Annotated in this window: 51 protein-coding genes, 1 tRNA gene and 1 riboswitch (1 of these 53 cut by a window edge); of the genes, 16 read left to right on the plus strand and 36 right to left on the minus strand. The window is 72.1% G+C overall.

The features are described 5' to 3' along the window. Window positions 1-113 precede the first annotated feature (113 nt). The 4 genes from ACIBEA_RS38005 to ACIBEA_RS38020 form a co-directional block, all read right to left on the minus strand. Window positions 114-407 carry a hypothetical protein gene (locus ACIBEA_RS38005; RefSeq protein WP_399267847.1) on the minus strand — a complete coding sequence of 98 codons (294 nt, stop codon included), beginning with the start codon at window positions 405-407 and terminating at the stop codon, window positions 114-116. Between the two features lie 166 nt (window positions 408-573). After that, window positions 574-1,392 carry a polyprenol monophosphomannose synthase gene (locus ACIBEA_RS38010; protein ID WP_399267849.1) on the minus strand — a complete coding sequence of 273 codons (819 nt, stop codon included), beginning with the start codon at window positions 1,390-1,392 and terminating at the stop codon, window positions 574-576. 52 nt (window positions 1,393-1,444) lie between these two features. Beyond that, window positions 1,445-2,527: a sugar phosphate nucleotidyltransferase gene (locus ACIBEA_RS38015; RefSeq protein WP_399267851.1), complete on the minus strand. Its 1,083-nt coding sequence runs from the start codon at window positions 2,525-2,527 to the stop codon at window positions 1,445-1,447. Window positions 2,528-2,886: 359 nt separating this feature from the next. Continuing rightward, on the minus strand, window positions 2,887-4,059 hold the full coding sequence (locus ACIBEA_RS38020; RefSeq protein WP_399267853.1) for an acyl-CoA dehydrogenase family protein: 1,173 nt from the start codon (window positions 4,057-4,059) through the stop codon (window positions 2,887-2,889). A gap of 216 nt (window positions 4,060-4,275) precedes the next feature. Between ACIBEA_RS38020 and ACIBEA_RS38025 the strand changes: the two genes are divergently transcribed. After that, window positions 4,276-5,616, plus strand: a complete 1,341-nt coding sequence (locus ACIBEA_RS38025; RefSeq protein WP_399267855.1) for a UDP-glucose dehydrogenase family protein — start codon at window positions 4,276-4,278, stop codon at window positions 5,614-5,616. Between the two features lie 28 nt (window positions 5,617-5,644). Here the strand turns inward: ACIBEA_RS38025 and ACIBEA_RS38030 are convergent, their stop codons facing one another. Further along, entirely contained in the window at window positions 5,645-6,154 is a 510-nt protein-coding gene (locus tag ACIBEA_RS38030) for a CGNR zinc finger domain-containing protein (RefSeq protein WP_399267857.1), read from the minus strand. Window positions 6,155-6,287: 133 nt separating this feature from the next. On the opposite strand from ACIBEA_RS38030, the gene ACIBEA_RS38035 reads away from it, so the two are divergent. After that, on the plus strand, window positions 6,288-6,653 hold the full coding sequence (locus ACIBEA_RS38035; RefSeq protein WP_399267859.1) for a VOC family protein: 366 nt from the start codon (window positions 6,288-6,290) through the stop codon (window positions 6,651-6,653). Between the two features lie 158 nt (window positions 6,654-6,811). On the opposite strand, the gene ACIBEA_RS38040 is transcribed toward ACIBEA_RS38035, so the two are convergent. The 4 genes from ACIBEA_RS38040 to ACIBEA_RS38055 all read right to left on the minus strand — a co-directional run bounded on the left by ACIBEA_RS38040 (window position 6,812) and on the right by ACIBEA_RS38055 (window position 10,989). Beyond that, a complete protein-coding gene (locus ACIBEA_RS38040) occupies window positions 6,812-7,954 on the minus strand; it encodes a membrane dipeptidase (RefSeq protein ID WP_399267861.1) in 1,143 nt (380 codons plus the stop codon). 142 nt (window positions 7,955-8,096) lie between these two features. Continuing rightward, entirely contained in the window at window positions 8,097-9,275 is a 1,179-nt protein-coding gene (locus ACIBEA_RS38045; protein ID WP_399267863.1) for a dipeptidase, read from the minus strand. Beyond that, complete coding sequence (purE, locus tag ACIBEA_RS38050; protein WP_399267865.1) at window positions 9,272-9,853, minus strand: 5-(carboxyamino)imidazole ribonucleotide mutase; 582 nt, start codon at window positions 9,851-9,853, stop codon at window positions 9,272-9,274. The genes ACIBEA_RS38045 and purE overlap by 4 nt, the downstream gene beginning before the upstream one ends. After that, a complete protein-coding gene (locus ACIBEA_RS38055; protein ID WP_399267867.1) occupies window positions 9,850-10,989 on the minus strand; it encodes a 5-(carboxyamino)imidazole ribonucleotide synthase in 1,140 nt (379 codons plus the stop codon). Before ACIBEA_RS38055 ends, purE begins: the two co-directional genes overlap by 4 nt. Window positions 10,990-11,175: 186 nt before the next feature. Between ACIBEA_RS38055 and ACIBEA_RS38060 the strand changes: the two genes are divergently transcribed. Beyond that, complete coding sequence (locus ACIBEA_RS38060; protein ID WP_399267869.1) at window positions 11,176-11,736, plus strand: GtrA family protein; 561 nt, start codon at window positions 11,176-11,178, stop codon at window positions 11,734-11,736. 47 nt (window positions 11,737-11,783) lie between these two features. Here the strand turns inward: ACIBEA_RS38060 and ACIBEA_RS38065 are convergent, their stop codons facing one another. Next, window positions 11,784-13,049, minus strand: a complete 1,266-nt coding sequence (locus ACIBEA_RS38065) for an ATP-binding protein (RefSeq protein WP_399267872.1) — start codon at window positions 13,047-13,049, stop codon at window positions 11,784-11,786. A 37-nt stretch (window positions 13,050-13,086) separates the two neighbouring features. Then, complete coding sequence (locus ACIBEA_RS38070) at window positions 13,087-13,764, minus strand: response regulator transcription factor (protein ID WP_283450654.1); 678 nt, start codon at window positions 13,762-13,764, stop codon at window positions 13,087-13,089. Window positions 13,765-14,255: 491 nt separating this feature from the next. Between ACIBEA_RS38070 and ACIBEA_RS38075 the strand changes: the two genes are divergently transcribed. Further along, window positions 14,256-15,770, plus strand: a complete 1,515-nt coding sequence (locus ACIBEA_RS38075; protein ID WP_399267873.1) for a peptide MFS transporter — start codon at window positions 14,256-14,258, stop codon at window positions 15,768-15,770. Between the two features lie 88 nt (window positions 15,771-15,858). Here ACIBEA_RS38075 and ACIBEA_RS38080 read toward each other — a convergent pair whose 3' ends face one another. The 8 genes from ACIBEA_RS38080 to hutU all read right to left on the minus strand — a co-directional run bounded on the left by ACIBEA_RS38080 (window position 15,859) and on the right by hutU (window position 25,774). After that, complete coding sequence (locus tag ACIBEA_RS38080; protein ID WP_399267934.1) at window positions 15,859-17,160, minus strand: hypothetical protein; 1,302 nt, start codon at window positions 17,158-17,160, stop codon at window positions 15,859-15,861. A 14-nt stretch (window positions 17,161-17,174) separates the two neighbouring features. Continuing rightward, window positions 17,175-18,371 (minus strand): neocarzinostatin apoprotein domain-containing protein, encoded by a 1,197-nt coding sequence (locus tag ACIBEA_RS38085; RefSeq protein WP_399267875.1) that lies wholly within the window; start codon window positions 18,369-18,371, stop codon window positions 17,175-17,177. Continuing rightward, window positions 18,368-19,387 carry a hypothetical protein gene (locus tag ACIBEA_RS38090; protein ID WP_399267876.1) on the minus strand — a complete coding sequence of 340 codons (1,020 nt, stop codon included), beginning with the start codon at window positions 19,385-19,387 and terminating at the stop codon, window positions 18,368-18,370. Before ACIBEA_RS38090 ends, ACIBEA_RS38085 begins: the two co-directional genes overlap by 4 nt. Before the next feature lie 17 nt (window positions 19,388-19,404). After that, window positions 19,405-20,082: an LPXTG cell wall anchor domain-containing protein gene (locus tag ACIBEA_RS38095; protein WP_399267878.1), complete on the minus strand. Its 678-nt coding sequence runs from the start codon at window positions 20,080-20,082 to the stop codon at window positions 19,405-19,407. A gap of 125 nt (window positions 20,083-20,207) precedes the next feature. After that, window positions 20,208-21,386 carry an imidazolonepropionase gene (gene hutI, locus ACIBEA_RS38100; RefSeq protein ID WP_399267880.1) on the minus strand — a complete coding sequence of 393 codons (1,179 nt, stop codon included), beginning with the start codon at window positions 21,384-21,386 and terminating at the stop codon, window positions 20,208-20,210. A 142-nt stretch (window positions 21,387-21,528) separates the two neighbouring features. Continuing rightward, window positions 21,529-22,893, minus strand: coding sequence for a formimidoylglutamate deiminase (locus tag ACIBEA_RS38105; RefSeq protein ID WP_399267882.1), 1,365 nt, complete (start codon window positions 22,891-22,893; stop codon window positions 21,529-21,531). Next, a complete protein-coding gene (locus ACIBEA_RS38110) occupies window positions 22,884-24,074 on the minus strand; it encodes an allantoate amidohydrolase (protein WP_399267936.1) in 1,191 nt (396 codons plus the stop codon). The genes ACIBEA_RS38105 and ACIBEA_RS38110 overlap by 10 nt, the downstream gene beginning before the upstream one ends. A 35-nt stretch (window positions 24,075-24,109) precedes the next feature. Beyond that, window positions 24,110-25,774, minus strand: a complete 1,665-nt coding sequence (gene hutU / locus ACIBEA_RS38115; protein ID WP_399267884.1) for a urocanate hydratase — start codon at window positions 25,772-25,774, stop codon at window positions 24,110-24,112. 104 nt (window positions 25,775-25,878) lie between these two features. Here hutU and ACIBEA_RS38120 point away from each other — a divergent pair, with 104 nt between their 5' ends. Then, window positions 25,879-27,291, plus strand: a complete 1,413-nt coding sequence (locus ACIBEA_RS38120) for a diaminopimelate decarboxylase (RefSeq protein WP_399267886.1) — start codon at window positions 25,879-25,881, stop codon at window positions 27,289-27,291. Between the two features lie 14 nt (window positions 27,292-27,305). Here ACIBEA_RS38120 and ACIBEA_RS38125 read toward each other — a convergent pair whose 3' ends face one another. Then, window positions 27,306-28,148 (minus strand): MurR/RpiR family transcriptional regulator, encoded by an 843-nt coding sequence (locus tag ACIBEA_RS38125; RefSeq protein WP_385774583.1) that lies wholly within the window; start codon window positions 28,146-28,148, stop codon window positions 27,306-27,308. A 155-nt stretch (window positions 28,149-28,303) separates the two neighbouring features. Between ACIBEA_RS38125 and ACIBEA_RS38130 the strand changes: the two genes are divergently transcribed. Continuing rightward, entirely contained in the window at window positions 28,304-28,681 is a 378-nt protein-coding gene (locus tag ACIBEA_RS38130) for a hypothetical protein (protein ID WP_399267889.1), read from the plus strand. 813 nt (window positions 28,682-29,494) lie between these two features. On the opposite strand, the gene ACIBEA_RS38135 is transcribed toward ACIBEA_RS38130, so the two are convergent. Beyond that, window positions 29,495-30,877, minus strand: coding sequence for a cystathionine beta-synthase (locus ACIBEA_RS38135; protein ID WP_399267938.1), 1,383 nt, complete (start codon window positions 30,875-30,877; stop codon window positions 29,495-29,497). Between the two features lie 125 nt (window positions 30,878-31,002). Between ACIBEA_RS38135 and ACIBEA_RS38140 the strand changes: the two genes are divergently transcribed. From ACIBEA_RS38140 to ACIBEA_RS38150, 3 genes are all read left to right on the plus strand, one after another. Then, window positions 31,003-32,037: an SGNH/GDSL hydrolase family protein gene (locus ACIBEA_RS38140; RefSeq protein ID WP_399267891.1), complete on the plus strand. Its 1,035-nt coding sequence runs from the start codon at window positions 31,003-31,005 to the stop codon at window positions 32,035-32,037. Window positions 32,038-32,182: 145 nt separating this feature from the next. Beyond that, window positions 32,183-33,400 (plus strand): acetyl-CoA C-acetyltransferase, encoded by a 1,218-nt coding sequence (locus tag ACIBEA_RS38145; RefSeq protein WP_399267893.1) that lies wholly within the window; start codon window positions 32,183-32,185, stop codon window positions 33,398-33,400. A gap of 303 nt (window positions 33,401-33,703) precedes the next feature. Next, window positions 33,704-34,513: a hypothetical protein gene (locus tag ACIBEA_RS38150; RefSeq protein ID WP_399267940.1), complete on the plus strand. Its 810-nt coding sequence runs from the start codon at window positions 33,704-33,706 to the stop codon at window positions 34,511-34,513. On the opposite strand, the gene ACIBEA_RS38155 is transcribed toward ACIBEA_RS38150, so the two are convergent. After that, window positions 34,497-34,847: a hypothetical protein gene (locus ACIBEA_RS38155; RefSeq protein WP_399267895.1), complete on the minus strand. Its 351-nt coding sequence runs from the start codon at window positions 34,845-34,847 to the stop codon at window positions 34,497-34,499. The two genes, ACIBEA_RS38150 and ACIBEA_RS38155, sit on opposite strands and share 17 nt — an antisense overlap. 102 nt (window positions 34,848-34,949) lie before the next feature. Between ACIBEA_RS38155 and ACIBEA_RS38160 the strand changes: the two genes are divergently transcribed. Beyond that, entirely contained in the window at window positions 34,950-35,180 is a 231-nt protein-coding gene (locus tag ACIBEA_RS38160; RefSeq protein WP_399267897.1) for a DUF4287 domain-containing protein, read from the plus strand. Between the two features lie 151 nt (window positions 35,181-35,331). Here ACIBEA_RS38160 and ACIBEA_RS38165 read toward each other — a convergent pair whose 3' ends face one another. Further along, window positions 35,332-36,177 carry a Bax inhibitor-1/YccA family protein gene (locus ACIBEA_RS38165; protein ID WP_399267899.1) on the minus strand — a complete coding sequence of 282 codons (846 nt, stop codon included), beginning with the start codon at window positions 36,175-36,177 and terminating at the stop codon, window positions 35,332-35,334. A gap of 179 nt (window positions 36,178-36,356) precedes the next feature. Then, window positions 36,357-36,441 (minus strand) — tRNA-Leu (locus tag ACIBEA_RS38170). Window positions 36,442-36,973: 532 nt separating this feature from the next. Here ACIBEA_RS38170 and ACIBEA_RS38175 point away from each other — a divergent pair. Next, window positions 36,974-37,738, plus strand: coding sequence for an ABC transporter ATP-binding protein (locus ACIBEA_RS38175; protein ID WP_399267942.1), 765 nt, complete (start codon window positions 36,974-36,976; stop codon window positions 37,736-37,738). Between the two features lie 72 nt (window positions 37,739-37,810). Then, window positions 37,811-40,366 (plus strand): ABC transporter permease, encoded by a 2,556-nt coding sequence (locus ACIBEA_RS38180; protein WP_399267901.1) that lies wholly within the window; start codon window positions 37,811-37,813, stop codon window positions 40,364-40,366. Window positions 40,367-40,456: 90 nt separating this feature from the next. Here the strand turns inward: ACIBEA_RS38180 and ACIBEA_RS38185 are convergent, their stop codons facing one another. Both ACIBEA_RS38185 and ACIBEA_RS38190 read right to left on the minus strand, forming a co-directional pair. Next, window positions 40,457-41,824 carry a class I SAM-dependent methyltransferase gene (locus ACIBEA_RS38185; protein ID WP_399267903.1) on the minus strand — a complete coding sequence of 456 codons (1,368 nt, stop codon included), beginning with the start codon at window positions 41,822-41,824 and terminating at the stop codon, window positions 40,457-40,459. A 172-nt stretch (window positions 41,825-41,996) separates the two neighbouring features. Next, window positions 41,997-43,385: an NAD(P)/FAD-dependent oxidoreductase gene (locus ACIBEA_RS38190; RefSeq protein ID WP_354382944.1), complete on the minus strand. Its 1,389-nt coding sequence runs from the start codon at window positions 43,383-43,385 to the stop codon at window positions 41,997-41,999. A gap of 438 nt (window positions 43,386-43,823) precedes the next feature. Between ACIBEA_RS38190 and ACIBEA_RS38195 the strand changes: the two genes are divergently transcribed. After that, on the plus strand, window positions 43,824-44,096 hold the full coding sequence (locus ACIBEA_RS38195; RefSeq protein WP_399267905.1) for a type II toxin-antitoxin system Phd/YefM family antitoxin: 273 nt from the start codon (window positions 43,824-43,826) through the stop codon (window positions 44,094-44,096). Then, entirely contained in the window at window positions 44,093-44,362 is a 270-nt protein-coding gene (locus tag ACIBEA_RS38200; RefSeq protein WP_399267907.1) for a type II toxin-antitoxin system RelE/ParE family toxin, read from the plus strand. The genes ACIBEA_RS38195 and ACIBEA_RS38200 overlap by 4 nt, the downstream gene beginning before the upstream one ends. A gap of 58 nt (window positions 44,363-44,420) precedes the next feature. On the opposite strand, the gene ACIBEA_RS38205 is transcribed toward ACIBEA_RS38200, so the two are convergent. The 7 genes from ACIBEA_RS38205 to ACIBEA_RS38235 form a co-directional block, all read right to left on the minus strand. Further along, entirely contained in the window at window positions 44,421-45,374 is a 954-nt protein-coding gene (locus ACIBEA_RS38205; RefSeq protein ID WP_399267909.1) for an exopolyphosphatase, read from the minus strand. Beyond that, window positions 45,371-45,904 (minus strand): DUF501 domain-containing protein, encoded by a 534-nt coding sequence (locus ACIBEA_RS38210; RefSeq protein ID WP_399267911.1) that lies wholly within the window; start codon window positions 45,902-45,904, stop codon window positions 45,371-45,373. The genes ACIBEA_RS38205 and ACIBEA_RS38210 overlap by 4 nt, the downstream gene beginning before the upstream one ends. Before the next feature lie 42 nt (window positions 45,905-45,946). Next, window positions 45,947-46,429 carry a septum formation initiator family protein gene (locus ACIBEA_RS38215; RefSeq protein WP_330330810.1) on the minus strand — a complete coding sequence of 161 codons (483 nt, stop codon included), beginning with the start codon at window positions 46,427-46,429 and terminating at the stop codon, window positions 45,947-45,949. A gap of 153 nt (window positions 46,430-46,582) precedes the next feature. Next, complete coding sequence (eno, locus tag ACIBEA_RS38220; protein WP_354382948.1) at window positions 46,583-47,869, minus strand: phosphopyruvate hydratase; 1,287 nt, start codon at window positions 47,867-47,869, stop codon at window positions 46,583-46,585. A gap of 337 nt (window positions 47,870-48,206) precedes the next feature. After that, a complete protein-coding gene (locus tag ACIBEA_RS38225) occupies window positions 48,207-48,917 on the minus strand; it encodes a transglycosylase family protein (protein ID WP_399267914.1) in 711 nt (236 codons plus the stop codon). Between the two features lie 2 nt (window positions 48,918-48,919). After that, window positions 48,920-49,092, minus strand: a riboswitch (cyclic di-AMP (ydaO/yuaA leader). 273 nt (window positions 49,093-49,365) lie between these two features. Then, a complete protein-coding gene (locus ACIBEA_RS38230) occupies window positions 49,366-50,412 on the minus strand; it encodes a transglycosylase family protein (RefSeq protein ID WP_399267916.1) in 1,047 nt (348 codons plus the stop codon). A 136-nt stretch (window positions 50,413-50,548) separates the two neighbouring features. Continuing rightward, window positions 50,549-51,964 (minus strand): cytochrome P450, encoded by a 1,416-nt coding sequence (locus tag ACIBEA_RS38235; protein WP_399267918.1) that lies wholly within the window; start codon window positions 51,962-51,964, stop codon window positions 50,549-50,551. A 121-nt stretch (window positions 51,965-52,085) separates the two neighbouring features. Here ACIBEA_RS38235 and ACIBEA_RS38240 point away from each other — a divergent pair, with 121 nt between their 5' ends. After that, on the plus strand, window positions 52,086-53,294 hold the full coding sequence (locus ACIBEA_RS38240) for a globin domain-containing protein (protein ID WP_399267920.1): 1,209 nt from the start codon (window positions 52,086-52,088) through the stop codon (window positions 53,292-53,294). Between the two features lie 4 nt (window positions 53,295-53,298). Here the strand turns inward: ACIBEA_RS38240 and ACIBEA_RS38245 are convergent, their stop codons facing one another. The 3 genes from ACIBEA_RS38245 to ACIBEA_RS38255 form a co-directional block, all read right to left on the minus strand. Then, entirely contained in the window at window positions 53,299-53,970 is a 672-nt protein-coding gene (locus tag ACIBEA_RS38245) for a hypothetical protein (protein ID WP_399267922.1), read from the minus strand. Between the two features lie 167 nt (window positions 53,971-54,137). Next, window positions 54,138-55,133: a nucleoside triphosphate pyrophosphohydrolase gene (locus ACIBEA_RS38250; RefSeq protein WP_399267924.1), complete on the minus strand. Its 996-nt coding sequence runs from the start codon at window positions 55,131-55,133 to the stop codon at window positions 54,138-54,140. 26 nt (window positions 55,134-55,159) lie between these two features. Then, window positions 55,160-55,786, minus strand: a complete 627-nt coding sequence (locus tag ACIBEA_RS38255; protein WP_399267926.1) for a SurA N-terminal domain-containing protein — start codon at window positions 55,784-55,786, stop codon at window positions 55,160-55,162. A gap of 179 nt (window positions 55,787-55,965) precedes the next feature. Here ACIBEA_RS38255 and ACIBEA_RS38260 point away from each other — a divergent pair, with 179 nt between their 5' ends. Continuing rightward, window positions 55,966-56,301: the start of a YfhO family protein gene (locus ACIBEA_RS38260; RefSeq protein WP_399267928.1), read on the plus strand. Its footprint extends 2,061 nt past the window's final position; 336 of the gene's 2,397 nt are visible here — the first part of the coding sequence; the start codon lies at window positions 55,966-55,968; the stop codon falls past the right edge of the window.

Consider the following 56,301-nt stretch of genomic DNA (forward strand, 5'->3'; position numbering starts at 1 on the left):
TTATTCTCCACCTCCCCTTTCTGGACCCCGGCCGTCAACTCGGGGTGCCCGGGGGCGGGGGGGGGGGGGGGGGGGGCCGGCCGCCGCCGCCCCCCCCCCCCGCCACCGGCCGTTCACTCGATGAAGAGGCTGCGTCCGTGCGCGACGGCGCCCTGGCCCGAGAGGATCGCCTGCACCACGTTCCCGTCGCACTGGGCGCCCGACCAGACCCAGGCCGTCGTGTCCGTGCGGTTGAACACCCGGGACTGGACGAAGTCGCCCAACCCGTAGCAGCCGGCGGGGTCACCGTGCCGGGCACCGTCGATGATCAGGACCCCGCGGGCCGCCTGCGCCGCGCCGGGCGCCGCCAGCGCCAGTACCGCGGCCGCCGCGCACGCCCCGAGAAGCTTTGCCGCACGTCGCACCATTCGCCTACCTCTTTCCTCTCCCCGACCAGCTGACATCACAGACCGTAGGGGGTCGAGCACGCTCCGTGGCACGGCGTGCGGGAGCGCGAGGGGGGCGTGCGGAGCACGGGAAGGGCCCGCCGGACGACGTCCGGCGGGCCCTTCCCTACGTGTGCGCGTGCTGGGATCAGCGGCGGGCGCGGGCGCGCAGCTTCCACGGCATGGCGATCGACTCCAGCTGGACCGCGAGGTTCATCTTGGACTCGCCGACGGTGCGGTCCTCGAAGTGGATCGGGACCTCCATGACCTGGAAGTCACGGCGCAGCGCCTTGAACTTCATCTCCACCTGGAAGCTGTAGCCCGCGCTGCCGACCGACGCGAGGTCGATGGCGCGCAGCGCCTCGGCGCTCCACATGTTGAAGCCGCCCGTGATGTCGCGGACGCGGGTGCCCAGGATGGTGCTGGCGTAGGCGTTGGCCCAGCGCGAGAGCAGCTTGCGGTGGGCGCCCCAGGCGTCGGAGAGGGTACCGCCGGGGACGTAGCGGCTACCGACGACGAGGCCCGCGCCGGTCGACATCGCCACGCCCAGCATCTCGGCGATCTTGGCGGAGGGGTGCGAACCGTCGGCGTCCATCTGCAGGACGTAGGCGGCGCCGTCCTCGACGGCCTTGGCCATGCCCGCGGCGTAGGCGCGGCCGAGGCCGTCCTTCGTGGTGCGGTGCAGGACCGACATGCGGGGGGTGCCGTCCTCGGCGAGGTGGCCCTCGGCGAGGTCCTCGGCGATCTGGCCGGTGCCGTCGGGCGACGAGTCGTCGACGACCAGGAGGCGCAGGCCGGGCAGCTCCAGTCCCATCAGCAGCTCGACCATGCCCGGCAGGTTGCCCGCCTCGTTGTACGTGGGCATGACCACGGTCAGCGGGGTGTGTGCCCACGCATCGGGAAGCGCGGGGGACGCGGTCGCGGCCGGGGCCGAGGTGTCGCGGGGGGTCTTCTGCTCGCCTATCACAGGGTTATGCCTCACTGAAGTCGGTCGGTACGCGCACGCATCCGGCCCGGGGTCACCGGTCCGACGAGAAGCGCACGGCGGCGGGAGGCAGCTCTGCCTCACACCACACCCGCACCCCGGCGCGAAGTTCGTTGTCGGCGCCCACCAGTGCTCCGTCCCCGATGACCGCGCCGTCCAGCACCGTGCGCGCGCCCACGGCGGCACCGGCACCGATCAGGGACGCGGTCACATGCGTGTCCGGACCGATGGTGGCGCCGTCCAGCACGATGGAGCCCAGTACGACGGCGCCCGCTTCGATCCGGGCACCGGCACCCACAACGGTACCTCCCGAAACCTTCGCCCCGTCCGCCACCTGTGCGCCGGGTAGAACCAGGACCTCACCGCGCGGGCCGGGAACGGCCGGGGAGTCGACGACCCCGCGGACCAGGTCGGCGGAGGCCTGGACGAAGGACTCGGGCTTGCCGAGGTCCAGCCAGTAGGTGTCCTCGGTCTTGCCGTGCAGCTTGGCGCCGGAGGCGAGCAGGCCGGGGAAGGTCTCGCGCTCGACGGAGACCGGTCGACCGACCGGAATGGAGTCGATCACCGAGCGGCGGAAGACGTAGCAGCCGGCGTTGATCTGGTCGGTGACGATCTCCTCGGGGGTCTGCGGCTTCTCCGTGAAGGCCAGCACCCGCCCCTCGGCGTCGGTGGGGACCAGGCCGAAGGCGCGCGGGTCCTCGACCCGCACCAGGTGCAGGGAGACGTCCGCGTCGGCGGCCCGGTGGGAATCGACCAGGCCGCGGATGTCCAGGCCGGTCAGGATGTCGCCGTTGAAGACCAGGACGGGCTCGTCGGCGCCGCCGGTCAGCAGTTCGGCGGCGTTGCGGATGGCGCCGCCGGTGCCGAGGGGCTCGTCCTCGACGACGTACTCCAGGTGGACGCCGAAGTCGGAGCCGTCACCGAAGTAGGGCTCGAAGACCTCCGCCAGGTAGCAGGTGGCCATCACGATGTGCGTCACACCGGCGTCGGCGGCCCTGGCTATCTGGTGGGCGAGGAACGGTACGCCCGCAGCCGGAACCATCGGCTTGGGGGTGTTCACCGTGACGGGGCGCAGTCGCGTCCCCTGCCCACCGACCAGCAGGATCGCTTCCGTCATTTCTTCTCCCCAACAGGTTCGGGCGCACGAAGGTTCAAATTTAGCCCACTCGGGGACGTACCGAGGCCGGAGGTGACGGGCCCCACCGGCCACGGCGGGCCCGGCCGGCCGGGCGCGGCACCCGGAACACCGGTGCCCACGCGGCGGGTCGGGGGCCCGGCACGCACGCCCGGGCCGGTCTCCCCCGCAGAAGGAGGGGGGCCCGGCCCGGGACGTTGTTGCGGATTTGGTACGCACGCCCGCCCCGTGCGCGCTCGACGAAGACGGAGCGGAAGTACTGACCCGCGGGACGACAACCTCTGGGCCCCCGGCGGAACGCCGGGGGCCCAGAGGTTCGGTGGCCTGGGGCCGGAGGGTGGCTACGGCAGGTTGCGCGCCATCACGATGCGCTGGACCTGGTTCGTGCCCTCGTAGATCTGCGTGATCTTCGCGTCGCGCATCATGCGCTCCAGCGGGTAGTCACGGGTGTAGCCGTAGCCGCCGAGGAGCTGGACGGCGTCCGTGGTGACCTCCATGGCCACGTCGGAGGCGAAGCACTTGGCCGCGGCGCCGAAGAAGGTGAGGTCCTCGTGGGCGCCCCCGCCGGAGACGCGCTCGGACTTGGCCGCCGCCGCGTAGGTCAGCTGACGGGCCGCCTCCAGCTTCATGGCCATGTCCGCGAGCATGAACTGCACGCCCTGGAAGTCGCCGATCGGCTTGCCGAACTGCTTGCGCTCCTGGACGTAGCCCTTGGCGTAGTCCAGGGCGCCCTGGGCGATGCCGATCGCCTGGGCCGCGATGGTGATGCGGGTGTGGTCCAGGGTCTTCATGGCGGTGGCGAAACCGGTGCCCTCGGCGCCGATCATGCGGTCGGCCGGGATGCGCACGTTGTCGAGGTAGACCTCGCGGGTCGGCGAGCCCTTGATGCCGAGCTTCTTCTCCGGGGCGCCGAAGGAGACGCCCTCGTCCGACTTCTCGACCACGAAGGCGGAGATGCCCTTGGAGCGCTTCTCGGGGTCGGTCACGGCCATCACCGTGTAGTACTCGGAGACGCCCGCGTTGGTGATCCAGCGCTTGACGCCGTTGAGCACCCAGAAGTCGCCGTCGCGCACGGCGCGGGTCTTCATGCCGGCCGCGTCCGAGCCCGCGTCCGGCTCGGAGAGCGCGTACGAGAACATCGCGTCGCCCTTGGCCAGCGGGCCCAGGTACTTCGCCTTCAGCTCCTCGGAGCCGGAGAGGATCACCGGGAGCGAGCCGAGCTTGTTGACGGCCGGGATCAGGGAGGAGGAGGCGCAGACGCGGGCCACTTCCTCGATCACGATCACGGTGGCCAGGGCGTCCGCGCCCGCGCCGCCGTAGCTCTCGGGCACGTGGACGGCGTGCAGGTCGCTGGCGACGAGCGCGTCCAGGGCCTCCTGCGGGAAACGGGACTCCTCGTCGACGGCCGCCGCGAACGGAAGGATCTTGGCCTCGGCGAGCGAGCGGACCGACTCGCGGAGCATGTCGTGCTCCTCGGCCGGGCGGTACAGGTCGAAGTCGGCAGAACCCGCCAAGACTCTCACTCCCCAAGGTGATGCGTGATGCTAACTACCGTTAAGTAACCCAGAGCTTAGTGTCCCGACCCGATCACGGATACGTGAGCCGCACGTGAGTTGCGTGACAGCGGGTGCGACCGCGGCCCACGACAAAGGGGACAGGGGGGAACGTCCCCCCACGCGCGCCCGACTATGCTCGGTGGCCGCGAACGGCACCACACCCTTGGAGCACGCATGGCCCCCAAGATCACTGTGATCGGTACCGGCTACCTCGGCGCCACCCACGCCGCAGCCATGGCCGAACTGGGCTTCGACGTGCTGGGGCTGGACATCGTCCCGGAGAAGATCGAGATGCTGGCCTCCGGCCGGGTCCCGATGTACGAACCGGGGCTGGAGGAACTGCTCGCCACGCACGTCGCCGGACTGCCGGGCGCGAGCGGACGGTTGCGCTTCACCACCTCCTGGGAGGAGGTCGGCGCCTTCGGCGACGTCCACTTCGTCTGCGTGAACACCCCGCAGAAGCACGGCGAGTACGCCTGCGACATGTCCTACGTCGACTCCGCGATCGAGTCCCTGGCCCCGCACCTGACCCGGCCCGCCCTGGTCGTCGGCAAGTCCACCGTCCCGGTGGGCTCGGCGGCGCGGCTGGCGGACCGGCTGGTCGAGCTCGCCCCGGCGGGCGCGGACGTCGAGCTGGCCTGGAACCCCGAGTTCCTGCGGGAGGGCTTCGCGGTCCAGGACACCCTGCACCCGGACCGGATCGTGATCGGCGTCCAGGGTGAGACGGCGGAGAAGCTGCTGCGCGAGGTGTACGCGACCCCGCTCGGCGAGGGCTCACCGCTCGTGATCACCGACTTCCCGACGGCGGAGCTGGTCAAGACCGCCGCGAACTCCTTCCTCGCCACGAAGATCTCCTTCATCAACGCGATGGCCGAGGTCTGCGAGGCCGCGGGCGGCGACGTGGTCAAGCTGGCCGAGGCGATCGGGCACGACGACCGGATCGGTGCGAAGTTCCTGCGCGCCGGGATCGGCTTCGGCGGCGGCTGCCTGCCGAAGGACATCCGGGCCTTCATGGCCCGCGCCGGCGAGCTGGGCGCCGACCAGGCGCTGACCTTCCTGCGCGAGGTCGATTCGATCAACATGCGCCGCCGCGGGCACATGGTCGAGCTGGCCCGCGACGCGGTCGGCGGGTCCTTCCTCGGCAAGCGCGTCGCCGTGCTCGGCGCCACCTTCAAGCCGGACTCGGACGACGTGCGGGACTCCCCCGCGCTGAACGTGGCCGGCCAGATCCACCTCCAGGGCGGCCAGGTCACCGTCTACGACCCCAAGGGCATGGACAACGCCCGCCGCGTCTTCCCGACGCTGGCGTACGCCGACTCCGCGGTGGCGGCGGTGACGGGCGCGGACGTCGTCCTGCACCTCACCGAATGGCGCGAGTTCCGCGAGCTGGACCCGGCGGCGCTGGCTCCGCTCGTCTCGGACCGCCTCGTCCTGGACGGCCGCAACGCGCTGGACTCCGCGCGGTGGCGCGCGGCGGGCTGGACCTACCGGGCGATGGGCCGCCCGCGCGCGTAAGGGCGTACGGGTCCCGGGCGGGCCCGCCTCAGGTGGTGCGGGCGGCGGCGCGGTAGGTGCGCATCTTGGCGCGCGCGCCGCAGACCGACATCACGCACCAGCGGCCCCGACCCGCCGGGCTGCGGTCGTAGTACGCCCACTGGCAGTCCGGCGCCGCACAGGCCTTCAGCCGCGGCCAGGTGCCGTCGGCCGCCGCCCCGGCGACGGCCGAGGCCACCCGGGCGAGCAGCGTCGGCTCCCCCGCCGGAGCCGCCGGGGCCAGGGTCGCCGCGCCGTCCGGACCGATCCGGACCGTGAGCGGGGCCGTGGCCAGCAGGGCGTTCAGATCCTCCAGCGCGCCGGGGGCCACCGGGTGCCCGGCGTGGGCCCGACAGGCGGCGCGCAGGCCCTCGCGCAGCTCGGTCGCCTCCGCCAGCGCCGGTCCGGACAGCCCGAACTCCCGCGCCAGCCGGTCCTCCCCGGTGTCCACGCTCAGCGTGTTGACGAGGGCCTCCACCCACGCGAGGTCCCCGGGTGCCGGTGTTCGTTCCCCGCTCATGTCCTCGACGTTACCCCTTGGCCCGGCAAGCCGGTAACGCCTACAGTGGGGGTTACCGGTAAACGCCTTCTACAGGTAACCGGCCATCGGTATCCGATCATCGGTAACCGGTCATCGCTACGGAGGAGAGACCATGGCCATCGCCACGCTCGGCACCGTCGTCGTCGACTGTCCCGACCCGCTCGCCCTCGCCACCTTCTACGCCGGCCTGCTCGGCGGCACGCCCAGCCCGGACGAGGACGGCTCCTGGGTCGACCTCACCGGCCACCCGGGCACCGCGCTCGCGTTCCAGCTGGCTCCCGGGCACCTGGCGCCGAAGTGGCCCTCGGACGGGGGTGCGCAGCAGTTCCACCTCGACCTGACCGTCGACGACCTGGACGCGGCGCAGGCCCGGATCCTGGACCTGGGGGCGACGCCCCTGGACCTGGGCGGGCCCGACCGCACCTACCGCGTGTACGCCGACCCGGCCGGGCACCCGGTCTGCCTCTGCGCCTGCTGATCCCGACCTGCTGACCGCGTTTCAGCCCCGCCGGCGTTCGAGGCGACGGTTCGGGCGGAGCTCCTGGGCGCGGGTCGTGTGCCCTCCGGGCGGGTGCCCTCGATCGCCGGGCGGGCTTGGTGGGGCCCCGGCGGGCTCGATGGGGCTCGGAGCGCCCCTCAGCTGCCGGCCCCGCGCCGGTGCTGGGCCGCGCGGGCGGTGAATTCCGCGTCGCGCAGCACGCGCTGGGCGTTGTCCCAGGTCAGCAGGGTCAGGTCGGCTTCCGACCAGCCCCGGTCGAGGAGTTCGGCGATCAGTCGGGGATAGCCGGACGCGTCGGTCAGACCGGCCGGGCGGGGGGTGGTCGGTTCGCTGCCGAAGGCGGCGCCGAGGCCGACGCAGTGCGGGCCCGCCACCGCCCGCACGTGGTCGAGGTGGTCCGCCACCACGTGCAGCGAGTCGCCGGTCTGGGCGGAGGCGAAGGTGACCATGCACAGGCCGCCCGCGGCCCGCAGGGCGAGCAGCACCTCGTCGGAGACGTTCCCGGGGTGCGGGGTGAGCGCGGCGGAGGCCGTGTGGGAGATCAGTACGGGGGCCTTCGAAGCGCCCGCGATCTGCACGGCCACGGCGTCGTCGCAGCCGGTCAGGTCGATCAGCACCGCGAGCCGGTTCAGCTCCCGCACCACCTCGTGCCCGAAGGCCGTCAGCCCCTGGTCCGCCCACGCGGCGCCGGCCGGCGCCATGCTGCGCACGCCCAGGGCGTGCAGGGCCCGCAGGGTGCCGAGCGAGTCGGTGAGCGTGCGGCCGGGCGCCGGGCCCAGGAAGGAGGCGATCCGCCCGCGGTTGCGCGCGTCGGCCATGTCGTCCGCGCACAGGGCGAGGCTCAGGCTGTCGGGGTAGCGCCGCATCATCGCCTGCGCGACGTCGATCTGTTCGAGGGTCTCCGCCACCACCCGGTCCTGCCCGGGGGTGAGCAGCGACCAGAACTGGGCGCCGACCGCGCCGGCCCGCAGCCGGGGGATGTCGGTGTCCACGCCACCCTCGGGGGTGCCGATGTTGTCGTGGTACGGGCTCTGGCGCAGCGTCCACAACAAGGTGTTGCACCCGTCCGCGACGGGGTGGACGGCCAGCAGCGCGGCGGCCCGGTCGAGGGCCCCGGGCAGGCCCGGGGCGGGTGCGGGGGCGGGCGCGGGGGCAGCTCCGACGGAGCCTGGGGAGGCGGGGGCGGAGCCCCCGTGCGCGGGGTCGTCCTGCAGGTCGGCCATGGCGTTCGCTCCGGTCTCGGCGGCAGCGGGGAGGGAGAAGTGTTGCCACCGTGACATGGGGGACGCCCGGGTTCGCGGCGGATGTGGCGTTCGGGTGGCGCGGGGCCCGTGGACCCCGCGCCGACCTGCACGTCCGCCGCCCGCGGCCGGTGCCGCGACCCGGGAGGGAGCCCGCCTGGGGCGGGTTTCGAAATGCGCCCTAGAGCACCGCGTTCGACGGGCCGCGGCTCGCCGACAGTGCGGCCGCGACCGTCTCCGCGTCCCGCAGCGCCCGTACCGCGTTCGACCAGGTGAGCTTCGCCAGGTCGGCCCGCGACCAGCCGCGGGTCAGCAGCTCCGCGATCAGGTTCGGGTAACCGGAGACGTCGTCCAGCCCGGCCGGGGTGAAGGCCGTGCCGTCGAAGTCGCCGCCGATGCCGATGTGGTCCACGCCCGCGACCTCGCGCATGTGGTCCAGGTGATCGGCGACCGTGGCCGCCGTGGCGACCGGGCGCGGGTTCGCCGCCTCGAAGGCCCGGTGCAGGGCCATCGCCTCGGGCCCGGTGTCCAGGTGGTGCAGCCCGTGCGCCCGCAGGTTCTCGTCGGCGGAGGCGGTCCAGGCCACCGCCGCGGGGAGGATGAACTTGGGCACGAAGGTGGCCATGGCCACGCCCCCGTTGGCCGGGAGCAGCGCGAGCACGTCGTCCGGGACGTTGCGCGGGTGGTCGCAGATCGCCAGCGCGGACGAGTGCGAGAAGATCACCGGCGCCACCGAGACGGCGAGCGCGTCGCGCATGGTGGTGGCCGCCACGTGCGAGAGGTCCACCAGCATGCCGATGCGGTTCATCTCGCGCACGACCTCGCGGCCGAAGTCCGTGAGCCCGCCGTGGCGCGGCTCGTCGGTCGCCGAGTCCGCCCAGTCGATGGTGTCGTTGTGCGTGAGCGTCATGTAGCGGACGCCGAGCAGGTGCAGGGAGCGCAGGGTGGCCAGCGAGTTGTTGATGGAGTGGCCGCCCTCGGCGCCCATCAGCGAGGCGATCCTGCCGTCCGCCCGCGCCGCCTCCATGTCGTCCGCCGTGAGCGCCCGGACCAGGTCGTGCGGGTAGCGCTCGATCAACTGGCCGACCGCGTCCATCTGTTCCAGGGTGGCGCTGACCGCCTCGTCGCCCGCGAAGTCGGAACGGACGTAGACGGACCAGAACTGCGCCCCGACCCCGCCGGCGCGCAGCCGGGGGATGTCGGTGTGCAGGTGCGCGGACTGGTCGGCGGCGATGTCCCGCTGGTCCAGGTCGTAGCGCACCTGGTGGCGCAGCGCCCAGGGCAGGTCGTTGTGGCCGTCGACCACCGGGTGCTCGGCGAGCAGTTCCAGCGCCTCGTCCAGGCGCTGCGCCGCGCTCACTTGCCGAACCCGAAGGAGTCCGCGCCGGCGACCTTGGCCCGCAGCCGCTTGCCCTTCTCGGTGGCCTGGTCGTTCAGCTCCTGCTGGAACTCGCGCATCCGGCCCATCAGCTCCGGGTCCTGGGTGGCGAGGATCCGTACGGCCAGCAGCCCGGCGTTGCGCGCGCCGCCGACGGAGACGGTGGCGACGGGAACCCCGGCGGGCATCTGGACGATCGAGAGCAGCGAGTCCATGCCGTCGAGGTACTTGAGCGGCACCGGCACGCCGATCACGGGCAGCGGGGTCACCGACGCCAGCATCCCGGGCAGGTGCGCGGCGCCGCCGGCGCCCGCGATGACCGCCTTCAGCCCGCGCGCGGCGGCCTGCTCCCCGTACGCGATCATCTCGCGCGGCATCCGGTGCGCGGAGACGACGTCCACCTCGTAGCGGACCTCGAACTCGTCGAGCGCCTGGGCGGCGGCCTCCATCACGGGCCAGTCGGAGTCCGAGCCCATGACGATGCCGATGACCGGCCCCGTCGAGGACGCGGCGGACGCCGAGGACGCCGAAGGTGCGGAGGAGGTACCAGGAGTGCTCATTCGGTGATCGTCCCTCTGAGGTAGCCGGCTGCGTGACGTGCGCGCTCCAGCACATCGTCCAGGTCGTCGCCGTAGGTGTTGACGTGGCCGACCTTGCGGCCCGGTTTCACGTCCTTGCCGTACATGTGGATCTTCAGCTGGGGGTCGTGCGCCATGCAGTGCAGGTACGCCGCGTACATGTCGGGGTAGTCCCCGCCCAGCACGTTCGCCATGACCGTCCAGCGGGCGCGGGGGCGCGGGTCGCCCAGCGGGAGGTCCAGGACCGCGCGCACGTGGTTGGCGAACTGCGAGGTCATCGCGCCGTCCTGGGTCCAGTGCCCGGAGTTGTGCGGGCGCATGGCCAGTTCGTTGACCAGGATCCGGCCGTCGCGGGTCTCGAACAGCTCGACGGCCAGGTGGCCGGTCACGTCGAGCTCCTTGGCGATCCGCAGGGCGAGGGCCTGGGCCTCGCCCGCGAGGGCCTCGGAGAGGTTCGGGGCGGGGGCGATCACCGTGTCGCAGACCCCGTCCACCTGGACGGACTCGACGACCGGGTACGCCACGGCCTGGCCGTGCGGGGAGCGGACGATGTTGGCCGCCAGCTCCCGTACGTAATCGACCTTCTCCTCGGCCAGGACCGGGACGCCCGCCTTGAAGGGCGCCTCGGCGTCCTCCTCCGTGCGCACGAACCACACGCCCTTGCCGTCGTACCCGCCGCGCACGGTCTTGAGGATGACGGGGAAACCGCCGACCTCGGCCGCGAAGGCCACCGCGTCCGCCGGATCGCTCACGATCCGGTGGCGGGGGCTGGGCGCGCCGATCTCGTCGAGCTTGGCGCGCATCACCCCCTTGTCCTGGGCGTGCACGAGCGCGTCGGGCCCCGGGCGGACGGGGATGCCGTCCGCTTCCAGGGCCCGCAGGTGCTCGGTGGGGACGTGCTCGTGATCGAAGGTGATCACGTCGCAGCCGCGCGCGAAGGCGCGCAGCGTCTCCAGGTCGCGATAGTCGCCGATGACGACATCGCTGACGACCTGGGCCGCCGAGTCCTGTGGGCTGTCACTGAGGATCTTGAATCTGATGCCGAGGGGGATACCCGCCTCGTGGGTCATGCGGGCGAGCTGTCCGCCGCCGACCATGCCGACTACCGGGAACGTCACTCCTCCAGGGTATCGGCCGGATTCCGCCATTCGGACGCCGGCCGGGCCGGTTCACGTCCGGCGGGGAGGTCTACGCGCGTCCCGCCCGCTGCTCCGCGCGGGTGTCGGAAGGCACACACGTTTGGTTGGGCCGAGACTTAACATGGACAGGTTGGAACCATCGACCGGCAGGGACTGAACCATCACATGAGCACCCCGAAACACGTCACCTTGACCGAACGCTTCCGCGGCATCGGCCGGGAGGTCATCAAGTTCGGCGCGGTCGGCGGTATGGGCGTGCTCGTCAATTTCGGCGTCTTCAACCTGCTCCGGCACACCACCGACCTGGCCGTCGTGCGCGCGAGCGTCATAGCCATCGTCGTGGCGATCATCAGCAATTACATCGGGTTCCGGTACTTCACCTACCGCGACCGCGACCGCGGCAACCGGCGCCGCGAGATGACGCTCTTCGTCGCCTTCAGCCTTATCGGCATGGTCATCGAGAGCGGCGTGCTCTACGCGGCGACCTACGGCTTCGGCTGGGACAGCAACCTGCAGAGCAACATATTCAAGTTCCTCGGCATGGGCATCGCGACCGTGTTCCGCTTCTGGTCCTACCGGACCTGGGTCTTCCGCGCCCTGCCCGAGTCCACCCCCGCCGCCGCGACCACCGTGGTCGCCGCGCAGCGCGAGGGGGACGCCGCCCCGGACGCCCCGGCCACCGGCGCCGTCTCCCCCGAGCCCGCCCCGGAGCCGGCCGCCCGCTAGGACGCCTGGTGCGCCCGGTACGCCTGGTACGCCTGGTACGCCGGTGTCTAGCGGACCGGCTGTTCGTGGTCCACCCGCTCCGGCGCCGTCCGGCTCAGGAAGAGGGCGAAGACCGGCGGCTGCGCCTGGAGCAGTTCGAGTCGGCCGCCGTCCGCCTCGGCCAGGTCCCGGGCCACCGCGAGGCCGATGCCCGTGGAGTTCCGCCCGCTGATCGCCCGCTCGAAGATCCGGTTGCCGAGGTCCGAAGGCACTCCCGGACCGTCGTCCGTCACCTCGATGACCGACTGGTTCCCGGTCACCCGGGTGCGCAGGGCGACCGTTCCGCCACCGTGCATGAGCGCGTTCTCGACCAGCGTCGCCAGCACCTGGGACACCGCTCCCGGCGTGCCCACGGCCCGCATCCCCTGCTTCCCCGAGCGCACGATGGCCCGCCCGGCGCTGCGGTAGGCCGGCCGCCACTCCTCCACCTGTTGTTTGACGATCTCGTCCAGGTCGAAGGGGACCGCCGAGCCCGTGCGCGGGTCGCGGGAGTTCGTCAGCAGCCGTTCCACCACGTCCGTGAGCCGCTCCACCTGGGTGAGGGCGATGCTCGCCTCCTCCCGTACGGTCTCCAGGTCGTCCGTGACGGTGATCTCCTCCAGCCGCATCGACAGCGCGGTCAGTGGGGTGCGCAGCTGGTGCGAGGCATCGGCGGCCAGGCGCCGCTCCGCGGTCAGCATCCGCCCGATCCGCTCCGCACTGGCGTCCAGGACGTCCGCGACCCGGTCCAGCTCGGGCACCCCGTACCGCTTGTGGCGCGGCCGCGGGTCGCCCGAGCCGAGGCGCTCGGCGGTCTCGGCGAGGTCGGTGAGCGGGGAGGCCAGCCGGTTGGCCTGGCGCACCGCGAGCAGGACGGCCGCCACGACGGCCAGCAGGGCTACGGCGCCGACCACCGCGAGGGTGCGGCCGACCTCCTTGGTGACCGTGGAGCGGGACTCCTCGACCAGTACGCTCTCGCCCTGCTCGCCCTTGGCCGTGCCGCGCAGGGCGCTGCCGTCGATGGGGACGCCGATCTCGACCGGGGGCTGCCCGGGGACCTGGATGCGGGCGTAGCGCCCGGGATCGAGGTGCTCGCCGAGCGAGCGGGCGTCGATCGGCTTCTTCTCCAGCACGTTCGACTCGACGATGCCGACGAGGCGCAGGGCCTCTGATTCGACACTGTCCTGGGCGCTGTTCGTGATCGTCCGGGTCTCCACGATCACGAGGGAGATCCCGAACACGGCGATCACGACGAGCACCACGGCGAGCGTGGAGTTGATCAGGCGGCGGCGCATGCCTTAGAGGATGCCCTAACGGGTGCCCCCGGGGCGGTCAGCTCTTCTCGAAGCGGAAGCCCACGCCCCGGACGGTCGCGATGTAGCGCGGGTTCGCGGCGTCGTCGCCCAGCTTCTTGCGCAGCCAGGAGATGTGCATGTCGAGGGTCTTGGTCGAGGACCACCAGGTGGTGTCCCAGACCTCGCGCATGAGCTGGTCGCGGGTGACGACCCGGCCCGCGTCGCGCACCAGGACCCGCAGCAGGTCGAATTCCTTGGCGGTGAGCTGGAGCTCCTCCTCCCCCATCCAGGCGCGGTGCGACTCGACGTCGATCCGCACCCCGTGGGTGGCGGGCGGCTGGGCGGGCTCGGCAGCGCCGCGCCGGAGCAGGGCCCGGACCCGGGCCAGCAGCTCGGCGAGCCGGAAGGGCTTGGTCACGTAGTCGTCGGCCCCGGCGTCCAGTCCGACCACGGTGTCGACCTCGTCGGCCCGGGCGGTCAGGACCAGGATCGGGAAGCCGTGGCCCTCGGCACGCAGCCGGCGGGCGACCTCCAGGCCGTCCATCCCGGGCAGGCCCAGGTCCAGGACGACAAGATCGACGCCGCCCTGCAGTCCCGCGTCCAGAGCGGTCGGGCCGTCCTCACGGACCTCGACCTCGTACCCCTCCCGGCGCAGGGCGCGGGCCAGGGGTTCCGAGATGGATGCGTCGTCCTCGGCGAGCAGTACACGCGTCATGTGGGTGATGGTAGTCCGCGGCGGGCGGCCGCAGGGCTGCACCCGGGCACCCCTGTCGATCTAGTCTTGTAGGCGGCTCACGACCTTCGATTGTGATCAAACGGTTCCCCGGAATCCTGTGATCCATATCTCAAGTCCTTTCATATGCCGCAGTGTCGTGTCGTATGGTGTCGAGACGCCTGATGCACTACCCCGGGGACCTTTGCGCCGAAAAGCGAGCCAAAGGTCTCTACTTCTGTCCTGACCGGCGAGCCAGTCTCTTGGGACTGCCCTTAGCCGGGCTTGATGACAGTGAATGACCTGTGGGCCGGGCCCTGCGCGCGAAGATGCGCGACAGGGCGTGGATCCCGGTGACGGATGTCCCTTCGCAGCCGAGACGGCCGCGAGACCCCTGGGCGTGGGGCGGGGCGCTCGATGCCGGTGCCGGCCACCCCCCACCGGGCGCCGTTCCGCTCACGAAGCGAGGCGTCCCGATCAAGCAAGGATCGACCATGGCTTCCAGCCTGACGGAGGGTTCGGCGGACTCGTCCACCGAAAAGACCTTCTTCGGCCACCCCCGTGGCCTGGCCACTCTGTTCATGACCGAGATGTGGGAGCGCTTCTCCTACTACGGCATGCGCGCACTGCTCGTGTACTACTTGGTCTCGGGCGGCGCCGACGCCGCCACGGGCAGCCAGGGCGGCGGCCTGGCCATGACGGCGGCCACGACCACGGCCATCTACTCGGTCTACGTCTCCATGGTCTACCTCATGGCGATGCCGGGCGGCTGGTTCGGTGACCGTGTCTGGGGCGCCCGCAAGACGGTCGCCATCGCCGGCTTCGTGATCATCGCCGGTCACGTGTCACTGGCCGTTCCCGGCCAGGCGATGTTCTTCGTCGGTCTGATCCTGGTCGCGGCCGGTTCGGGTCTGCTGAAGGCCAACATCTCCACGATGGTCGGTCACCTCTACGACGGTCCCGAGGACCCGCGTCGTGACGGTGGCTTCACCCTCTTCTACATCGGCATCAACCTCGGTGCCTTCGTCGCCCCGTTCGTCGTCGGAACGGTCGGCAAGGAACACAACTGGCACCTGGGCTTCGCCCTCGCCGCCGTCGGCATGGCCCTGGGTCTCGCCCAGTTCCTGCTGGGCACCAAGCACCTGAGCCCGAAGAGCAGCCAGGTCCCGAACCCGCTGTCCGCCGAGGAGCGCAAGGCCGTCCTCACGAAGGTCGCGTTCGTGGTCCTGGGCATCGCCGTCTTCTACGGCGCCGTGATCGCCCTGGGTGCGTACACGCTGAACTGGGCGCTGGTCCCGCTGACGCTGGCCGGCCTGTTCATCCCGATCGCCGTCCTGACGCGCATCAAGCGCGACAAGGACCTCTCGGGCACCGAGCAGTCGAAGATGACGGCGTACATCTGGTTCTTCGTCGCCGCCGCCGTCTTCTGGATGATCTACGACCAGGGCGGCTCCACGCTCTCCCTGTTCGCCGACGGCAAGACCGCCGACACCGTCTTCGGCTTCGGCTTCTCGGCCACCTGGTACCAGTCGCTGAACCCGCTGTTCGTCATGGCGCTGGCGCCGGTCTTCGCCTGGCTGTGGCTGTGGCTGGCCCGCAAGAATCAGGAGCCGAACACCATCGTGAAGTTCGCGATGGGTCTGGTCCTGGTCGGCGCCTCGTTCTTCGTCTTCATCGTCCCGATGAACATGGCGTCGGACGGCAAGGTCTCCCCGATGTGGCTGGTCTCGATCTACATGATCCAGACCATCGGCGAGCTGTGCCTCTCCCCGGTCGGCCTCTCGGTCACCACGAAGATGGCGCCGCAGAAGTACGCCTCCCAGATGATGGGCGTCTGGTTCCTCGCGGTCACCGCCGGTGACTGCACGACCAGCCTCCTCTCCATCGGTGGGGTGGACCTGAACGGCACCTGGGTCATCGGCCTGGAGGCGGCGGCCGCCGTCCTCGCCGGCTTCGCGATCTACTCGTACCGCAAGAAGGTCCAGGCGCTCATGGGCACCGTGCACTGACGCACGACCCGCACGCGCGCTGAGCACGTACGCGACGGCCCGGCACACCGCACGGTGTGCCGGGCCGTCGCGCGTGCGCGTGCGGTGCCTACCTCGTGCCGCGCAGCCGGCGCCACGGGGTGAAGGTGAAGACCGCGCCGCCGAGCAGCACCACGGTCCCGGCGACCAGCGCCAGGGCCTTGATGCCGCCGTCGTCGGAGGCACCGGTCTCGGCCAGGCCGCCCGCTGCCGCCGCGGCGGACCCGCTCGTGCCCGACGTGCCGGAGCCGCCCGGCTGGGCCGCCGTGTCGAGCTCCAGGGAGACCCCGCTGGTGGTGGCCTTGCAGGGCACGTTGATCGGCGGGGCACCCGCCGACATCGTGACGTCGATGGTCAGCTGGTCGGGGGTGAGCGTCACCTTGCCCGTCTTGCCGGGCGTGTAGGTGCCGCTCATGTCGCTCAGGCTGACCGGCGCCTTGTCCGGGATGGGCTCCGCGTTGGCCGGGCCCGTGACCTTGACCGTGCCGCTGTCGGCGCCGCCGAGCTTGATGTTCATCGAGGGCTTGAGGGCGCCCGCCGGCAGGGCCATCGGGCTGGCCATGGCTCCCTTGGCGGTCTTGACGGTCAGGGCGTAGGCGCCGCCGTTCTTCTTGGCGCTGATCGTGACCGGGGTCTTGATGCCCCCGGGGACGACCGCCCCGCAGTCGTAGGTGACGTCCACGGCCTTGCCCGGGAAGTCGGTCTGCCCGCCGCTGCCGCCGGTGGTGGCCCCACCGGTGGTCGTGGCCCCGCCGGTGGTGGTCGCCCCGCCCGTGGTGGTCGCCCCACCGGTCGTCGCGCCGCCGGTCGTCGCGCCGCCGGTGGTGGCGCCGCCCGTCGTGGATCCGCCCTCGACCTTGATGGTCGCCCCGGCCTTCACCGTCTCCTTCGGCGAGCACTTGGTCTCGGTGGTCATGATCTGGTTGACGTTGATCGTGTACTTGTCGGGCGTGAGCGTGATGTCGCCCGCCTTCTCGATCTTGAGCTTGCCCTTCATCTCCGACAGCACCATCGGGCTGTTCTTGGGGATCGGCGGGTTCTGGCGCGGGCCCTGGACCGCCACGGTGCCGCTCTGGGCCCCGCCGACGGTGACGTTGCCGCTGGGCTGGACGACGTCCTTGTTCAGGTCCAGCACGTCCGGGTTCTTCGACGCCGCCTTGACCGTCTTCCAGCTGATGTCGACGGTGTCACCGACCTTCGCGGTCGCCGGCGCGGTGATCGCCACCGTCGTCTCGCCCTGGATCGGGGGGAGATTGCTGATGGCGGGCGGGATGCACTCGGTCTTGAAGGTGATCTCGGCGGCCTGGGCGGGGGTCGCCGCCAGCAGGATCCCCGCCCCGCCGAGCATCAGCGCGACCCCGGCCGCGCTCATCCTCCGTTGGGTCTTCACGACTGTCCCTTCGTTGTCGGATGGTCTTCTGACGGTGCGGATGTCTGTACGGGTGGTGCTCCCGGAGCGTCGGCGCCGTCCGGGGTGAACCACGGCAGTACGGCCGTGGCGGTCTGGGGGGACGGCGCCGGCGCGCGCCGCGGGGGGCCGCCCGGGCGGCGTACGGCGCCGGGGACGCGCGGCAACCGCGCGGTGACGGCGTTCGCCGGATCGCGCGGGGCGTCGGCGGGCGGGCTGCCGCGGTGGCGGCCGGAGCCGGGGCCGCGCGGGCGGACCCTGTCGACGACGGCCATGCCGACCCGGAAGAGCGCGGCGGGGATCACCAGGCACAGCAGCCCCCAGAAGAGGAGGACGCCGTAGGGCCGGTCCACCCCCCAGGGCTGGGTGGCCAGCACCTTCTCGCCGTACTTGAGCGAGAGCGTGTAGTCGCCGTACGCGCCCGCGCCCAGCTCGACGTCGATCGCGACCCGGGCCTTTTGACCGGGCGGGATCGTGCCCTTCCACCGGTGTTCCTCCCAGGTCGGCGCGAACACCCCGTGGGCGGTGCCGATCTGGAAGACGGGGTCGGTGACCGGGGCCGAGCCGAGGTTGCCGACCGTGACCACGAACCGACGGCCCGGCGGGGCACCGAACCAGGTCAACACCCCGTCGTCGCCCTCCAGTTGGACACCTGTCAAGAGGGCGAGGCGGGCCGTGCCGGACTCCGCCGGCAGCTCGGCCACCGGATGGTCCGTGATCTTCACCGGGACGGCGACGGTGGACTGGTCCCCGTTGACGGAGGCCACGTCGACCACGCAGGGACAGGGCTTGGGCGGCCCCACCACCGGCAGTTGGGCGGCGAAGTGCCCGGCCTCGTCGACGGCGACGGCGGCGCCGTCCGCATTGGCGCAGCTGTTGGTGCCGCCGATCATGTTCTGCCCGCAGACCAGCAGCATCAGCATGGTCTTCGGTCGCCAGCCGGTGCCGGTGACGGTGACCTCGGTGCCCTTGGCGACCTCCTGGAGGGAGAGCGTCGCGGCGGGTTTGCCGTCGGCGGCCGGCGCGGCCCCGGCGGAGGCCGCCGCCAGCGCGAGAAGGGCGCCCGCCAGCGCGACCACCAGTGCCGTCGCCGCCTTACGGCCCGGTCCGCGCCGGCGGGCGGCCGGGCGGGCGCGGCCGGCCGCCGGGGGCGGGGCAACGTAGCGCGTGCTCACCTGGGAGCTCCCGTCAACTCGTGTTCCGTCACGTGGGGTTCGGCGTGCGCGCCGGGCCCGTCCGAGGGCCCGTCCGCGTCGGCGGGCGGCGCCGCACGGGACGCCCGTCGGGTGCGTACGAGCAGGTGCGCGACCAGGGCCGCGGCCCCGGGGACGAGCAGCCCGGCGCCGATCCAGCCGACGAGGCCCCAGGGCACGAACCATGCGGAGGCGGTGGTCGTGGCCCGCGCGCCGCCCGGGGCGGTGACCGTGAGGGTGAGCCGGACGTCGTCGAGGACCGGGGCGCCGGGCCAGGGTTCGCTCAGCTCGACCCGCTGGCCGGGCAGCAGTTCCACGGGCAGGGTGCGCAGGGTGCGGCCCGGCACCTCGCCGAACAGGCCCTCGGCGCGCACCGACAGCTCGGGCGCGAGGGCCACGTTCCCGCGGTTGACCAGGGTGTAGTGGATGACGGCGGCCGCGCCCTTGCCGCTGACCGAGGCGTGCTCGACGGTGAGGGCGGCCAGGACCGGACCGCTGACGCGCAGGTGGACCCGTACGGCCGCCTCGTGACCGGCTTCGGTCGCGACGACGGCGACGGGGTGGTCGCCCGGCGCCGCGGCGGGGGGCACGGTGACGGTGAAGGGGACCACGGCGCGGGTGCGCGGCGGGATCGTGACGGTGCGGGCCGCGCCGAAGCCGATCCAGGACCCGGCCCCGGTGGACCGCGCGGCCGGGCGCACCGCGAGGGCCCCCGCCCCGGTGTTGTAGGCGTCCGCTCCGCGCAGGGTCACGACGTGTTCCCGGTCCGTGGGGTTGGACAGGGCGAGGCGGTCCTCCAGCACCGTGCCGGGGGTTCCCTCCAGGTAGAAGTACGGGCGGGCGCCGCCGGGGCGGGCCGTCGACCCGGCGGCCGGTTCGGCGCTCCAGCCGGGGTCGGCCGCCCGCGCCGGGGTGGCGAAGGACAGGACGACCGCGCAGAGCAGCCCGAACAGCCCGGACAGCGCGAGGCGGGTGTGGTGGCGGCGGAGCTCGGGCATGGCCGGGTCCGCTCCGTTCAGGGCCGGGCCCGTTGGCCGCGCCGCGTCAGCCAGAGCGCCCCGGCGGCGCCGGAGAGCAGCACGGTGGCGCCCAGGGTGCCCAGCGCGAGGGCGGAGTCGGCGGGGCCGGTCTGCGGGAGGGTGTCCTCGGTGCCGCCCGAGGCGGGGGACTTCGCCGCGCCGGCGGCCGCCGTGACCTCCATCTCCAGGGAGGGCTTGGGGCTGTTGCCGGTCTTGCAGGTGGTCGTCGTGCCCATCGCCTTGATGGTGAGCACGGCCGCGGTGAAGGTGACCTTGCCGCTCTTCTTCGGGGTGTAGGTGCCCGAGAGGTCGGAGATCTTGATGGGCGCGTTGGCGGGCGCGGCCGCCGCGTTGGGCGGGCCCGCGACCGGGACGCTGGCCGTCTCGTCCCCGGCCACCGTGATGACGGCGCTGGGCGACATCGCGCCGGGGCCGAGCTCGATGGGGCTGGAGGAGACGCCCTTCTCGAAGGACATCGTGAGCTTGTAGCCGTCGCCTTCTTTGACGGCCTTGATGTCGATGGGCGACACGGCCGACTTCGGGCCGATCGGGGTTTCGCAGTCGTACTTGACGTCGACCACATCGGCCTGCGCGGCCGGGGCGGCCAGCAGGACCGCCGATCCGGCCAGCGCGGTGGCGAGCGCGAGCGCGGTGGAGCGTTTCCGGTTGGACACCTTCGTCTTCCCCTCGGGCCTCGGAACCACGTGTCACTGATGGCAAGTTACTGACGGCACATCAGATTTGGTGGCTCAAAGTACGCCGAGGGGCCTACGGAAGGAAGAGACGCGACACCCCGGTATCAGGAGGCCCGGACACCCCGCTGCCACACGGCCGAAACGAGCGGGACGCCCGGCCGGTAGGCCAGGTGGACGTGGCTCGGGGCGTCCAGCAGGGCCAGGTCCGCCCGCGCACCGGGCGTGAGCGCGCCGATGTCGGTGCGGCGCAGGGCTCGGGCGCCGCCCGCGGTGGCGGACCACAGGGCCTCGTCGGGGGTCATCCCCATGTCCCGGACGGCCAGCGCGATGCAGAAGGGCATCGAACTCGTGTAGGAGGAACCGGGGTTGCAGTCGGTCGACAGGGCGACGGTGGCGCCGGCGGCGAGCAGCCGGCGGGCGTCCGGCCACTGGGCTCGGGTGGAGAACTCGGCGCCGGGCAGCAGGGTGGCCACCGTGGTCGCGGCCCCCTGGCCGAGCGCGTCGACGTCGGCGTCGGTCAGGTGCGTGCAGTGGTCGGCGGAGGCCGCCTCCAGCTCCACGGCCAGCTGGACGCCGGGGCCGTGGGAGAGCTGGTTGGCGTGGATGCGCGGGATCAGGCCCGCGGCCGCGCCCGCGGTCAGGATGGCGCGGGCCTGGTCCCCGTCGAAGGCCCCCTTCTCGCAGAAGACGTCCACCCAGCGGGCGTACGGGGCGCAGGCCGCCAGCATCTCGCCGGTGACCAGGTCGACGTAGGCCGCCGGGTCCGCGGCGAAGTCGGGCGAGACGATGTGCGCGCCGAGGTAGGTGACCTCCTCGGTGTGGGCGGCGGCGATGCGCAGGGCGCGGGCCTCGTCCTCGACGGTCAGGCCGTAGCCGGACTTGGTCTCGAAGGTGGTGGTGCCCTGGCGGCGGGCCTCGTCGAGGTGGCGGACCAGATTGGCCTCCAGCTCGGCGTCGGTGGCGGCGCGGGTGGCGGCGACCGTGGTCCGGATCCCGCCGGCGGAGTAGCTGCGGCCCGACATCCGGGCGTTGAACTCGGCGGTGCGGTCGCCCGCGAAGACCAGGTGCGAGTGGGAGTCGACGAAGCCGGGGATCACGGCGCGGCCGTTCGCGTCGAACGCGTGGTCCGCGGCCGGGGCGTCCGCCGTGGGGCCGACCCAGGCGACGCGGTCGTCCTCGATGACGAGGGCGGCGTCGTGGAGCAGCCCCAACGGGGAACCGTCGCCGAGGGCGGGGTCGTTGGTGACGAGGCTGGCGATGTGGGTGATGACGGTGGTGGTCACGAGTTCCTCTCGGAGGCACGGGGCTCCGCCCCGGACCCCGCGCCTCAAACGCCGGCGAGGCTGGATTCGCCTGCGGACGGCCGCATTTCAGCCCGTCCGGCGTTTGAGGACCGGGGTCTGGGGCGGAGCCCCAGGGGGGTGGTCAGCCGCGGACGGCTGCGATCGCATCCGCCAGGGCGGACGGGACGTCCGGGACCAGGGCGTGCGCACCGTCGCGGACGATGTGACGGCCACCGACCACCGTGTGCCGGACGTCGGCCGCGGAGGCCGCGAAGACCGCGGTCTCGGCCCCGAGCCGCGGCACCGGCCCAGCCGTCCGTACGGAGTCCAGCGCGACCGTGGTGAAGTCCGCCAGAGCGCCCGCCTCCAGGCGCCCCGCCCCCTCCCAGCCGAGGGCCGCGTGCCCGTCCTCGGTCGCCGCGGTCAGCAGCGCGTTCGCCGTCCAGTGCCCGCGCGTGCGGCTGCGCAGCCGCTCGTTCAGCTCCATCGCACGGGCCTCTTCGAGCAGGTCGATGACGGCGTGGCTGTCGCTGCCCAGGGACAGCGGGCTGCCCGCGTGCTGGAGCCGGGTGGCCGGGCCGATGCCGTCGGCGAGGTCGCGTTCGGTGGTGGGGCACATGCAGGTGCCGGTGGACGTGCCGCCCAGCAGGGCGATGTCCGCGTCCGTGAGGTGCGTGTTGTGCACCCCGGTGGTGCGCGGGCCCAGCACCCCGTGATCGGCGAGCAGCTGGGTGGGGGTGCGCCCGTGCGCGGCCAGGCAGGCGTCGTTCTCGGCGGTCTGCTCGGACAGGTGCACGTGCAGCGGCGCCCGGCGTTCGGCGGCCCAGGCCGCCACCGTGGCCAGCTGCTCGGCGGGCACGGCGCGCACGGAGTGGACGGCCGCGCCGATCAGGGCGTGCTCGCGCGGCTTCAGCGCGCCGACCCGCTCGGCCCAGGCGTCGGCGGTGCCGTCGGAGAAGCGCAGCTGGTGCGGCTGCGGGGCCTCGCCGAAGCCGGCGGAGAGGTACGCCGTGTCGAGGAGGGTGATGCGGATGCCGGCCGCGGCCGCCGCTTCGATCAGCGCCTCGCCCATGGCGTTGGGGTCGGCGTAGGCCGCGCCGCCGGGGGCGTGGTGGACGTAGTGGAACTCGCCGACGGCGGTGATCCCGGCCAGCGCCATCTCCGCGTACACCGCGCGGGCGAGCGCGAAGTAGTTCTCGGGGGTGAGGTTCTGGGCGGCCTTGTACATCAGCTCGCGCCAGGTCCAGAAGGTGCCGCTGCCGACCTGGACCGTGCCGCGCAGCGCCCGGTGGAAGGCGTGGCTGTGCGCGTTGGCCAGGCCCGGCAGGGTCAGGCCGCGCAGGATCTCGGCGCCCGGCGGCGGGGCGTCCACCCCGGTGCGCAGGGCGGCGATCCGGCCGTCCTCGACGTCCAGGGCGACGCCCGGCTCGACGTGGGTGCCGAGCCAGGCGTGCTCCAGCCAGTACGTGTTCTGCTGCGCGGTCGGCACCTGCCCCGTCAACTGCATGCGAGACCTTCCAGTACGTCGGCGAGGGCGAGGACGCCGGCGACGCAGTCGTCCTCGGCGGCGTACTCGGCCGGGGAGTGGGAGACCCCGGTGGGATTGCGTACGAACAGCATCGCGGTCGGGATCGATCCGGAGAGGATTCCGGCGTCGTGTCCCGCGCCGGTGCCGAGCACCGGGAGGGCCCCGCCCAGGATCCGGTTGAGCTCGTCGCGCAGGGCGTCCTCGAACTCGATGACCGGGGTGAAGGACTCCCGGACCACGCTCAGGTCGATGCCCTCGCTCTCGGCGCGTTCCCGGGCGGCCTTCTCGATCGCCGTGACGACGGTGTCGAGGGCGGCCTGGTCGGGTGCGCGGGAGTCGAGCCAGCCGCGGACCAGCGAGGGGATCGCGTTGACCCCGTTGGGCTCGACCGAGATCTTCCCGAAGGTGGCGACGGCCCCGGCGAGGGCCGCCTCGCTGCGGGCGGCCAGCACGGTCTGGGCGTAGGTCAACATCGGGTCGCGGCGGTCCACCAACCGGGTGGTGCCGGCGTGGTTGGCCTCGCCGCGGAAGTCGAAGCGCCAGCGGCCGTGCGGCCAGATCGCGGAGGCGAGGCCGACCCGGTCGCCGGAGAGGTCCAGGGCGCGGCCCTGTTCCACGTGGAGCTCGACGAAGGCCCCGATCCGGGCGAGGCGTTCGGGGTCGGCGCCGATGGCGTCCGGGTCGTACCCGGCCTCCTCCATGGCGCGCGGCAGGCTGATCCCGTCAGCGTCGCGCAGCTCGTACGCCTTCTCCTTCGTCAGCTGTCCGGCGGCGAGCCGGGAGCCGACGCAGGCGAGCCCGAAGCGGGCGCCCTCCTCGTCACCGAAGTTGGTGATGGCCAGCGGCCGGGAGAAGGTGGCGCCCCTGCGGCGGAGCTCGTCCAGGGCGGCGAAGGAGGAGACCACGCCGAGGGGGCCGTCGAAGGCCCCGCCGTCGGGCACGGAGTCCAGGTGGGAGCCGGTGACGACGGCGTCCCCGGCGAGTGGGTCACCGAGCCAGGCCCACTGGTTGCCGTTGCGGTCGGTCTCGTAGGCGAGCCCGCGCGCCTCGGCCTGGGCCTGGAACCAGGTCCGGCAGTCGGCGTCGGCGCCGGTCCAGGCGTAGCGGCGGTAGCCGCCGCTGTCCCGGTCCCGCCCGATGGGCCGGAGCTCGGCCCACATGTCGTGGAACGAGGCTCCGGCCGCGGCTTCCTGGGTCACGCCTGGTCGCCTTCGCGCATCGGGATGCGTACGTCGCGCTCTTCGGCCACGGTCTCGGCGATGTCGTAGCCCGCGTCGACGTGGCGGATGACGCCCATGCCGGGGTCGTTGGTGAGCACGCGGCGGATCTTCTCGCCCGCGAGCTTGGTGCCGTCGGCGACGCTGACCTGGCCCGCGTGGATGGAGCGGCCCATGCCGACCCCGCCGCCGTGGTGGATGGAGACCCAGGAGGCGCCGGAGGCGACGTTGACCATCGCGTTGAGCAGCGGCCAGTCGGCGATCGCGTCGGAGCCGTCGAGCATGGCCTCGGTCTCGCGGTACGGGGAGGCCACCGAGCCGCAGTCGAGGTGGTCGCGGCCGATGACCAGCGGGGCGGCGAGGGTGCCGTCGGCGACCATCTCGTTGAAGCGCTCACCGGCCTTGTCGCGCTCGCCGTAGCCGAGCCAGCAGATGCGCGCGGGCAGGCCCTGGAAGTGGACGCGCTCGCCGGCCATCTTGATCCAGCGGTGCAGGGACTCGTTCTCCGGGAAGAGGTCGAGCATCGCCTTGTCGGTCTTGTGGATGTCCGAGGCCTCGCCGGACAGGGCCGCCCAGCGGAAGGGGCCCTTGCCCTCGCAGAAGAGGGGGCGGATGTAGGCGGGGACGAAGCCGGGGAAGGCGAAGGCGCGGTCGTAGCCGGCCAGCTGGGCCTCGCCGCGGATGGAGTTGCCGTAGTCGAAGACCTCGGCGCCCGCGTCCATGAAGCCGACCATGGCCTCGACGTGCGTGGCCATGGACTCGCGGGCGCGGGTGGTGAAGCTGGCCGGGTCCTTGGCGGCGTAGTCGGCCATGTCGTCGAAGTCGACGCCGACGGGGAGGTACGCGAGCGGGTCGTGGGCGGAGGTCTGGTCCGTCACGATGTCGATCGGGGCGCCCTCGGCGAGCATCTGCGGGAGCAGGTCGGCGGCGTTGCCGAGCAGGCCGATGGAGAGCGGCGTGCGGGCGTCGCGGGCCTCGACGGCGAGCGCGAGGGCGTGGCGGAGGTTGTCGGCCTTGACGTCGAGGAAGCGGTGCTCGATGCGGCGGTCGATGGCGCGCGGGTCGACGTCGATGCAGATGGCGACGCCGTCGTTCATCGTGACGGCGAGCGGCTGGGCGCCGCCCATGCCGCCGAGGCCGGCGGTGAGGGTGATGGTGCCGGCGAGGGTCCCGTTGAACTTCTTGGCCGCGACGGCGGCGAAGGTCTCGTAGGTGCCCTGGAGGATGCCCTGGGTGCCGATGTAGATCCACGAACCGGCGGTCATCTGCCCGTACATGGTCAGGCCCAGGTTCTCCAGGCGCCGGAACTCCTCCCAGTTCGCCCAGTCGCCGACCAGGTTGGAGTTGGCGAGCAGGACGCGCGGGGCCCATTCGTGGGTCTGCATGACGCCGACCGGACGGCCGGACTGGACCAGCATGGTCTCGTCCTGCTTGAGGGTCTGCAGCGTGCGGACCATCGCGTCGTACGAGCGCCAGTCGCGCGCGGCCTTGCCGGTGCCGCCGTAGACGACCAGCTTGTCGGGGTGCTCGGCGACCTCGGGGTCGAGGTTGTTCTGCAGCATGCGCAGGGCGGCCTCCTGCTGCCATCCCAGGGTGCTGAGTCCGGTGCCTCGCGCGGCACGTACGGGGCGGGGTCCTGACATGGCGGTGCCTCCTCCGATGTTGGTCAATCTATTCACATACTCACTGCCTGAATAGGTTCAGTCAACAGCTGCGGGCATGTCGCCGTGGTGGTTGGCTGGCCGACATGACTGCGGAGACCGTCGACAGCACGTCCGACAGCACGTCCGACAGCGCGTCCCACGAAGGCACCGGCCCGCCCCGGGAGCCCGCCGCCGCCCGCCGGGACCTGGTCGTACGGGCCGCCGTGCGCCAGCGGCTGGTGGGGCCGGACGAGGGCGACGAACCCTTGGTGTGCCTGCTGGACACGGCCGGGATCCGGGACTCGGCCGCCGCCCTGACGGCCGCCTTCGCCGCCGCGCTGCCGCCGGGCACCCCCGTCCTGCACGCCTTCGCCGTGAAGGCCTGCCCGCTGGTCCCGGTGCTGCGGCTGCTCGCCGCCGCCGGCCTGGGCTGCGAGGTGGCCAGCGCCGGGGAGCTGGCCCTGGCCCGGGCCGCCGGGCTGAGCCCCGACCGCACGGTCCTGGACTCCCCCGCCAAGACCACCGCCGAGCTGCGCGAGGCGCTGGCCCTGGGCATCGCGGTCAACGCCGACAACCGCCAGGAGCTGGCGCGCATCGACGCCCTGATCGCCGCGGACCCGGGCCCGGTCCGGTCCCCGATCGGCCTGCGGATCAATCCGCAGACCGGCGCGGGCGCCATCGACGCCCTCTCCACGGCGACCGCCACCTCGAAGTTCGGCTTCGCCCTGCGCGACGAGGGGGCGCGCGAGTGGCTGGTGCGCGCCTGCGCGGAGCGCCCCTGGCTGACCCGGCTGCACACCCACTCCGGGTCCCAGGGCGTACCGCTGCCGCAGATCGCGCAGGGGGTGCGCGCCGTGCACGAGCTGGCCGAGGAGGTCAACGCCCGCGTCGGCCGGCGCCGGATCGACACGATCGACATCGGCGGCGGGCTCCCGGTGAACTTCACCTCGGACGCGGCGACCCCCTCGTACGCCGATTACGTGGCCGCCCTGCGCACGGCCGCCCCGGCCCTCTTCGACGGCTCCTACGGCCTGGTCACCGAGTTCGGCCGGTCCCTGACCGCCAAGCACGGCCTGGTGATCGCCCGGGTCGAGTACGCGAAGACCACCGGCGGCCGCCCGGTCGCGCTCACCCACGCGGGGGTCCAGCTGGCCACCCGCACGGTCTACGCGCCCGCCGTGTGGCCGGTGCGGATCCTCGCCTACGACGGGCGGGGCGTCCCGAAGGAGGGCGCGCCCCTCGCCCAGGACGTCGCCGGGCCCGCCTGCTTCGCGGGCGACCTGCTGGCCGAGGCCCGATCGCTCCCGCCGCTCGCCGCGGGCGACCTGATCGCCGTACCGGACACCGGCGCGTACTTCTTCACGGCCCACTACGGCTACAACAGCCTGCCGCGCCCGGCCGTCCACGGCTTCGCGGTCGAGGGGGACGCGGTGCGCTTCGCCCTCGCGCGGCCCGCGCAGTCCCTCCCGGCCCTGGTGGAGGAGGCGGGCGCCGCGCACGGCGACGCCCTGCTGTGACAGGGCCCTTCGTCCTACTCGACGAAGAGGGAGCGGGCGGTGGCCTTCGCGTCGAAGGCCTCCAGCCGGGCCTGGGCGTCGGGCAGCGCGTCCGCCATCGACTCCAGCAGCACCCGCCCCAGGAGCATCGGCGCGCACGCCGTGTCGAAGGCGAGTCCGGTGCCGACCGGCGCCGGGATCAGCAGGTCCGAGTGGCGGGCCACCGGGGCGAAGGCGGAATCGGCGACCGTGACCACGGTCAGCCCGGCCGTACGGGCGTACTCCAGGGCCGCCAGCACCTCGCGCGGATGCCGGGGCAGCGCGAAGCACAGCAGCGCCGAGGCCCCGGACCCGACCGCCGCGTCGATCCGGTCGGCCAGCATCGAACCACCCTCGTCCAGCAGCCGCACGTCGGGGTGCACCTTGCCCGCGAAGTACGCGAACCCGCGCGCCTGCGAGGACGCGGCGCGCAGCCCGAGCACCGGCAGCGGCACCGAAGCGGCGAGCGCCCGCCCCGCCTCCTCGACGGGCCCGGGGTCGGCGAGCATCGCCGAGAGGTGGCGCAGGTTGTCGATCTCGGCCTGGACGGCCTGCTGGTAGGAGTTGTACGCGTCGCTGCCGGACCCGCCGGGGCGGCCGGCGGGGGCCACCTCGCGCAGGTGCCGGCGCAGCGCCGGGTACCCGTCGAAGCCGAGCGCCACCGCGAAGCGGGTCACCGAGGGCTGGCTGACCCCGGCCAGCTCGGCCAGCTCGACGCTGGACAGGAACGGCACCTCGGCCGCCCCGCGCACCATGCAGTGGGCGATCCGCCGCTGGGTCGGCGTCAGCCGGTGCCCCTCGAACAGCTTCTGCAGCCGTGCTGCCGGACTGTCGCTCATCCCGCCCCCTCCTCCGCCCGTGGACCCTCGGCCCTCGATGTATTCAGTCAGCAAGCACTCTGCATGCGGATATGCAGGACGGCAAGCCTGGTCCGTGGCCTGATACGGGGGCTAGCCCCAGTGCCGGGCCGCGACGGCCTTCCTAGCCTGGAGGCATGGAAGCCCATCCCCACACCGATGCCCACGAGCTGAAGAAGGAATTCGACGCCACCTTGAGGGCCCGCGGGGAGCTGGGGCCCGAGTACGAGGCGGCGCTCGTCGATTCGTTCGTCGACAAGGTGGACACCCAGGTCAGGCGGCGCCTGGCCGAGCAGCGCCTGCACGAGGCGCGCGGCGGTCCCGCGGTCGCCGGGGGCGGGACGAACTTCGGCGAACGCTTCGGCTTCGCCATCGTGACGCTGGTCCTGGCGATCCCGCTGTCCGCCATCGGCGTCGTCAACGCCGGTCTGAGCGGCCTCGTGGTCACCTGGGCCGGCATCCTGGGCGTCAACTTCGCCCACGCCGCCAAAGCCTGGCGCCGCCCTGCGCACTGACCCGCCGACGCCTCAACGCCGGCGGGGCGGGATGGAGCCGACCGCGCCCCTCGCCCACGGCCCGGTACGCGCCTCAAACGCCGGCGGGGCTGGATGAGGCCGAGCCTGCCCTTCGTCCGCGGCTTCGTGCGCGCCTCAAACGCCGGCGGGGCTGGATTTGGCTGAGCCCGCCCTTCGTCCGCGGCCCTGTGCGCGCCTCAAACGCCGGCGAGGCTGAGGGTGGCCGAGCCCGGCCCTCGCCTGCGGGCCGGTGTGCGCCTCAAACGCCGGCGGGGCTGGATAGGGCTGAGCTCGACTCCTCGCCACTGGGGCGCTTCCTAGCCCCGCCGGCGTTTGAGGCGCGCACGAAGCCGCGGACGAAGGGCGGGCTCAGCCAATTTCAGCCTCGCCGGCGATTGAGGCGCACACCGGCCCGCAGGCGAAAGGTAGGGGCGGCCAAATCCAGCCCCGCCGGCGATTGAGGCGCGCACCGGCCCGCGGGCAAAGGGCGGGGGCAGCGACACCCCGCCCCTCCGGGAAGCTATGGCGGGGACCGCCGCACCCCCGGTCGCCCGGGGGGCGGGACGACGGCGGCCCCCGCGAAGGACACGGGCCGGGTCAGGGCCGTCCGCGTCCGTGGTGCCCCACGGGCCCGGGAGCCGCTCCGGAACCGCGTGACACCGCTCGTGGCGCCGGAGGAACCATCCGGTTGTCCGGTTCCTTCCGACGACCACCACTGTGCCGCACCCGTGTTAAGCCGGTGCTGCCACGACGTGTCGGGCCCGTTCCGATCGCGCGAAGCCCCCGCTAATCCCGGACCGGCCCCGAGAGCCGCTACTTCGCGCTGCGCGCCAGGAACGCCAGCAGGTCCTGACGGCTGACCACACCGGTCGGCTTGCCCTCGACGAGGACGATCGCCGCGTCCGCCGTACCGAGGACCGTCATCAGCTCGGAGACCGTCTCGCCGGAGCCGACCTGCGGCAGCGGCGGGCTCATGTGCTTCTCCAGCGGGTCGCTGAGCGAGGCGCGCTGCGCGAACAGTGCCGACAGCAGCTCCTTCTCCACCACGGACCCGATGACCTCGGCGGCCATCACGTCCGGGTGCCCGGCGCCCGGCTTCACGATCGGCATCTGCGAGACGCCGTACTCGCGCAGCACCTCGATGGCCTCCCCGACGGTCTCCTCGGGGTGCATGTGGACGAGCGAGGGGATCCCGCCCTCCTTGTCGGCCAGGACCGCGCCGATGCGGGCCGCGGGGCCCGCCTCCTCCAGGAAGCCGTGTCCGGCCATCCACTCGTCGCTGAAGATCTTGCTGAGGTAGCCGCGCCCGCTGTCCGGCAGCAGGACGACGACCACGTCGTCCGGGCCCAGGTTCTCGGCGGCCTTGAGCGCGGCCACGACGGCCATGCCGCAGGAACCGCCGACGAGCAGGCCCTCTTCCTTGGCGAGGCGGCGGGTCATCTGGAAGGAGTCCTTGTCGGACACCGCGATGATCTCGTCCGTCACGTTGCGGTCGTAGGCGGACGGCCAGAAGTCCTCGCCGACGCCCTCGACGAGGTAGGGACGGCCCGAGCCGCCCGAGTACACGGAGCCCTCGGGGTCGGCGCCGATGACCTTGACGCTGCCACCGCTCACCTCCTTGAGGTAACCGCCGGTGCCGGAGATCGTGCCGCCGGTGCCGACGCCCGCGACGAAGTGCGTGATCTTCCCGTCCGTCTGCTCCCACAGCTCGGGACCGGTGGTCTCGTAGTGCGAGCGCGGGTTGTTCGGGTTGCTGTACTGGTCGGGCTTCCAGGCGCCGGGCTCGCGCGCGAGGCGGTCGGACACGTTGTAGTACGAGTCCGGGTGCTCGGGGTCGACGGCGGTCGGGCAGACCACGACCTCGGCGCCGTACGCGCGCATCACGTTGATCTTGTCCATCGACACCTTGTCAGGACAGACGAAGATGCACTTGTAGCCCCTCTGCTGGGCCACGATGGCGAGTCCTACACCGGTGTTGCCGCTCGTCGGCTCCACGATGGTGCCACCGGGCTTGAGCGCTCCGCTCTGCTCGGCGGCATCGATCATGCGCATGGCGATGCGGTCCTTCACGGACCCGCCCGGATTGAAGTACTCGACCTTGGCCAGGACGGTGGCCTGGATGCCGTCGGTCACACGGTTGAGCTTCACCAGCGGGGTGTTGCCGATGAGGCTGGTCATCGAGTCGTGGAATTGCACCATGTTCTCCAAGGAAGGAACTCCACGGGTTCTCCGGGAGGTCCCGTCAGACTAAGCGGAAAGGGATTGGAGCAGCGGCACTACGGGGCAGGTAAGCCAGCAGAGGCAAGGAGTGGTGACCTGAAGTGTCGAGGGCGAGAACGGCCCGCCGGATCGCGGCGGGTGCGGCGTACGGCGGCGGCGGACTCGGTCTGCTCGGCGCCGCCGCGGTGGGACTGGTCGTCGCCGAGGTGCAGCTGGCCAAGCGGACCGTGGGCGTCGGGCTGCCCGACCCGCCGCGCGCGGACGGGCTGTACGGGAGCGAGTTCGGCGGCCCCGAGCTGAGTCCCGGCCCGCTGCGCCTCGCCATGCTGGGCGATTCCACGGCCGCCGGGCTCGGCGTGCGGCGGGCCAGACAGACCCCGGCGGCGCTGCTGGCCTCGGGGCTGGCCGCGGTGGCGGAGCGGCCCGTACAGCTGCGGAACGTGGCCCTGTCGGGTGCCATGTCCGACGATCTCGACCGCCAGGTGTCGCTGCTGCTCGACCACGGCGAGAAGGCCCCCGACGTGGCCGTCGTGATGATCGGGGCCAATGACGTGACCCGCCGGATGCCGCCCACCCAGTCGGTGCGGCTGCTGACGGCCGCGGTGAAGCGGCTGCGGCTGGCCGGCTCCGAGGTCGTCGTGGGCACCTGCCCGGACCTCGGCACGATCGAGCCGGTCTACCAGCCGCTGCGCTGGGTGGCCCGCCGGGTGTCCCGGCAGCTGGCCGCCGCGCAGACCATCGGGGTGGTCGCCCAGGGCGGCCGTACGGTCTCGATGGGGGACCTGCTGGGCCCTGAGTTCGCCGCGAACCCGCGCGAGATGTTCGGCCCGGACTCCTACCACCCGTCCGCCGAGGGGTACGCGACCGCCGCCATGGCCGTGCTGCCGACCCTGTGCGCGACGCTCTCGCTCTGGCCCGAATCCGACCGCCTCGACGTCTCCCGCGACGAGGACATGCTCCCGGTGGCCAAGGCCGCCTCGGCCGCCGCGAACCAGGCGGGCACCGAGGTCACGGCGGCCCGCGCGCCCTGGGCCCTGCTCAAGCACCGGCGCCGCCGGCGGCTGCCGGGGAGCGAGGCGGAGGCCGCCTCGCAGCCGGACGGCGACCACGCCGTCCCGGACGCGCCGGTGTCCTGACGCCAGGTTCCTGACCGGCCCCGATGGCCCGGCCGCGGCCCCGGTGCGGTGCTCGTCACACGGCGAGGGCGGTGAAATCGACGGTACGGGCCGGTAACTTCACATGCGGTCCCGGCACAACCGCAACCCACCCCTTGGAGTCCCGATGCCCGAAGCCGTCATCGTTTCCACCGCCCGCTCCCCCATCGGCCGGGCCTTCAAGGGCTCCCTCAAGGACCTCCGCCCGGACGACCTGACCGCCACGATCGTCCAGGCCGCCCTGGCGAAGGTCCCGGAGCTGGACCCGCGCGACATCGACGACCTGATGCTGGGCTGCGGCCTGCCGGGCGGCGAGCAGGGCAGCAACCTGGGCCGCATCGTGGCCGTGCAGATGGGCATGGACCACCTGCCGGGCCTCACGCTCACCCGTTACTGTTCCTCCTCCCTCCAGACCTCGCGCATGGCCCTGCACGCCATCAAGGCGGGCGAGGGCGACGTCTTCATCTCGGCGGGCGTCGAGATGGTCTCCCGGTCGATCAACGGCTCCTCCGACATCCGCGAGACCCACAACCCGCTCTTCGCCGACGCCGAGGCCCGTACGGCCGAGGTGGCGGCGAGCGAGGGCGCCTCCTGGCACGACCCGCGCGAGGACGGCCTGATCCCGGACGCCTACATCGCGATGGGGCAGACGGCCGAGAACCTGGCCCGCCTCAAGGGCGTGACCCGCCAGGACATGGACGAGTTCGGCGTCCGTTCGCAGAACCTCGCCGAGGCCGCCATCAAGAACGGCTTCTGGGAGCGCGAGATCACCCCGGTGACGACGCCGGACGGCACCGTGGTGTCCGCCGACGACGGCCCGCGCGCCGGCGTCACCCTGGAGGGCGTGCAGGGCCTCAAGCCCGTCTTCCGCCCCGACGGCCTCGTCACGGCCGCCAACTGCTGCCCGCTGAACGACGGCGCGGCCGCGCTGGTCATCATGAGCGACACCAAGGCGCGCGAGCTGGGCCTGACCCCGCTGGCCCGGATCGTCTCCACCGGCGTCACCGGCCTCTCCCCCGAGATCATGGGCCTGGGCCCGGTCGAGGCGTCCAAGCAGGCCCTCAAGCGCGCCGGCCTGACCATCGGCGACATCGACCTGGTCGAGATCAACGAGGCCTTCGCGGCCCAGGTCATCCCGTCCTACCGCGACCTCGGCGTGGACCTCGACAGGCTGAACGTCAACGGCGGGGCCATCGCCGTCGGTCACCCGTTCGGGATGACCGGCGCGCGGATCACCGGCACGCTGATCAACAGCCTCCAGTTCCACGACAAGCAGTTCGGCCTGGAGACGATGTGCGTGGGCGGCGGCCAGGGCATGGCCATGGTCATCGAGCGACTGAGCTGAGCCGGAGCTGATCGTTCCCCCTGGGGCCCAGACGCCCCTAGGGAAAACGCGTTGATCCTTACGTCGTACTGACACCGGATCTAATCCCGTCGCGGCCGACCTGTGACCGAATCTCCCCCAGGATGTGACCTATGTCCTGGGGGTTTGGCATTTCCGCAGGTCAGGGCACATGTGGCCGGAGAGGTCGGGACGAAAGACCTGTCCAATTCATGACGTAATGCACTGCACCCCATTCCCAGGGCGGGTGAAGCTGATGTAGGAAGTCGGGGGATCGAATACATCAGGAGTTAGTCAGTGAGCGCCATGTCTCTTGCCCTGCTGCTGACCACGGCCGCTGCCACGGCCGTGGGCGCCGCCGCGCTGCACGCAGTCCACGGTCTGCGCAAGCAGGTCGCGGCCCTGCGCAGCGAGCTGGCGGTTCCGGCGCACCCCCGCGCCATGACCGTGCCGCACGCCCGTAGCGCCGTCGCGTCCCCCGCGTCGGAGATACGGGCCGCCGTGGCCGAGGCCCTTGCCGAGGAGCGCGAGCGCGAGCTCGCCGAGGCGCGCGCCTTCTGGGCCGCGCAGGAGGCGCGCGACGCCGCCGACGCTCCGTCGCTGCTGGGCGGCCTGCCCGGGCTCGGCGAGGAGAACCCGGTCTTCCTGCCCCGCCAGGCCGACCTGGTGGGCCTGGAGCCCCTCCTGGCGGACGAGGGCGACGACTACGCCTACCCCGAGGACTCCGCCGAGCTGGCCGCGGCCCGCCGCCGCCACCCCTCGCACCCCGACTTCGTGCCGGCCCAGGCCGCCGCGCCGGGCGCCGACCACGAGCGCACCGTCAACCGGCTGGAAGAGCTGGCGCAGGCCCGTACGGCGCTGGCCGATGTCCGCCCCGGCCCGCTCGGCACGCTCGACGTGTACGTCTTCACCGACGGCACCACGCTGTGCATGACCCCGGGCCACCGGGAGACCGCGGAGCGCCTGTCCGAGGCCCTGCGCTCGGGCACCGCGCCGGTCCTGCTGGGCGGTTCGGGCATCTCCGGCGCCTACGCGCTGACCTTCTCCTGCGGCGACGCCGGGGACCCCGACGACAACGTCTACATCCTGGCCGACCGGGTCATCGCATCGCTCTGACTTCCGCCCGCTCCACCAGCCGCACGGCCTCGTCCAGCACCTCGGACGGGGCCGTCGCCGCGTCCGGGACCCCGTTCGCGCCGCGCAGTGCCTCGGCCAGGTCCAGGCCGGCCACGGCCAGCTGGTCGCCGACGACGAAGATCCCGGCGTCCGGCATCTCGCGCGGCCGCGCCCCGTCCGCGAGGCCCTCCAGGCGCTGCGCCCGTACGGACAGCTCGCGGGCGAGGGCCAGCCCCTCGGCGGCGGCGCCGCGCTGGAGGCGGCTCTGCGGGGCGGAGCGCAGCCGGTCGGCGAAGCGTTCCACGACGGCGGTCAGGGGCGACGTATCAAGCATCCGGCCGACCTTACGCGCCGCCCCGGCGCCATTGCCAACGGGCGAACGGTCAGGCACGGTGACGTGAAGAGAACAAGCACGGCGATACCTCCGGAGGCGCCCATGTCCGTAGAGTTCTCCGAGCCCACCCACCGGAACATGATCTCCAGAATCCCCCAGACCACCGGTCGTGATCTCTCCGACTGGCTCCGCACCGTCGACGAGGGCCCCTCCCTCATCCGGTTCGAGGACAAGCTCAGCTGGCTGCTCGGCGCGCACGACCTGTCGTACGGCCAGGCCAAGGCGATCATCCACGAGTACGACCTGCGCAGGGCCGCCAAGAAGTTCGGCTGAGCGCAGCCCCTGCCCCCCCGTACCCGACTCCTGTCCCCGACCCCTGCCCCCGATTCCCGCAGGCCCCCGACATGCGGGAAGGCCCCGCGAGCCGTGCTCGCGGGGCCTTGCCGTACGTGCGTGATCGCGCGGTGCGCCACCGGGTGCGGTACTAGTCGCCCTTGAGGATCGACAGCAGGCGCAGCATCTCCAGGTAGATCCACACCAGGGTCATGGTGAGGCCGAAGGCCGCCAGCCAGGACTCCTCGCGGGGGGCGCCGTACTGCACGCCGTCCTCGACCTGCTTGAAGTCGAGGGCGAGGAAGCAGGCGCCCAGGATGATGCCGATGACACCGAAGAGGATGCCGAGGCCGCCGGACCGGAAACCGAGGCCGTCGCCGCCGCCGAAGACGGAGAACAGCAGGTTGACGACCATGAGCAGCATGAAGCCCATCGCGGCGGCCATCACGAAGCCGTAGAAGCGGCGGGTGACGCGGATCCAGCGCATCTTGTAGGCGAACAGCACGCCGGCGAAGACGCACATGGTGCCGAGCACGGCCTGGATGACCACGCCCGGGCTGATGTACGTGCTGGTGGCCGAGCTGATCACGCCGAGGAAGACGCCCTCGAAGGCCGCGTAGGCCAGGATCAGCGCGGGTACGGGCTTGCGCTTGAACGACTGGACCATCGCGAGGACGAACGCGATGAGAGCGGCGCCAACGGCGATGCCGTACGACTTGTTGACGTTCGCCGGGTCGACCGGGAGGGCGATCCAGGCGAGGACCGCCGTCAGGACGACCGTGCCGAGCGTCATGGCCGTACGGCTCACGACGTCGTCGATGGTCATCACATTGCGGTTGGCCGACGCCTGCGGCATGCCGGTCTGCGGGTCGGTCGCGTACGGGTTCGTCGCGTACGGGTTCGTCGCGGTCCCGGCCTGCTGCGCGTCAAAGCCCGCGTAGCCGCCGTTGTCGCGGCTGAACCCCCGTCGCGAGAAGACCGGGTTACTGCTCCTCATCTCACTCCTCCATCGGCCACGTGCGCGGCCTCTTGCCACCAAGGGTAATGCGTTCGCAAAAAAATCACCCTACTGCTGAAGGAGGATCTTAGAAGAGGGCATGACGAAACGCACGGGACAAGAAATGGGCAAGCTTCGACCGGCGGAGAACGGGCCCGTCGGTGCACGGGTGGGACCGGTGGTGCCCGGAGCCGGACTTGAACCGGCACGGCCCTAAGGCCAGCGAGGTTTAAGCTCGCCGTGTCTGCATTCCACCATCCGGGCTGGTACGCGGTCCCCCGTACGAAGCACCTGAGCGCAGTGGCGAGCGTATCCGGAACGCACCCACCACCAGATGGCCTTCTTTCCGATGTTGTCTGATTTTATTGGCGCTTGAGGGACCGTCAGACATCAGAAGGCCGGGTCGACGCCCTGCGGAGGACGATCACCACCGCCCTGGGATTGACGGGATTTCGATGGCCCGCGCCACCCCCCGCGCCACCACGGACGCCACCCCGCACCACCCCTCCCCGAGCGGGCTCCCCCGACCCCGACCGGGTCCTTCCCTTGCCCCGCAAGGGCTCTGCCCCATCCTGCCAAGGCCCGCGACCCGCGGCCGACCACGACCGGCCGTCGCCGAGGCCGGGTCAGGGGCGCCGTCATACCAGAGGAGGAGGAAGGGGCCCCGGCGGTCAGACTCCAGTGGGCCCACGAACAAGCTCGGCGGCTGATCCGGAGCGGGGGGCGGCGCGAAGAAGATGGAAAGCGTCCCGCCAGTCCGTCAGATCGCCGCTCGGAGGAGCCCCCTGTGACCACCATGAACTACGCCCCGCACACCACCCAGGCCGTGGCGGCCCGCGCCACGCAGCTCTCGAAGGTGTACGGCCAGGGCGAGACCCAGGTGGTCGCCCTCGACAACGTCTCGGTCGACTTCGGCCAGGGACAGTTCACCGCGATCATGGGCCCCTCCGGTTCCGGCAAGTCCACGCTGATGCACTGCGTCGCGGGCCTGGACACCTTCTCCGGCGGATCCGTGCGGATCGGCGAGACCGAGCTGGGCTCCCTCAAGGACAAGCAGCTCACCCAGCTGCGCCGGGACAAGATCGGCTTCATCTTCCAGGCGTTCAACCTGCTGCCGACGCTGACCGCCCTGGAGAACATCACGCTCCCCATGGACATCGCGGGCCGCAAGCCCGACAAGCAGTGGCTCGACACGGTCATCGCCATGGTCGGCCTCTCCGACCGACTGGGCCACCGCCCCACCCAGCTCTCCGGCGGCCAGCAGCAGCGCGTGGCCGTGGCCCGCGCCCTGGCCTCCCGCCCCGAGATCATCTTCGGTGACGAGCCGACCGGAAACCTGGACTCCCGCTCGGGCGCCGAGGTCCTCGGCTTCCTGCGCAACTCCGTCCGCGAGCTCGGCCAGACCGTCGTGATGGTCACCCACGACCCGGTCGCCGCCTCCTACGCGGACCGCGTCATCTTCCTCGCCGACGGCCGGATCGTGGACGAGATGATCAGCCCCACCGCCGACGGCGTGCTGGACCGCATGAAGGCCTTCGACGCCAAGGGCCGTACGAGCTGACCCGGTCGCGGGCCCCCCGGTGGGCCCCACGAAGCCACCTCCCAGACTTCCAGCACCAGGACTGACATACCCATGTTCCGTACCGCCCTGCGCAACGTCCTCGCGCACAAGGCCAGGCTGTTGATGACGGTGCTCGCCGTCACCCTCGGCGTCGCGTTCGTCTCCGGCACCCTCGTCTTCACCGACACCCTCAAGAAGTCCCTGAGCAGCCAGTCCGCGAAGAGCTACGACGGCGTCGCCGTCTCGGTCAGCTCCTACGGCCAGAGCCGCGACGAGGACGGCCAGAAGCAGGGCGACCCCGGCATCGGCCAGGCCACCCTCGACAAGGTCGCCGCGACCAGCGGCGTCGCCTCGGTCACCGGCCGCGTCACCGGCTTCGCCGGAATCGGCGACGAGAAGGGCAAGCTGATCGGCCAGGGCTGGTCGAACGCGGGCTCCAACTTCGCCCCCGGCAAGGACGGCAAGGACCCGCGCTCCACCTTCGTCGACGGCGCCGGCCCCACCAAGGCCGACCAGATCGCCCTCGACAAGGACAGCGCCGCCGCCGGCAACTACAAGGTGGGCGACAAGGTCCGCGTCGCGACCAAGGGCCCGGTGAAGGAGTACACCCTCAGCGGCGTCTTCACCACCGAGGACGGCGCGGTCAAGGCGGGCGGCAGCCTGGTGCTGTTCACCACCCCCGTCGCGCAGGAGATGTTCCTCAAGCCCGGCTTCTACCAGGACCTGACCGTCGCCGCGCAGGCCGGCACCTCCGCCGACAAGCTGCTCGCCGACATCAAGCCGCTGCTCGACAAGAACGCCCAGGCCAAGACCGGCACCGCGCTCGCCGCGGAGCAGGCCAAGGACATCCAGACGCAGCTGAGCGGCATGAGCAACATGCTGCTGGCCTTCGCAGGCATCTCCCTCTTCGTCGGCGTCTTCCTCATCTACAACACCTTCACCATGCTGGTCAGCCAGCGCACCAAGGAACTGGCCCTGCTGCGCGCCGTCGGCGCCGACCGCGGCCAGGTCATGCGCTCGGTGCTCGCCGAGGCCCTCGTCGTCGGTCTGCTCTCCGCCGCGATCGGCCTCGTCACGGGCATCGGCCTGGCGATCGGCATGCGCTCCGTGATGAACTCCTTCGGCGCGAAGCTGCCGGGCGGCGACCTCGTCATCGCCCCGGGCACCATCGTCTGGGCCCTGGTCATCGGCGTCGTCGTCACCGTGGTCGCCGCGCTGCTGCCCGCCTGGCGCACCGGCCGGATCGCCCCGGTCGCCGCCATGGGCAGCGCCCACCTGCCCGCCAGCTCCAAGTCCCTGGTGGTCCGCAACGTCTTCGGTTGCATCCTCGGCGCCCTCGGCGTCGGCGCCACCCTCCTCGGCGTCTCGACCGGCGGCAACGACGGCCGGATGACCATCGCCGCGGGCGCGTTCTTCCTCCTCATCGGCCTGATCGTGCTGCTCCCGCTGCTGTCGCGGCCGGTCATCGGCGCGCTCCGACCGCCGCTCCAGAAGATCTTCGGGGTCCCCGGCAAGCTGGCCGCGCAGAACGCCCTGCGCAACCCGCGCCGCACCGCCGTCACCGCGGCCTCCCTGGCCATCGGCCTGACCCTGGTCACCACCCTCTCGGTGCTCGGCATCACCATGGGCAAGGCCATCGACCGGCTGAGCACGGACAACATCAAGGCCGACTACCGGGTCTCCATGTCCGAGGGCGTGCGCGGCGGCGGCCTGGACAAGTCGGTGGCCGAGACCCTGGCCAAGGCGAAGGGCGTCAAGGAGGTCTCGGCGGTCGCGGAGGGCTCGGTCCGGGTCAAGGGCGACTTCCGGTCCGTCTCCGGCGTCAACCCGGCGACCATCGCCGACCTGCTGAACGTCCAGGTCACCGCCGGCTCGCTGAGCAACCTCGGCAAGGGCGAGATCGCGGTCGCCGAGAAGGAGGCCAAGAAGGACAACCTCTCGGTCGGCTCCACCTTCGACGCGCAGTTCAGCGACGGCCGCAAGGCCCCGCTCAAGGTCGGCGCGGTCTACAAGAACCTCGACGAGCTGGTCTCGCCGTACCTGCTCGACTCCAAGCTGCTGAGCCCCACCGGCGAGGAGCAGTACGTCCGCTGGGTGTACGTCAACACCACCGCCGGCGCCACCGCGGCGGGCGAGCAGGCCGTCGTCGACGCGCTCGGCAAGAACCCGGCGATGACCGTCGCCACCCAGCAGGACATGCGCGACGAACTGGGCGGCATGATCAACATCGCCCTGAACATCATGTACGGCCTGCTCGGCATGGCGCTGATCATCTCGGTGCTCGGCGTCGTCAACACCCTGGCGATGTCCGTCTTCGAGCGGGTCCAGGAGATCGGCATGCTGCGGGCGATCGGCCTGGACCGCGGCCGGGTCAAGAACATGATCCGCCTGGAGGCCGTCGTGATCTCGCTCTTCGGCGCGATCCTCGGCGTCGGCATCGGCATCTTCCTCGCCTGGGCGGTCGGTTCGACGCTCAGCGACACCGTCCCCGGCTACGCGCTGGTCCTGCCCTGGGACCGGATCGGCATCTTCCTCCTGCTCGCCGGTGTGGTCGGCGTCCTGGCCGCCATGTGGCCGGCGCGCAGCGCGGCCCGGCTGAACATGCTGACCGCCATCAAGACCGAGTAGCCCGGCCCCGCTCCGGCAGGGACCGGCCGAAGGGCCCCACGACCACCCGGTCGTGGGGCCCTTCGCCGTGTTCGTCCCACGCGCCGCCCGCTACTCCCGCCACTCCCGGGTGCGCCGCGCCAGCCCGGCGCTCCCGTCCCCGGGGGTGCGCACGGCCAGCACCTGGTTCACCCCGAGCCGGTTCTGCTCGAAGCCCAGCGCGGAGGCGGCCATGTACAGCAGCCAGACCCGCGCCCGGCCGGGCGAGGTGAGCCGGACCGCCCGTTCCCAGTTCTCCTCCAGCCGACCGACCCAGGCCCGCAGGGTCAGCGCGTAGTGCTCGCGCAGCGCCTCGACGTCGCGGACCTCGAAGCCCGCCCGCTCCAGCTCGCCCACGGTGACGGCGATCGGGGACAGCTCCCCGTCGGGGAAGACGTACGCGTCGATGAAGGGGTCGATCCGGTACGCCGCCTCCCGCGCCGCGTCGGGCTCGGGGCGCCGGGCGATCTGGTGGTTCAGCAGCCGCCCGCCGGGGCGCAGCAGGGCGTACAGGTCACCCGCGTACTCGCGGTAGCGGGCGGATCCGACGTGTTCGGCCATCCCGATGGAGGAGATCGCGTCGTACGGCCCGTCCGTGACGTCCCGGTAGTCCTGGACCCGGATCTCGATCCGGTCGGTCAGGCCCTCCTCCGCGATCCGCTTGCGGGCGAAGGCGGCCTGCTCGCGCGAGAGCGTGATGCCGGTGACCCGGACGCCGTACTCCCGCGCCGCGTGCAGGGCCATCGAACCCCAGCCGCAGCCCACGTCGAGCAGCCGGTCGCCGGGGCGCAGGGCGAGCTTGCGGCAGACCAGGTCCAGCTTGTCGCGCTGGGCCCCCTCCAGGTCTCCCCCGGGGCTCCAGTAGGCGCAGGAGTAGACCATGGAGGGGCCGAGCACGAGGGCGTAGAAGTCGTTGCCGACGTCGTAGTGGTGGCTGACGGCCCGCCGGTCGCGGATCCGGGTGTGCCGGGCCCCGCCGCGGCGGGGGACCTCCTCGCCCGGCGGCGCGGGCGGGGGCAGCGGCCCGGCGAGCGCGATCAGCTCCCGCAGCGCGGCCCGGGCGGCCCCGTCGCGTACGGTCCCCAGCGCCCCGGAGGCCGCGGCCAGCGCCCCGCGGACGCGGCCGGTGGGCGGGGCTGCGCCCGGGTCGGGGTCGCGCTGCCAGAGCAGCCCCGAGACCCGGTCGAGCAGGTCGTAGAGATCGCCCTCGACGGTCAGGTCCCCGGAGACCCAGGCCCGGGCCAGGCCCACTTCGCCCGGTTTCCACAGCATCCGGCGCAGGGCCCGCCGGTGGTGCAGGACGAGAACGGGGCCGGGGCCGTGCCCCGGGCCGTCGGGCGGACCCGCCTCGCTGCCGTCCCAGGCGCGGATCCGGACGGGCAGGGGGACACCGAGCAGGGTCTCGGCAAGAGCGGCCAGCCGCGGCGCGGCGTCGGTCATGGCACACACCTCCAGTAAGGCTCCGACCTTTGCCTCTACCCATCGCGCACAGCGGGTAAGCGGGCCGCGACACGCCGTGGGGCGGGCCGGACGCACCGAAGGGGCCGCCCGCACCACGGATGGCGGGAGGCCCCTTCGGGGTCGTACTGGGATGTTTCCGGTCAGGCCCGGGTCAGGAAGCCTTGGCCTTCTCGGCGGCGGGAGCCGTCACGGCGGCCGGAGCCGGGGCCGGCTTGGCGGCCTCGTAGAACTCCTCGCGCGGGGTCTCCAGCGCTCCGAGGGAGACGACCTCGCGCTTGAGGAACATCGCGAGGGTCCAGTCGGCGAAGACGCGGATCTTGCGGTTCCAGGTCGGCATGGCCATGCCGTGGTAGCCACGGTGCATGTACCAGGCGAGCCGGCCCTTGAGCTTGATCTTCATGCCGCCCATGACGATCATCGCGACGCCCTTGTGGAGGCCGAGGCCCGCCACCGCACCCTTGTTGGAGTGCGAGTACTCGCCCTGCGGGAAGCCCCGCATGCCCGAGATGACGTTGTCCGCGAGGACCTTGGACTGGCGCAGCGCGTGCTGGGCGTTCGGCGGGCACCAGGCGTTCTCGACGCCGGCCTTGCGGGACGCCATGTCCGGGACCTGGGCGTTGTCGCCCGCGGCCCAGATGTAGTCGGTGCCGGTGACCTGGAGGTCGGCGCCGGCGTCGACGTGGCCGCGCGGGCCCAGGGGCAGGCCGTAGCGGGCCAGCACCGGGTTGGGCTTGACGCCCGCGGTCCACACGAGGGTGTTGGAGTCGACCTCGAGGCCGTTCTTCAGCACCACGTGGCCGTCCACGCAGGAGTCCATGGACGTGTTCAGGTAGATCTCGATGCCGCGCGACTCGAGGTGCTCCTTGCCCCAGGTGCCGAGCTTGGGCCCGACCTCGGGAAGGATCTTGTCGGCCGCGTCCACCAGGATGAAGCGCATGTCCTCGCGCTTGATCGTGGAGTAGTACTTCGCGGCGTCGCGGGCCATGTCCTCGACCTCGCCTATGGTCTCCGCGCCGGCGAAGCCGCCGCCGACGAAGACGAAGGTGAGGGCCTTGCGGCGGACGTCCTCGTCCGTCGTGGACTCGGCCTTGTCGAGCTGTTCGAGGACGTGATTGCGCAGACCGATGCCCTCTTCCACGCCCTTCATACCGATGCCCTGTTCGGCCAGGCCGGGGATCGGGAAGGTGCGGGAAACGGCGCCGAGCGCGATCACCAGGTAGTCGAAGGGCAGCTCGTACGCCTCGCCGACCAGCGGCGTGACGACGGCGACCTTGCGGTCCTGGTCGATGCTGGTGACCCGGCCGGTGAGAACCTCAGCCTTGGGCAGCACGCGTCGCAACGGGACGACGACGTGCCGAGGCGAGATGCTGCCTGCGGCCACTTCGGGGAGGAAGGGCTGGTAGGTCATGTACGAGCGCGGGTCGACGACCGTGACGGTCGCCTCGCCGTAGCGCATCTTCTTCAGAATGCGCTTGGCTGCATACAGGCCTACGTACCCACCGCCTACAACGAGGATCCTGGGACGCTCCGTGGTGCTCATGGAACGAGTATCCAGCACCCGAAGGGGGGACGCTCGTGAGCCCCTTCACAAGGTGCTAGGACCCCTCTGTTACACTGCGCGGCCCACGTGACGGAGGTCATGTCGCGAAGGGGGAACCACCGCACCGCGGGAGTCGTTGTCCACCCGCTCTGAACTGGCACTCCGGCCTATCGACGGGGTAGACCACGCCTCTCGTGGATACCTACGGATCGCCCCCGGGACCGTCCACGATTCAGACGAACACCCTCACGAAACAGGCCCGTCGGCCTCGAAATGCCATCCAAAGGGCCTCCCATGAGCCCATCGGCCTTCTTTTCCTTGTGAAGAACTTCACGAACTTCATGTGGACGACGGGACTTTCGCCCCCCGAAGAGGGCCTTCCGACCCCCCGACCAGCACCGCTGTACGCGTGTACACACCCCGGCGTACACTACAGAAATGAGTGACAACGCTGTAACCATGCGTGAGGCTCGGGCTCACCTCGCCGACCACATCAACCGTGCCGAGCAAGGCTCGCCGACCATAATCACGCGCAACGGCGCACCCGTGGCCGCACTCGTTCCCATCGCCGACTTCAACGCCCTGGAAGATGCGGCCGATGAACTACTCGCCCGCGAGGCCGAGGCGGTTCTGGCGGAAGGCGGCCCGACGGTGACGATGGCCGAGCTGCTCGCCGACCTGTTCGCCGAACGAGGTGAAGGCGCGGCGTGAAGTACGCGTTCCGCTTCACCGCGGCGGCGCAGCGGCAACTGCGGGCGATCGACCGGCCGGCGGCCATGCGCATCCTCACCGCGCTGACCGCACTCGGAGACGACCCCTACCGCGAAGACGCCGACATCAAGAAGCTGACCGGGCCGTCGGGGCTGTACCGGCTCCGGGTAGGCAGCTACCGGATCGCCTACCAGGTGCTGGACGGCGAGCTCGTCGTCCTCGTCGTCAAGGTCGGCGACAGACGGGACGTCTACCGCTCCCTCTGATCCCGCTGCTCCCCGCCCGGGCCGGGGCCCGGGCGGGTGCGGGCGGGCAGGGTGGGGGTCACGCCAGCGCGCGGGCCGCGCTCCAGGCGATGCCGTCCAGGATGTCGTGTTCGGAGACGACGACCTCCTTGGCGCCGGTGCGCTCCATGATCGCGCGGAGGATCAGGGCGCCCGCGCCGATGACGTCGACGCGGCCCGGGTGCATCACGCCGATCGAGGCGCGCTCCGCGTGCGTCAGGGTGAGCATGCGCTCGCTGACCTCGCGGACCGCCTCGTAGGGGATCCGGCTGTGGTGGATCGCGCGGGAGTCGTACTCCGCCAGGCCCAGGGCGATGCCCGCGACCGTGGTCACCGAGCCGGCCAGGCCCACCAGGGTGCGCGCCTCGCCCAGCGGCACCGTCTCGGCCGCCAGGTCCAGCGCGGCCTCGATGTCGGCCCGTATGGCGGCGACCTGCGCCTCGGTCGGCGGGTCGGTGACGACCCCGTCGACGACCAGGTGGCGTTCGGTCATCCGGACGCAGCCCACGTCGACGGAGCGCGCGGCGCGCACGTGCTCCTCGCCGACCACGAACTCGGTCGAGCCGCCGCCGATGTCCACGACGAGGTACGGCTTCGCGAGGTCGTCGCGACCCGTCAGCTCCTTGGTGGCGCCGGTGAAGGAGAATTCCGCCTCCTGGTCACCGCTGATCACCTCGGGCTCCACGCCCAGGATGTCCACGACGCCCCGGACGAACTCGTCCCGGTTCTCCGCGTCTCGCGAGGCCGAGGTGGCCACGAAGCGGATCCGTTCGGCGCCCAGCTCCTCGATCACGGCGGCGTACTCCCGGCAGGCCGCGAAGGTGCGCTCCAGGGCCTCCGGCGCCAGCCGGCCGGTCCGGTCCACGCCCTGGCCGAGCCGGACGACGATCATCCGCCGGTCCAGCTCGATCAGCTCGCCGGTCTCCGGGTCGCAGTCGGCAACCAGCAGGCGGATGGAGTTCGTACCGCAGTCGATGCCCGCGACGCGCGTCACGCGTCCGCCTTCTCCGCGCACGGGGTGACGCAGGCGCCCTTGGCCCACCACTCGGGCAGCATCGCCAGGGCCTCGTCGCCGAACGGGTTCACGCCGGGGCCCGCGGCCAGCGAGTGGCCCACCAGCACGTGCAGGCACTTGACCCGGTCGGGCATGCCGCCCGCGCTCGGGAAGCCCTCCAGCACCTCGATGGCGTCGCGCCGGGTGATGTAGTCCTCGTGCGCGGCCCGGTAGGCCGCGGCCAGCTCCGGGTCGGTGGCGAGCCGGGCCTGCATCTCCTTCATCACGCCGTTGGCCTCCAGCGTGCCGATGGCACCGGCGGCCCGCGGGCAGGTCAAGTAGTACAGCGTGGGGAACGGCGTGCCGTCGGGCAGTCGCGGGGCGGTCTCGACCACGTCGGGCTGCCCGCAGGGACAGCGGTGCGCGATGGCGCGCAGTCCGCGCGGCGGGCGGCCGAGCTGCTGCTCGAACGCGACGATGTCCGTGTCCGTCGGCTCGATCCGTGCGGTCTGGGGCGGGGGCGTCTGCATGCCTGGGATGCGTCTTTCAGTTGAGAGGTCGGTCGGTGAACGTCAGTCGGCGGGCCGGTCGGCCTTGTCGATGCCGTCCCAGACGTTCGAGTACCAGGGCCGGTCGGCCGTCGCCGTACCGGTGCGGCGGTGCTCCGCGGCCTCCGAGTCGACCATGGTGAAGCCGATCTCCCCGGGGCGCACGTAGTGCAGGTGCCTGCGCGCCTGCTGCTCCGCGTACGCGCGGTCCTGCCAGCGGGCCTTCTCGTCGCGGAGTTCGTCCAGCCGCTTGCGCGCCCGGTCGGCGGCCTGCTGCTGGTCCGAGATCTCCGAGCGCTGGGAGACGTACTGGCGCATCGGATAGGCGAGGGCGACGACCAGCGTACAGAGGACGAGCACCAGCAGCGCGGCCCGGCCGGTCAGCCTGCTGCGCCGGACCTGGCGCCGTGACTGCGAGCGGTACACGTGGGCCGCGGTCCGCTCGCCCAGCTGCTTGAGCCTGGTCGCGGTCGAGAAGGTGGAGAACCGATCCCGGTTCCCGGCCATTGACTCCGCCTCCCCTGTACCCGCACACAGCAATACGTCCCCGCACACGGTACGGGACCGAGCGCGGGGACGTACGGAGGCTGTCGGGCCCCGCGGGGATGAACCCCGCGAAGGCCCGTCCGGCAGCCCGTCCGGAAGGCGATCCGGAGGGGATCAGCCCTTGAAGCGCGGGAAGGCGGAGCGGCCCGCGTACACGGCGGCGTCGTCGAGGATCTCCTCGATGCGCAGCAGCTGGTTGTACTTGGCGACGCGGTCCGAGCGGGCCGGGGCGCCGGTCTTGATCTGGCCGCAGTTCACGGCGACCGCGAGGTCGGCGATGGTGACGTCCTCGGTCTCGCCGGAGCGGTGCGACATCATGCACTTGAAGCCGTTGCGCTGGGCCATCTCGACGGCGTCCAGGGTCTCGGTCAGCGAACCGATCTGGTTCACCTTCACGAGCAGGGCGTTCGCCGAGCCCTCTTCGATGCCGCGGGCGAGACGCTCCGGGTTGGTGACGAAGAGGTCGTCGCCGACGATCTGGACCTTGGCGCCCAGCTTGTCCGTGAGGACCTTCCAGCCGGCCCAGTCGTCCTCGTACAGCGGGTCCTCGATGGAGACCATCGGGTACGCGGAGACGAGCTCCTCGTAGTACTCGGTCATCTCGGCGGCCGAGCGGGACTGGCCCTCGAACTCGTACTTGCCGTCCTTGTAGAACTCGGACGCGGCGACGTCGAGCGCCAGCGCGATGTCCTTGCCCGGGACGTAGCCGGCCTGCTTGATGGCCTCGACGATGAGGTCGAGCGCGGCGCGGTTGGACTCCAGGTTCGGGGCGAAGCCGCCCTCGTCGCCCAGACCCGTGGAGAGGCCCTTGGTGTGCAGGACCTTCTTGAGGGTGTGGTAGACCTCGGCGCCCCAGCGCAGGGCCTCGGAGAAGGACTCCGCGCCGATCGGCGCGATCATGAACTCCTGGATGTCGACGTTGGAGTCGGCGTGCGACCCACCGTTGAGGATGTTCATCATCGGAACGGGCAGCAGGTGCGCGTTCGGGCCGCCGAGGTAGCGGAAGAGCGGGAGGTCCGAGGCCTCGGACGCGGCGTGGGCCACGGCCAGGGAGACGCCGAGGATCGCGTTGGCGCCCAGGGAGCCCTTGTTGTCGGTGCCGTCCAGGTCGAACATGGCCTGGTCGATCAGGCGCTGCTCGGTGGCGTCGTAGCCGACGAGCTCCGGGCCGATCTGCTCGATCACGGCGAGGACGGCCTTCTCGACGCCCTTGCCGAGGTAGCGGTTGGGGTCACCGTCACGAAGCTCGATGGCCTCGAATGCACCGGTGGAGGCGCCGGACGGAACTGCAGCACGGCCGGTGCTGCCGTCGTCGAGGCCAACCTCGACCTCGACCGTGGGATTGCCTCGGGAGTCCAGGATTTCCCGGGCTACGACGACGTCGATGGACGGCACGAGCATCTCCTTCTGGGATGTGACGCTGGGTGTGCGGTGGCGTGTCAGGCCGTGGGATGGCCTTGCCGCCTAGAGCCTAACCGGCTCCGGGCGCTCGGCCAGCCGAGCAACCGCTCCGTGGGACGAAAAAGGGTCTGAATACCCCTCTTACGGGACATACGGAAGGTCCGGCGGAATGCCGAACGGATCACCCCCGCCTGCACGAACGCCACCGCCCGGCGCGTGGGGGGAGACGCGCCGGGCGATGGCGAATTATGCGTACCGCGAAGTCCGTGCGGAAGTACCGCGCAGCGTCACAGTCAGTGGTACCGCACGGTGTTACCGCGCGGTGTCACCGCAGGATTCAGCTGAGCTTCAGCTTCTGACCCGGGAAGATCAGGTCGGCGTCCGGGACGGTGTCCTTGTTCAGCTCGTGCAGCTTCTGCCAGCCGCCCTTGACGCCGTTCGCCTGGGCGATGGTGCCGAGGGTGTCGCCGGACTTGATCTCGTAGGAGCCGGTGCCCGTCTTGGGGGCCTCGGTCGACGGAGCGGCCTTGGTGGGGGCCGGGGTCTCGGCGCGCTCGGAGCGGGTGACCGGGGCCTCGGGGCGCTTGGTCTCCTGCTTCGGCTCGGCCTTCTTCTCGACCTTCTTCTCCGGCTTGGTCTGCTTGGGGGTCTCGGTCGAGCCGCCGCCGTTGTAGGCGGAGTTCGACAGGCCCACGCCACAGGACGGCCACGCGCCCTTGCCCTGGCCCTTGAGGACCTTCTCGGCGATGGCTATCTGCTGCGCCTTGGTGGCCTGGTTCGCCTGCGAGGCGTACGCCTTGCCGCCGTACGCGGCCCACGTGGAGGACGAGAACTGCACGCCGCCGTAGTAGCCGTTGCCGGTGTTGATGGACCAGTTGCCGCCGGACTCGCACGCGGCGACGGCGTCCCACTGGGAGGCGGTCGCGGCGCTCGCGGCGCCGGCGGTCATCAGCGGAGCCGCCACGGCGACACCGGCGACACCGACGAGGGTGACGACACGGGTGGCCTTGGAGGCGCGACGGTGCTTGCCCTTGCCGGAAAGCAGCATGGTTTTCTCCTCACCGACGCCTGCGAAGTGAGCTGTCGGGTTCGGGCGGATGAGTTGCCCGGTCGCGCACCGAGGTGCGCGGCTTAACCCCAAGCCGGTTCCGTGACCATCTCTCAATGGCCGGTTCCGGCACTTACCTTGGTTCCCCCGCTCCTGCCTTCGGCGCTTGCGCGACGTGTTCCCTCCGTCCGCCGGCAGGATTCGGCGATGCGGTCGAAGGAGCCCGCGGTGGCGAGCGATTCAGAAGGTAGACAGGTCTCTCCCCGATGTTCAACGAGCGACATCGGGGAGAAACAGCCCCTACTTGCGCTCTCGGGACGGGTGTTTGCCCAGGTGGGAGCGGGGTTTGGGGCAGTCACCGAGCAGGACACGCCAGTTGAACGGAAGAGATGCATGTCTCATTTGCACGAAAGGGACATACCTGGCGATCTTCGTGCCCGAAGTGCCCCTATTTCTGGCTTAGATCGAGATTCTGCCCGGGAGTGATCAGGTCGGCGTCATGCCCGATGACCTGCTGATTGGCCGTGTAAAGGGCATTCCAGCCACCCTCGACCCCCTCGGCCTTCGCAATGTCCGTCAGATTGTCGCCGGCCTTCACCGTGTACGACGGCGCGGACGCGGCGTCAGACCCGACCGGCGCCTCTGCGGCGGGCGTTCCGCGGTGCTTTCCACCGGCTCCGGCCGTTTCGCCCTGCGGAACGGCGGCCGAGCCGGCCGGGGTCGTCGGGGTCGTGGAGGGCGTCGGGGCCGTGGGCACCGCGGTGTTGGACGGGGACGTCGTCGGACCGGTGGGGGCCGTCGAACCGCCGGGCACGGACGGGGCGGGCGCGCCCGTGGACCCTGTCGCACCCGTCGGGGCGCCCGGGCCGCCGGAAACCGGAGCCGGGTCCGGCATGACGGGCAGCACGGACGTCAGCGGGGACTGCGGCATCGCCGCGAAGTCGCCGGGCCCACCGGGCGCGGCGGTGGCTCCGGGGATGTGCCCGGTCGAGGTCGGCGTGGCCGCCGGGGCCGGCGCGCCGGCGAGCGAGCCGGGCGCGGATCCCTCGGGTCGCACGGGGCTCGGAGCGACGGAACCGGAACGTCCGGGAACACCCGGGTCGACCGTGGCCGCGGGGCCGCCGCGGGTGAGCCCGGAGGACTCCCCGCACAGCGGCCAGGCCGTCGGCCCCTGCGCGGCGAGCACCCGCTCGGCGATGGTGATCTGCTGCGAGCGGCTGGCCAGGTCGGGGCGCGCCGCGAACTCCAGCCCGCCCGCGTTCTTCCACTGGTCCAGGGTGAGCTGGAGTCCGCCGTAGGACCCGCTGCCGAAGTCGGCGCTCCAGGTCCCACCGCTCTCGCACTCGGCCACCGAGTCCCAGGTGGTGGTCTCGGCCGCGCTCGCGCCGGAGGCGGCGAACAGCGGTAGGGCGAGTGCGGAGCCTGCGACTCCGGCGGTGACGACGAGTGCGGGGACCTGACGGGGGCGTCTGTGGCGGCCGTTCCCGGAACGCATGAGGGTGGACCTTTCGCGTGGCGGCGGGGGCGACGCGAACCTAGCCCGGTTCGAACGCTTGTCACAAGTCGATGATGCGCAGATCACGTCAAGGTCACAGAGTTGACGATGGGTCAGCTGGGGCGCCCGGGACGGGTCATTCCGCTTCCGGAACGTTTGGGGTTGTGAACCTGACGGGAAGCGTGCGCAGGCCACGCATGATCAGTCCGCCGCGCCAGCGCAGCTCCTCGGGGGGAACGGCGAGTTCCAGATCCGGCAGACGCGTCAGCAAAGTCGCGAGGGCCGTCTGACCCTCCAACCGGGCCAGCGGAGCGCCGATGCAGTAATGGATGCCGTGTCCGTATCCGAGGTGCTGGTTGTCGCTCCGCGAGAGGTCCAGGACGTCCGGATCGTCGAACCGCGCGGGGTCGCGGTCGGCCGCCGCGAGTACGACGAGCACCGGATCGCCCGCCGGGATGTCCTGCCCGCCCAGGGTCAGCGGAACGGTCGCGTAGCGCCACGTCGCCAACTCCACGGGACCGTCGTAGCGGAGCAGCTCCTCGATCCCGGTCTCCAGCAGGGCGCGGTCACCGGCGGCGAGGGATTCCTGGAGGAGCGCGCGCTGATCGGGGTTGCGGAACAGCGCGTAGGTGCCGTTGCCGATCAGATTGATGGTGGTCTCGAACCCCGCGAAGAGGAGCACGAAGCACATGGCGGTGGCCTCGGCCTCCGTCAGGTGGTCCCCGTGGTCGCTCGCCCGGATCAGGTCCGAGATGAGGTCGTCGCCCAGATCGTCGCGCTTGCGGTGGATCAGCTCCCCGAGGTAGGCGCGGATCTTCTTCACGGAACGGGCGACCCCGCCGCGCGGCCCGCCGCCGTGCCGGATCATCATCCCGGCCCAGTCGCGGAAGTCGTCCTGGTCCTCGCGCGGTACGCCGAGCAGCTCGCAGATGGCGTAGATGGGGAGCGGGAAGGCGAACTCGTGGATGAGGTCGGCCTCCCCCTTCTGCGCGAAGGCGTCGATCAGGTGGTCGGTCAACTCCTGGACCCTGGGGGCGAACTCGGCGACCCTGCGCGGGGTGAACGCCTTCGACACCAGGCGGCGCAGCCGGGTGTGGTCCGGCGGATCGATGTTCAGCAGGTGGGTCATCAGGCCCGCGCTGCGCTCTCCCGGAATGCCCGTCTTGCCGGGTTCGGCGTGGTGCACCGGGTTCTTGCTCAGCCGCTGGTCGGCGAGGGCCTGGCGGGCGTCCGCGTACCGGGTGACCAACCAGGCCTCGACCCCGCTGGGGAGCGTGGTGCGGTGCACGGGCGCGTGCTCGCGCAGCCAGGCGTAGGCCGGGTAGGGGTCGGTCGCGAACTCCCAGGTGAAGAGTTCGGGACCGCCGACGGGGGCACCGCCGGGCTCACCGGCGGGCTCACCGGCGGGCTCACCGCCGGGACCACCGACGGGGCAGCCGCCCGCGGGGGCGGCGGAGGACTCGGCGGGGCCGGCGGAGGAGCCGGCGGACGGCTCGGCGGGGGTCTGCTCGGGAGGCTGCGCGGGGGTCTGCGCGGGGGTCTGCTGGTGCACCAGGCGACCGTACCCCGCCCCTCGCCGGTCATCCCATATGACTGGTTTTCCGCGGCTGGCCGTAGATCACCCTTCCCTTGACCCCGCCTTCGCGGCCACTCCTACTGTCGCTCTTGTGGATGTGAGGATCTTGAAGAGCAGCTTCGCCGTGGTGGAACGACGGGCCGAACACGCGGTCAAGTACTTCTACACCCACCTGTTCTGGCACAACCCGGACATCCGCGCGCTCTTCCCGGCCGACCCACGGGACATGGAACGCCAGCGCGACCGGCTCTTCGCCGCGCTCACCCACGTCATCGCGCACATCGACGACGAGGACCTCATCCCCTATCTCCGCGACCTCGGCCGCGACCACCGCAAGTTCCTCGCGGGCCCCGAGCACTACGACGCCGTCGGCGCCAGCCTGCTCGCCGCGCTCGCCGAGGCCGGCGGCTCCGCCTGGACCCCGGTCGTCGAGAAGGCGTGGAGCGAGGCCTACCGGGCGATCGCCGACGTGATGCTCGCGGGCGCGGCCACGAGCCAGGACCCGCCGTGGTGGGAGGCGGAGGTGGTGCGCCACCTGCGCTACGGCGCGGACATCGGCGTGCTGACGCTGCGGCCGCACCTGCCGCTCCCCTATCTCCCGGGCCAGTACGTCAGCGTGAGCAGCGCCCGCGTGCCGACCACCTGGCGCACCTACTCCCTCGGCAACGCGCCCCGCGCCGACCACACCCTCGACCTGCACGTCAGCCGGATCGAGGGCGGCCGCCTGAGCACCGCGCTGGTCCAGGACGTCGCGCCCGGCGAGGTGGTGCGGCTCGGCGCCGCGGGCGGCCGGGTCACACTGCGCCCGGCGGACCGGCCCGCCACCTTCATCGCGGCCGGGACCGGCTGGGCTCCCGTGCGCGCCATGCTGGAGGAGCTGATGGCGCGGGCGGGGCCGCCCGAGCACGACGTACGGCTCTTCGTGGTCGCGCGCGACGGGGCGCACCTCTACGACCGGCCGCTGATCGATGCCCACGCCGCGCGGCACCGCTGGCTCGCCGTCACCTACATCACGCCCGCGCCGGGGCGCCCCCGCATCGAGGCCACCGCGCGGCTCGCGACCGCGCTGGGCAACCGCGGGCTCTGGCGCGACCAGGACGTCTATCTGAGCGGGCCGCCGCAGCTCGTCACGGAGACCGCCGCCCTGCTGGCGGACCTCGGCGCCGCCCCGGGCCGGATCCTCCACGACGCGGTGCCCGCCGTCTCCGGCCCCGGCCACGAGCGGCCGATCGGCTTCGGCGAGTGGTTCCTGAACCGGCCCGACCCGCACTGGCACGATCCCGGCGGCCGGGCCCCGCGCCGTTGAGGTCTCAGCCCCCGGCGGCCGCGCGGTAGGCCGCCGCGGCGGGCACGAGGACGGCCTCCATGGCGACGCGCGGCTTCTGCGCGGCCGCCTTCTGCACCATGAGGATCACGTCGCCCTGGCGGACGAAGCCCGTCTCGCCGAGGAAGGGGTCGGCCAGGCCGGTCATGGTGGACTTCGTCCGCAGCACCAGGCCGTCGTCCCCCGGCGCGTCCGTCTTCGCCAGGGACACGGTCGTCTCCCCCGTGTCGCCGCCGACGTAGGTGTCCTTATAAGAAGGACAGCGCGCCACCGCGTCGCGGATGGCGCTCATGACGGCCGCCGCCCCGCCGGGCGCGTACCGGTCGAGCGACTCCTGGCCGAACCAGCCCTCGTCCACCTCGTCCTCGTTGCCGGTGACCTCGGGCAGCTCCAGCTCGACGCCGACCGCCACGTCCTCCAGCGGCGGGGCGTGCCGCGTCATGAAGGACTCGACCCCCAGCTCGGAGCAGGGCATCGAGGCGATCGGCACGGTGGAGGCGGGGCCGTGGGGTGCGCCGGTCGTCGCCGCCTGGACCTGCGCCGTGTTCAACAGGAAGCCCTTCGGGAGCCGGTCCCGCGTCAGCAGGCCGTCGCGCAGCCGCCCGTGCAGGGGCCCCGCGGCAGCGGCCGCAGGAGGGGAAGCGACCGGCGGTGACACGGCCGGACCCGGACCCGCACCCGCACCCGCACCCGCCGACGGTCCCGGCGAGCACGCCGCCGTACCGAGAATCACCGCGATGACCACCGCTTTCGCGGCATGACGAGCACGCACCGGTCCGCCCCCTGAGATCTGTGGTGGCTCACCTTCGCACACGGTCTCCCCTTCTACAGGGGACGGACCCCCTCGGCCGCGCGGATCGCGTCCCGGTAGGCCCGGGCCGCCGCGCGCAGCGCGGTCTCGGGGTCGGTGCCCGCCGCCTCGGCGCGCGCGGCCAGCGCGAGCAGTTCGTAGCCGATGCCCTCGCCGCCCGGCAGCGGCACGTCGAGGCCGCCCGCGCGGACCCGGCCGGCGAGCTTCGCCGCGAGGGCCAGCCCGGGCTGGCCCACCGGAACCCCGTCGGTCACCGATTCCCGCTGCTTCTCGACGGCCTTGGTGCGCTGCCAGATCTCCTGGACCTCGTCGGGGGTGCGCGCGACCTCGTCGCCGAAGACGTGCGGGTGCCGGTGGATCAGCTTCTCGACCAGGCTCCCGGCCACGTCGTCGATGGAGAAGGGCTCCTCGTCCTCCCCCGCTCCCCCTTCTTCCGCGATGCGCGCGTGGAAGACGACCTGGAGGAGTACGTCGCCCAGCTCCTCCCGCAGCGCGTCGCGGTCGCCGTCCTCGATGGCCTCGACGAGCTCGTACGCCTCCTCGATGCCGTACTTCGCCAGGCCCTCGTGCGTCTGGCGGGAGGTCCAGGGGCAGGCGCGCCGGACCCGGTCCATGACCTGGACCAGGTCGAGCAGCCGGGCGCCGGGCAGGTCGTAGGAGCCGGGCAGCAGTTCGAGGTCGGGCATGGAGACGCGGCCCGAGCCGGCGAGGCGGGCCAGTCCGTCGGTGAGCCGCTGGTCGCCCTCGCCGCCGGGCAGGACCACCACGGTGCGGCCCCCGGCGCACGCCTCGACCAGCGCGTGGGCGTCGGGCACCGCCGTCTCGACCTCGACGCCCGCCTCGCGCAGGTACGGCAGCTGCGGGTGCCCGGGGTCGGCGCACAGCACCCGGTCCGCGGCGTGCAGGGTCTGCCAGGCGGACCAGGACAGCAGGCCGGGCGCGACCCGGTGGCTGGCGGTCAGCAGGACGATGCGGCCGGTGGGGGCGGCGGGAGCGTGGTCGTCGTTCACGCTCCGAACCTACCTCCGGTGGCGGGTCAGGCTCCTGCGGGGGCCTGCTCGGGACGGGTCCGCTGGTTCACCCACGGGGTCTGGGCGTCCCCGATGGCGATCTGCTTGACGTCCCAGGCCCCGTAGCGCGGGTTCACCTCGATGTGCAGCTCCTTGGCGGCGGCGGCGAGCGGGACGAGCACCTTGTCCTCGCCGAAGCGGTCGCTGAGCTTGCCGAGGAGCAGCTGGAAGCGGAACTCGCCGTCGATCTGGTCGGGCGCGAGCGGGACGCGGGCCTGGAGGGCCGCCTGCTCCAGCTGGGCCGTGCCCTTGGCCTGGGCGACCTGTGCCTTGCGGACGTCCTCGACGTCCTTGACGCTGACCGACAGTCCGGCGTCGGCGGCGGCCTTCTCCAGGACGCGCAGCTGGATCATCTTGCCGAGCTTGACCCGCTCCAGGCCGGCGCTGGCCTCGATCAGCTGCGCCGACTGCTCGGCGCGGCCCTGGGCCGTTCGGACGTCCTTGACCTGCGCCTGGAGCGCTGCGGTGGTGATCCGTTCGCCGCCGACCACGGCCGCCGTGCCGGGGCGGACCTCGGCCGAGGAGCAGGCGGAAAGGAGGGGGGCCGCCACGAGCAGGGCGGCGGATACGGAGAGCGCTGTGCGACGGTGCAAAGGAGCCTCCCGGGCCGGGCTGGATTGTGCTTTGGTGCACAAGGGCCTTGCGGTGATCGATAGTATGCAGTCCGGGGCGTCCCAGCTACCGCTTCGACCAACGATTCCAAGGGTGTTGGGGTGCACGTTCACTCCTCGGCCACCCCGCGGTCTTCCGTCGCTGCGAAGGTCGGCCCACCATGCCGACACCACGCTCCCCGCGCTCCCGCAGCCTGGCCGGCTCGGCCCTGGCGGGACTGCTCGCCACGGCGGCCGTCTGTGCGGGGGACGCCGTCGCCCGCGTCTTCCCCTACGGTCCGCGCCACCGCAGCGTCAATGACCTGGGCAACCAGTTCGTCCCCTTCCACGCCCAGCTGTGGGACCTGCTGCACGGGCGGGCGGCCGGGGACCTGCTCCTCAACTGGCGCTCCGGCTTCGGCACCTCCTTCCTGCCCGACTACGGGACCTACCTGAGCAGCCCCTTCGCACCGCTGGTGGCCCTCTTCCCGCGCGCGGACATCGACCTCGCCGTCTAC

This window comes from Streptomyces sp. NPDC051555 (assembly GCF_044454405.1).
Lineage (GTDB): Bacteria > Actinomycetota > Actinomycetes > Streptomycetales > Streptomycetaceae > Streptomyces.

Excerpts from the sequence above, each read along its gene's own strand:
- ACIBEA_RS38155 (WP_399267895.1), bottom strand. The coding sequence starts at position 34,847 with ATGCTTGATACGTCGCCCCTGACCGCCGTCGTGGAACGCTTCGCCGAC.
- ACIBEA_RS38040 (WP_399267861.1), bottom strand. The coding sequence starts at position 7,954 with ATGTCACGGTGGCAACACTTCTCCCTCCCCGCTGCCGCCGAGACCGGA.
- ACIBEA_RS38185 (WP_399267903.1), bottom strand. The coding sequence starts at position 41,824 with ATGACCGACGCCGCGCCGCGGCTGGCCGCTCTTGCCGAGACCCTGCTC.
- ACIBEA_RS38090 (WP_399267876.1), bottom strand. The coding sequence starts at position 19,387 with ATGCCCGAGCTCCGCCGCCACCACACCCGCCTCGCGCTGTCCGGGCTG.
- ACIBEA_RS38035 (WP_399267859.1), top strand. The coding sequence starts at position 6,288 with ATGGCCATCGCCACGCTCGGCACCGTCGTCGTCGACTGTCCCGACCCG.
- ACIBEA_RS38080 (WP_399267934.1), bottom strand. The coding sequence starts at position 17,160 with ATGAGCGCGGCCGGGGTCGCGCTGATGCTCGGCGGGGCGGGGATCCTG.
- ACIBEA_RS38160 (WP_399267897.1), top strand. The coding sequence starts at position 34,950 with ATGTCCGTAGAGTTCTCCGAGCCCACCCACCGGAACATGATCTCCAGA.
- ACIBEA_RS38180 (WP_399267901.1), top strand. The coding sequence starts at position 37,811 with ATGTTCCGTACCGCCCTGCGCAACGTCCTCGCGCACAAGGCCAGGCTG.
- ACIBEA_RS38120 (WP_399267886.1), top strand. The coding sequence starts at position 25,879 with ATGACTGCGGAGACCGTCGACAGCACGTCCGACAGCACGTCCGACAGC.
- ACIBEA_RS38125 (WP_385774583.1), bottom strand. The coding sequence starts at position 28,148 with ATGAGCGACAGTCCGGCAGCACGGCTGCAGAAGCTGTTCGAGGGGCAC.
- ACIBEA_RS38230 (WP_399267916.1), bottom strand. The coding sequence starts at position 50,412 with ATGCGTTCCGGGAACGGCCGCCACAGACGCCCCCGTCAGGTCCCCGCA.
- ACIBEA_RS38030 (WP_399267857.1), bottom strand. The coding sequence starts at position 6,154 with ATGAGCGGGGAACGAACACCGGCACCCGGGGACCTCGCGTGGGTGGAG.
- ACIBEA_RS38060 (WP_399267869.1), top strand. The coding sequence starts at position 11,176 with ATGAGCACCCCGAAACACGTCACCTTGACCGAACGCTTCCGCGGCATC.
- hutU (WP_399267884.1), bottom strand. The coding sequence starts at position 25,774 with ATGTCAGGACCCCGCCCCGTACGTGCCGCGCGAGGCACCGGACTCAGC.
- ACIBEA_RS38105 (WP_399267882.1), bottom strand. The coding sequence starts at position 22,893 with ATGCAGTTGACGGGGCAGGTGCCGACCGCGCAGCAGAACACGTACTGG.
- ACIBEA_RS38225 (WP_399267914.1), bottom strand. The coding sequence starts at position 48,917 with ATGCTGCTTTCCGGCAAGGGCAAGCACCGTCGCGCCTCCAAGGCCACC.
- ACIBEA_RS38215 (WP_330330810.1), bottom strand. The coding sequence starts at position 46,429 with ATGGCCGGGAACCGGGATCGGTTCTCCACCTTCTCGACCGCGACCAGG.
- ACIBEA_RS38075 (WP_399267873.1), top strand. The coding sequence starts at position 14,256 with ATGGCTTCCAGCCTGACGGAGGGTTCGGCGGACTCGTCCACCGAAAAG.
- ACIBEA_RS38025 (WP_399267855.1), top strand. The coding sequence starts at position 4,276 with ATGGCCCCCAAGATCACTGTGATCGGTACCGGCTACCTCGGCGCCACC.
- ACIBEA_RS38165 (WP_399267899.1), bottom strand. The coding sequence starts at position 36,177 with ATGAGGAGCAGTAACCCGGTCTTCTCGCGACGGGGGTTCAGCCGCGAC.
- ACIBEA_RS38065 (WP_399267872.1), bottom strand. The coding sequence starts at position 13,049 with ATGCGCCGCCGCCTGATCAACTCCACGCTCGCCGTGGTGCTCGTCGTG.
- ACIBEA_RS38145 (WP_399267893.1), top strand. The coding sequence starts at position 32,183 with ATGCCCGAAGCCGTCATCGTTTCCACCGCCCGCTCCCCCATCGGCCGG.
- ACIBEA_RS38070 (WP_283450654.1), bottom strand. The coding sequence starts at position 13,764 with ATGACGCGTGTACTGCTCGCCGAGGACGACGCATCCATCTCGGAACCC.
- ACIBEA_RS38110 (WP_399267936.1), bottom strand. The coding sequence starts at position 24,074 with ATGTGGGCCGAGCTCCGGCCCATCGGGCGGGACCGGGACAGCGGCGGC.
- ACIBEA_RS38195 (WP_399267905.1), top strand. The coding sequence starts at position 43,824 with ATGAGTGACAACGCTGTAACCATGCGTGAGGCTCGGGCTCACCTCGCC.
- ACIBEA_RS38150 (WP_399267940.1), top strand. The coding sequence starts at position 33,704 with ATGTCTCTTGCCCTGCTGCTGACCACGGCCGCTGCCACGGCCGTGGGC.
- ACIBEA_RS38190 (WP_354382944.1), bottom strand. The coding sequence starts at position 43,385 with ATGAGCACCACGGAGCGTCCCAGGATCCTCGTTGTAGGCGGTGGGTAC.
- purE (WP_399267865.1), bottom strand. The coding sequence starts at position 9,853 with ATGAGCACTCCTGGTACCTCCTCCGCACCTTCGGCGTCCTCGGCGTCC.
- ACIBEA_RS38015 (WP_399267851.1), bottom strand. The coding sequence starts at position 2,527 with ATGACGGAAGCGATCCTGCTGGTCGGTGGGCAGGGGACGCGACTGCGC.
- ACIBEA_RS38130 (WP_399267889.1), top strand. The coding sequence starts at position 28,304 with ATGGAAGCCCATCCCCACACCGATGCCCACGAGCTGAAGAAGGAATTC.
- ACIBEA_RS38175 (WP_399267942.1), top strand. The coding sequence starts at position 36,974 with ATGAACTACGCCCCGCACACCACCCAGGCCGTGGCGGCCCGCGCCACG.
- ACIBEA_RS38005 (WP_399267847.1), bottom strand. The coding sequence starts at position 407 with ATGGTGCGACGTGCGGCAAAGCTTCTCGGGGCGTGCGCGGCGGCCGCG.
- eno (WP_354382948.1), bottom strand. The coding sequence starts at position 47,869 with ATGCTCGTGCCGTCCATCGACGTCGTCGTAGCCCGGGAAATCCTGGAC.
- ACIBEA_RS38210 (WP_399267911.1), bottom strand. The coding sequence starts at position 45,904 with ATGCAGACGCCCCCGCCCCAGACCGCACGGATCGAGCCGACGGACACG.